We start from the raw sequence: 40,822 nt of genomic DNA on the forward strand, positions 1-40,822 counted from the left end.
CCGGCGCGCCGCTGACCACGGTGACCGTGGCGCCTGCCGCGGTGACGGCGTCGACCGTGACGGTCAGCTCGCCGCCGGCGACCGACACCGGGACGCCGGGCTGCAGGGCGGTCTGCAGGTCGTCGTCCCAGCCGGCCGCGGGCGACGGCGTGCCGTCGAGCAGCAGCGAGGTGTCGGGCAGCGCGCCCTCCCGGTGCAGCAGCACGCCGCTGTCGAGCCGGTAGCGGTTGTCCGAGGCGAGCCAGGCGTCCCGGCCGACGGCGGTGCGGTGCTCGAGCCAGTAGTCGGTGCCCTCGGCGTCGGTGAGCCGCACCGCGCGGGTGCCGCTGCCACCGCCGAGCGGGGCGAGGGTGACCGTCCGCGCACCGCTGCCGGCGGGCACGGTCTGCGCCGCGGCAGCGGGGAGCACCCCGAGCCGTGCGGCCTGGGCGGCGGTGAGGCTGCCGATGCGGTCCCAGGAGACGCCCATGACGTCGTAGAAGTCGCGGTAGGCGGCGGTGCGGCAGGTGCCGCCCTCGACGGCGCCCTCCACCGTGCCGTCGCACTGCAGGCCGCTGGAGTGGCCGAGGCCGAAGTTGTGGCCCAGCTCGTGGGCGATGACGGCGGGCAGGTCGTCCCGGACGTAGAGCCGGCCGCCCGACGTCGTCCCGGCGCCGACCTGGCCGAGGGCGTAGGAGCAGCCGGGCAGGTCCTGCGGCTGGCTGCTCACGTAGAGCAGCAGGTGCCGCCCCGGGCCCGGCTCGAAGCCGACGCGGCCGGCGGCCTCGTCCCAGAGCGCGGTGGGGTCGGCGCAGCCGGCGGTGGTGCGGACCCAGTCGTGGGCCGCGGTGACGCCGACGGTGACCGCGCCGCCGGTCTGCTCGGACCAGAACCGCGCCACCGGGTCGTTGACCGCCGAGACGACCGAGGCCAGCGACGTGCCGTCCGGCCTGCCGCCCTGCGGGACCACCATGACGACGGTGACCTGGTTGGTGACCGAGCCGGCCGGCACGGGGCCCGCCGCCGGGGCCGCCTGGACGACCTGGGTGCCGATCACCTCGCGGGCCGGCTCGTAGCCGTGCTCGGCCGCGGCGTCGGTCTCGGTGCCGCCGACGGTCACCTCGACGGTCGTCCCGGGCTCGATGCCCTCGACGTCGTCGGCGGGGACGCGGACGGAGCTGCCGTCCGCGGCCTCGACCAGGGTCAGCGGCTCCTCGTGCGACTCACCGGCGTGCTGGCCCTCGACCGAGGTCTCCGGCCAGACCTGCACGAGCTGCCCCGTGACCGTCTCGCCCGTGCCCTCGTCGGCCAGCGCCGACGGGGCGAGCGGGCCGGCGCAGAGCGCGAGCACGGCGCCGGCGACGGCCAGGGACCGCGGCAGGCGGGCGGGGACTCGGAGCGGGGACATCCCCCCCGTCATCGGCGGACGCGAGTCCCGCGGGCACCATCCGGGACCCGCCCGTCACAGCGGTCCCGCCCGTCCCGTCCCGACCGCCCCGGCCGTCCCGGGCGTCACGCCAGCGCGTCGGCCCCCATGAGCCGCCGGCCGGCCTCGGTGATCGAGCCCGACAGCGAGGGGTAGATGGCGAAGGTCTGCGCCAGGTCGCTGACGGTGAGGCCCTTGGTGACGGCCAGCGCGATCGGCAGGATCAGCTCGCTGGCGCCCGGCGCGACGACGACCCCGCCGACGACCACGCCGGTGGCCTTGCGGGCGAACAGCTTCACGAAGCCGGCGTGCAGGTCGCTCATCTTGGCCCGCGCGTTGGTGGCCAGCGGCAACCGGACGACGTCGAGGTCGTGGCCCTCGGGCAGCGTCTTCTCCTGGACGCCGACCGTGGCGATCTCCGGGTGGGTGAAGACGTTGGCCGCCACGGTCTTCAGGCGGATCGGCTGCACCGCCTCACCGAGGGCGTGCCACATCGCGATGCGGCCCTGCATGGCCGCGACGCTGGCCAGCTGGAAGACGCCGGTGACGTCGCCGGCGGCGTAGACGCCGGGCACGTTGGTCCGCGACACCCGGTCGACGACGACGTGCCCGGACTCGCGCAGCTCCACGCCGCACGCCTCGAGGTTGAGCCCGGCGGTGTTCGGCACGGTGCCCACGGTCATCAGCGCGTGCGAGCCCTCGACGGTGCGGCCGTCGGTGAGCTCCACGAGCACGCCCTTCTCGGTGCGGGTGACGCTCGCGGCGCGGCCGCGCTCGGCGATCCGGCCGCCGCGGGCCTGGAAGACCTCCTCGAGCACCTCGGCGGCGTCGGCGTCCTCACCCGGCAGCACCTGGTCGCGGGAGGAGACGAGGGTGACCGGCACGCCGGCCTCGAGGTAGCCGGAGGCGAACTCCGCACCGGTCACGCCCGAGCCGACGACGACGAGGTGCTCGGGCATGTCCTCGAGGTCGTAGAGGTCGCGCCAGTCGAGGACCCGCTCGCCGTCGGGCTCGCTGCCGGGCAGCACGCGCGGGTCGGCGCCGGTGGCGATGAGGACGACGTCGCACTCGAGGCTCTCGATGACGCTGCCCTCGGCGTCCAGCACCTCGACGCGGTGCTCGACCAGCCCGCGGACGTCGTCGGCGAGCCGGCCCTGCCCGGCGATGATCCGCACGCCCTCGGTGGTGAGCCGGGCGTGGATGTCGGCGGACTGGGCGACGGCGAGGCCCTTGACCCGGCTGTTGACCGTGGCCAGGTCCAGGCCGACCGTGCGCAGGTCGGTGCCGCGCAGCCCCAGGACGCTGGAGTCGCGGACCGACGTCATGGTGCCGGCCGCGGCGATGAGGGTCTTCGACGGGACGCAGTCGGTGAGGACGCTGGCCCCACCGAGGCCGTCGCGTTCCACGACGGTGACCTGCGCACCGAGCGAGGCGGCCACGAGCGCGGCCTCGTAGCCGGCCGGGCCGCCACCGATGATGACGATGCGGGTCATGGCGCTCTCCTGCGTCGGGGGTCGTGCGGTGGCCTCCATCCTCCCAGCCGTCGCCGCCGGCGTCGGCAGGCTCACGGGTCGCGCGGGCCACACCGGCCCGTAGGCTCGGTCGGCGATGGGTCTCTACGCCGCCTACGGGTCCAACATGGACCCCGACCAGATGCTGCGCCGCTGCCCCTCCTCCCCGCACGTGGGCACCGGTTGGGTCCGCGGCTGGCGGCTGACCTTCGGTGCCGAGGAGTACGGCTGGGAGGGCGCGCTGGCCACCCTGGTCCCCGCGGAGGACGACTCCCCCGGCGTCTTCGTCGCCCTCTACGACCTCACGCCCGCGGACGAGGTGGCCCTCGACGCCTGGGAGGGCGCCGACTCCGGCCTCTACCGCAAGCTCAACCTGGGCGTGCACACCCTCGGCGGCGACGTCGTCGCCTACGTCTACGCCCTCGACGCCTTCGAGGGCGGGCTGCCCTCGGCGCGCTACCTCGGCGCGCTCGCCGACGCCGCGGAGGCCGCCGGCGCCCCGGCCGACTACCTCGCCGAGCTCCGCGCCCGCGAGTGCCGCTCCTCCGGGGTCTGACCCCCGCGACCCGACGGGCGTCCCCCCGCCGGCTCCGTGATCACCGCCAGGGCACCCACGGGGCCGGCCGGGTCAGGGGCGCGACAGGCGCAGCACGACCGTCGTGTCGGTCGCGAAGGCCTGCTCGGCGTGCGGGGCCCAGTCCCGGTTCCCGGTCGAGGCCAGGTCGGCCACGACCCACCGCACGCCCGCGTCCCACAGCACCCGGGCGTCGTCCGCGCCGGGCGCGTCGACGAAGCGCCGGGACAACTCGACACGGGTGCGCACCCACTCGGGGTGGGGCACCCCGGCGATGTAGTCCGCCCCCTCCACGTACACCCGCCGATCGGCCAGGGCGGCCGTCAGGAACCAGCGGTGACGCTCACACGCCGCGGCGTCCTGCTGAGGGCCGGCGCACTGCCGGTTCGTCGCGACCACGTCGTCGACCGCGGAGTGCTCGCGCAGCCAGACGAGCGCGTCCTCGTGCGCCGGCGACCAGGCCAGGGGACCGTCCGGCTGGGCGGCCGCCGGGGGCGGGGTGCGCGCAGTGTCGAGCACCACGGCGCTCCCCGCCGTCAGGGCGGCGACCGCGAGTCCCCAGCCGACCACCGCGGCGCCGCGGGCCGCGCCCGCCGGGAGTCCGGCCCGACCGCCGCGCACCCACGCGCGCACGAGCGACCCGGCACCCAGCAGCAGGGGCAGCGACCAGACCAGGTAGGGCGAGATCCAGGCCCGCCCCTGCGGCAGGGCCACCAGTCCCGCGATGCCGGCGGCCACCCCGACGGCCGTCGCCGTCCACAGCACGCGGGCGGACAGGCGGTCCAGCGCCACCCCGAGCCCCACCGCGGACACCACCGCGACGACGAGCCCCGCCGAGATGGGGAAGTAGGTCTGGCTGAGCCCCGGGTGGCCGAGCACCGCCGCGAGGAACAGGCCGGCGCCCGCGGCGCCCAGGGCGAACCACACCTCGGGCCGCGGACGCCGGCCGACGAGGGCGAGGACCCCGGCCCACTTGGCCGCGAAGGCCAGCGCCACCCCGACCGTGCCGACCACCAGCCCGAGCCGGTCCTCCCGCGCCAAGAAGCCGAAGGCCCGGGCCGTCGCGCCCGGCTGGAGGAGCAGGTCGCCCCTGCTGCCCATGACGAGGACGACGAAGGCACCGGCCACCGCGGCCAGGACGACGGCCAGGGCGGCGATCGCGCGCCGCCGGATCGCCCGGTCCCGCAGTCCGGCCACCGCCACCAGGCCGACCCCGCCGCCGAGGACCGCCGCGAAACTGGTCTTGCCGCCGACGCACCCGACCGCGAAGAGCCCCAACAGAGCGTGGGGCCACCGCACCGCACCCCGCAGCAGGTCGGTGAGGACGACGGCGGCGCCCAGCATCGCCAGCGCCCCGAAGCCGAGGGACGGCGACAGGAGGGAGTGCTGGAGGAAGGTGATCGACGACGCGCTGGCGACGTTGAGGCCGACCGCGATCAGCAGGACGGCCAGCGCCGGCACCGCACGGTGCGTCGAGAGGCGCCGGCTCCACGTCCAGGCCAGACAGAGGACGCCCAGGAAGGCGACCAGGGGCAGGACCCGGGTGATCACGACGAACGAGCCCGCCCCTGCGGCGTTCGTCGTGGCGCCTGCCCAGGCGTGCACGAACCAGTGGTAGCGGACCGGCGTGCCCGCGGCGAAGACGCTGTCGACCGGGCCCCAGGTGGCCAGCGAGGTCGCGAGGGCCTCGTGGTAGGGGATGTCCACGTAGTAGCTCCGCCACCCGGTGGACGACAGCGGGTGCGCCCGCCAGAACGACGAGAGGTAGAGCAGCCCCACCCCGAGACCGGCCGCGACGCCACCGATCTCGTCGAGGCGCGGGCGCAGGACTCCACCGGCCCGCACCCTGGCCCGGACGGCCGGGACCAGGAGGGCGACGACGACGGCCGCGGTGGGCGCAAGCCAGCCCAACGGGGCCAGCGGGGTCGGCCGCAGCAGCTGCGCACCGAGCATCGCCAGCAGCGTCCCCAGGGCCGCCCCCATGCCCACCAGCTCGCTGACCGGCAGACCCACCGGTCCCCGCGCCAGCCGCCAGAGCACCGCTCCGGTCCCCAGCTGGACGGCGACGACGAGGACGAGGCGGGCGGCTTGGAGGACGTCGACGCCGCTGCCGACGAGCAGGGCCCAGCCCAGCACCGCCAGCACCACGGGAACCGACCCGACGGCGCGGCGGCCGGGTCGCTCGGGGCGGCGGAGCGACGGCGCCGGCCGCTCGAGGAGACCGGCCGTCACGAGGACACGACCTGGGCGACCTCGGCGAGGAAGTCGTCGTGGTCGCGGATGTAGTCGTCGGGGTCGTAGGGGTCCGAGGCCAGGACCAGCAGCACGGCGTCGGCGGAGTACCGGTACTGCGTTCCCCAGGTCATGGGCGCCATGTGCAGACCGACGTCCGGCCGGTCGAGCACGAACTCCTGCCGCTGGACGCCGTTGTCCACGACGGCGTTGAGGCTGCCCTGGACGCACACCAGCAGCTGGTGACACCGGCGGTGCGCGTGCGCCCCGCGGACGTCGGACGACGGGACGCCGAAGACGGTGAAGAAGCGGCGCGGGACGAAGGGGAGGTCCTGCTCGAAGTTCGCCGCGACGAGGCTGCCCCTCAGGTCGTCGGCGCGGGTGATCCGGACGACGTCGACACCCGGGACCCGGCTCACCGGCAGCACGCTGGCCCGGACCTCCGTGGCGTCCGGGACGTCCGGGCCGGCGTCGACGTACCCGACGATGTGGACGGGGTTGCCCTCCACGACGGCGTTCGGCGGCACGTCCCTGGTCACCACGGCGCCTGCCCCGACGCGGGCGCGCCGGCCGATGCTGACGCCGCGGACGATCGTGGCGTTGGCGCCGACCGAGGCACCGGGACCCACCACGGTCCGCAGGGCCGGACCGGCACCCGCCCCGTCGGCGCAGGGCGCCTCCCCGGCGAGGACGACGTTCGACGCCACGGACACGTCGTCGGCCAGGCGGACGCCGTCGCCGACCCGCACGCCGCTCTCCAGCGTCACCCGGTCGCCGACCACCGCGTCGTCGGCGACGACGACGTGGTTCCCGACGGTGCAGTCGGCCCCGATGCGGGCGCCTGGCCGCACGTGCGCGAAGGCCGACACCCGGGTCCCCGCACCGACGTCCGAGCTCTCGCACAGACCCTGGGCGTGGACGAGGAAGGTCATCGGGATCTCCAAGACGTTCGAGGGCCGGCCACGCGAGCGGCCGCCGGCGGGCGGGACGGCACCGGAGTCCTCAGTGAGCCATGAGCGGAACGCATCGACTCCGACACTAACCGCAACCGGCGTGGCCGTCGCACCGCCGGCCACACGCGCCCCACGCACCCCTGTGCGGGCTCGTTCGACACATCCGCCACTGCCGCCCCGGGACTCCGCGTCCGTCCCGCCCCCGGCCCGGGGACCTGCCTATGGTCCTGGCCTAGACGGATCGGTCCGGTACGCACGGTCAGGGGAACCCGCGGGCGACGGACCGATCGGGGAGGCGAGGAAGACAGCATGGGCGATCTGCCCCTCAACGACCTCGGCCGCGGGTTCGCGGCTCTCGAGGCCGAACTCCGGTCGACCGTGGACGACGTCCTGTCGAGCGGGTGGTACGTGCTGGGACCGCAGCACGACGCCTTCGAGCGCGAGTTCGCCGCGGCCGTCGGCGCCGGTCACTGCGTCGGGGTCGGCAACGGCACGGACGCGCTGGAGCTGGCCCTGCTCGGCGTCGGGTGCCGCCCCGGCGACGAGGTGGTCACCGTCGCCAACGCCGGCATGTACACCACGACGGCCGCTCTCAAGGCCGGCCTGGTGCCCCGCTTCGCCGACGTCGACCCGTCGACGCTGCTGCTGACGGCCGCCACGCTGGAACCCGCGCTCACCCCGCGCACGCGCGCTGTCGTCGTCACCCACCTCTACGGCCGGCTCGCCGACGTGCGCGCGCTGCGGGAGCTGTGCCGGGCCGCGGGCGTGGCCCTGGTCGAGGACTGCGCCCAGGCAGCGGGCGCGGCCGGAGAGGACGGCCCGGCCGGGTCCCTCGCCGACGTGGCCGCCTTCAGCTTCTTCCCGACGAAGAACCTCGGCGCCCTCGGCGACGGCGGCGCGGTGGTCACCCACGACGCGGACCGGGCCGCGGTGCTGCGCAGTCTGCGCCAGTACGGCTGGTCGGCGAAGTACACCGCGACCCTGCCCAACGGGCGCAACAGCCGGCTCGACGAGCTGCAGGCGGCGGTGCTCCGGGTCAAGCTCCCCCACCTCGCCGGGTGGAACGCGCGCCGGCGCGGCATCGTGGCGCGCTACGCCGAGGCCCTCGGGGACGGCCCGCGGTGCATGGTGCACGGCCGGGACGCCGGGTCCCCGGCCTACGTCGGCCACCTCGCGGTGATGTCGACGCCCGACCGGGACGCCGACCGCGCCGTGCTGGCCGCCGCGGGGATCCGCACCGACGTGCACTACCCCACCCCCGACCACCGGCAGCCGGTGCTGGCGGGTACGACCGGCGGGCTGCGCCTGCCCGTCACCGAGCAGGCGGCCGGGCAGATCCTGACGCTGCCCTGCTTCGCCGAGATGACCGACGTCGAGATCGATCGGGTGTGCGATGTCCTTCGTGGGTTCTGAGTCGACGTCGCTGCCGGCGGTGTGGGGGGCCGACGTCGTCTACACGGTCGTGGTGCCGGTGTACGGCAACGAGGCGACGATCCCCCTGCTGATCGACCGCCTGGTCGAGCTCTCGGCCGACGTCGACGGCCTCATGGAGGCGGTCTTCGTCGTCGACGGGTCGCCCGACGCCTCGCTCGTGCTGCTGCAGCGGCTGCTGCCCGACTCGGGGCTGCGCGCGCAGCTGGTGACCCTCTCCCGCAACTACGGGGCCTTCTCCGCCGTCCGCGCGGGACTGGAGGTGGCCAGGGGCGAGCACATCGCGGTGATGGCCGCCGACCTGCAGGAGCCGACCTCCCTCGTCCGCGACATCTTCGCCCGCCTGAGCACCGGCGACCACGACGTCGCCGTCGGGGTGCGCACCGACCGCGACGACCCCGCTCTGTCCTCGCTGGCCGCCCGCACCTTCTGGGGGATCTACCGGCGGTACGTGCAGAAGGAGATCCCCGTCGGCGGCGTGGACATCTTCGGCTGCACCCGCCAGGTGGTCGGCCAGCTGCTGGCCCTGCGCGAGTCGCACACGAGCCTGATCGGCCTGCTCTACTGGCTCGGCTTCCGCCGCGTCGAGGTGCCCTACGTGCGCCAGGAGCGGGAGTTCGGCAAGAGCGGCTGGACGCTGCGCAAGAAGCTGCGCTACATGAACGACAGCATCTTCTCGTTCACCGACCTGCCGATCACCCTGCTGCTCACCGGTGGGCTGCTCGGCGTCGTCGGCTCGGTGTGCGCCGGTGTCGCGGTGTTCGCGGCCTGGGCCACGGGCTCGGTCGAGGTCCCCGGCTACACCCCTCTGATGCTCATGCTGTTCCTGCTGTGCTCGTCGATCCTGCTGGCCCTCGGCATCGTGGGGTCCTACGTCTGGCGCACGTACGAGAACAGCAAGCGCCGCCCCGGAGCCGTGCCCATGCACCACCAGCACTTCCACGTCCCGGCGGTCCCCGCGGAGCGGGGGGCGCCGGTCCGCGTGCTGGAGGTCGGTTGAGGCAGCTCGCGCGGTTCCTCCTCGTCGGGGGCAGCAACACCGCGATCACGCTGGCCCTGTTCGTCCTGCTCCAGCAGTGGCTGGCCCCGGCGGTGGCCTACACCCTGGTCTTCGCACTCGGCCTGGCCTACACGACGGCGATGACGGCCCAGGTGGTCTTCGGCACCCGGCTCACGGCGCGCTCCGCCCTGCTCTACGCCGGCTGGTACCTGCTCGTGTACGCGGTGGGCCTCGTCGTCGTCCAGGCACTGCACAGCTCCTGGCAGCCCTCCGCCGTGGTGACCGCGGTGCTGACCGTCGCCGTCACCGCACCGCTGAACTTCCTCGGTGGCCACGTGCTCTTCGGGTCGACGCCGGGAGCCGGCACGGCACCCCACCCCGACCCGGTCGCGACCCCGGGGACCATCCCGCCGCACGACGACCTGACGAGGAGCCCCGCATGATCCACCCGACAGCGCTGGTCGATCCCGCCGCCCGCCTCGGCGACGGGGTGGAGGTCGGCCCCTTCTCGATCGTCCACGGCGACGTCGAACTGGGCGAGGGCACCGTGGTCGGCTCGCACTGCGAGCTGGGCCACCCCGCCGCCGGCGGCGACGTCGGGCCGCTGCGCATCGGCCCCGGCTCGCTCATCCGGTCGCACAGCCTCTTCTACGCGGGCTCCACCTTCGGGCCCGGCCTGCAGACCGGGCACCGGGTCACCATCCGGGAGGGCATCGAGGCCGCCGAGGACCTCCGGGTCGGGACGCTGGGCGACCTGCAGGGGGACACCTCGTTCGGACGGCACGTCCGCCTGCACTCGAACGTCCACGTCGGCCGGGGCTCGACGGTCGGGGAGTTCGTCTGGATCTTCCCGTACGTCGTCCTCACCAACGACCCGCACCCGCCCAGCGACGGGTTCCACGTCGGCGCCACGATCGAGCGGTTCGCCGTCGTCGCCACCTCCTCGGTGGTCCTGCCCGGCGTCCGGGTCGGCGAGGGGTCACTCGTCGCCGCCCACGCGCTGGTCCGCGAGGACGTCCCCCCCGGGACGATCTGCGCCGGCGTCCCCGGCAAGGTCCGCGGTCCCGTCGACCGGATCCCCCTCGGCGACGGCTCGGGGCCGGCCTACCCCTGGCGACGGCACTTCCACCGGGGCTATCCCGAGGACGTCGTGCGGGACTGGGACGCTGAGTTCGACGGCACCGGCGTCTGAGGCCGATCGGGGGTCCCTGCATCCGATCGTCCGGGATCCGGGCGCGGGGCCGGCCGGTCAGCGGGCCGCGCATGCCTCGATCGGCGGCTGGCTCCCCTCGTAGGGGTGCTGCATGCCGCTGACGCCGGCGGCGAAGACCACCGCGAGGACGACGACGGTGCCGGCCACCCATCCCCGGGCCGCACGCGTGCGCGGCCGCCGCAGGCCGTCGTCCACCAGGACGGCGCAGCCGGCGACGCCGAGGAGGACCAGCGCCACGGCGAACCTCGTCTCGGTCGCGGAGGTCACCAGGCTCAGGAGGGACCCGGCCCAGACCATGAGGACCAGGACGGGCCCGAACAGCGGCGCTGCGCCGCGTCGCTGGATGGTCCGCCGCAGCAGGACCGCCGCGCCGACGGCGGTCACCGCGGTGACCAGCACGCTGAAGACGGCGTTCACCACCGGCGCGTCCGTCAGGTACGGCGCGGACACCGGCCAGTGCAGGGCCGCGCCGATCTTCTGCACGGCGAAGACCAGGGACTGCGGGAGGTGGGTGAGGTAGACCCCGGCGAGCTCGCCCGGTGACGACGGCGGCGTGTCGATCGCCCCGGCCATCCCAGGGCTGCAGAAGGCGAGGCCGGGCGACCGGGTCGGGTCCCCCACGACCGTGTCGTACCGGACGACGAAGGAGGCGAAGGAGGTCTGCAGCTCGGTGAGCCACGGCGTCATCTCCGGCCACGGCGCCCAGATGGCCCTCTCCCAGCGGTTGAGGAGCACCTGCGGCACCAGCGCCGCCGCCCCGCCCAGGAGGAACCAGGGAACCGCCGGTCGGCACCCCACGACGAGCGCGAGTCCTACGGCCGCCAGCGGCAGCACGGTCGCCGGACGGATGTTGAACGCGGCGCCGGCCGCGAGTCCCGCGACGAGCCACGTCCACCGGGTGGGCCGGTCCAGCAGCACGACCACGGTGAGCAGCAGGGCGACGGCCCACAGATCACTCAACGGCTGCGTGACGAAGCCGGACAGCAGGACGCCGGTCGTCACGGCGGAGGTCAGGACCACCGTCGGGGTGACCGGTCGCCAGAGAGCGACCAACCGCGGGATCAGGACGACACCGATCACCGCGATGACGAGGGCGTTCTGCGCGATGACCGCGGCACCGGCCACGTCGTCGCCGAGGAGGCGGGCCACCGCCGCGGCGGGCAGGTACATCAGCGGCGTCAGCGCGCCGCGGAGCGTGAGCCCCCCGCCCTCCACGAGGCCGCCGGGCCCCAGGAGAGCGACCGCACCGCCGAGGTAGGCCTTGGCGTCGTACAGGAACACCGGTGCGGGTGGGCGCAGGGCCAGGACAGCCGTCAGCACCCCGCCCACGAGGACCTGGAGGCGCCAGAGCCCGGTCGACGTGGGACCCGCGGGGGCATGCGCCGGCGCGGTGGACAACTGCACGGGGAACCTCCTGGGGACGGCGGACGATCCGCCGCGGACGCCCGGCTCCCCAGGTGCGGCACCCTTGAGGGGCCGCCCCGGGCCGTGACGACCTTGAGACTCTAGGTCACGGTTGCGGTCGGAGCCGTACGACAGGCCGACCGCGGCAGGCCGTGCGGCCGTCCTCGCTCAGCCGGTGGCGCCGTCCGGGGCGGACAGGAAGGTCTCCAGCAGCCGCCGGGCGGCCAGGGCGGGGGTGAGCTCGCCGGCCAGCACCGCCGCCTCGAGCTCCGGCGCGGCCGCGCGGACGCCGGGGTGCGCGCGCAGCCGCTGCTCGAGGCCGTCGCGCACCAGCTGCCGGGTCCAGCGCACCTGCTGGCTGCGCCGCCGCTCGTCGAGGGCTCCCGACGCGCGAGCCCGGTCCTGGTGCTCGACCAGCTTGGCCCACACCTCGGCCAGCCCCTCGCCGGTCAGCCCGGCGCAGGTCAGCACCGGCACGTGCCAGTCCTCGTCGTGCCCGCGCAGCATGCGGATCGCGCCGGCCAGCTCGCGGGCGGCCTTGCGCGCGTCCCCGGCGGCCGGCCCGTCGGCCTTGTTGACGGCGATGACGTCGGCGATCTCGAGGATCCCGCGCTTGATCCCCTGCAGCTGGTCGCCCGTGCGCGCCAGCGTGAGGAACAGGAAGGAGTCGACCATCTCCGCGACGGTCACCTCCGACTGCCCGACGCCGACGGTCTCCACCAGGACGACGTCGTGACCGGCCGCCTCGACGACGACCATCGACTCGCGCGTCGCCTGGGCCACCCCGCCCAGCGTCCCCGCGGTCGGCGCCGGCCGGATGAACGCGTTCGGGTCGACCGCGAGGCGGGCCATGCGGGTCTTGTCGCCGAGGATGGACCCACCCGACCGCGCCGACGACGGGTCGACGGCGAGGACGGCGACCTTCGAGCCCGCCGCGGTCAGGTCGACGCCGAGCTGGTCGATGAACGTCGACTTGCCCACGCCGGGGACACCGCTGATGCCCACGCGCCGGGCGTTCCCGGCGTGCGGCAGCAGCTCGACGAGCAGCTCCTGCGCCCGCTCGCGGTGGTCGGCGCGGCGCGACTCGACCAGCGTGATCGCCCGCGCCAGCGACCGGCGGTTCCCGCCGAGCACCCCCTCGACCAGCGCGGGGACGTCGGGGCCGGGCATCAGGCCGGCCCCGGGACGGAGCGGCCGGGCATCAGGCCGGCCCCGGGACGGAGCGGCCGGGCATCAGGCCGGCCCCGAGGTGGAGCGTCCCGCCATCAGTGGCCGAGTCGCTGCGCCAGCGTCCGCAGCAGCTCCTGCGCCGCCTCGGCGATGACCGTGCCGGGCGGGAACACCGCGGCCGCGCCCATCTCCTTGAGCGTCGGGACGTCGTCGGGCGGGATGACGCCGCCGACCACGATCAGCACGTCGTCGGCACCGAGCTCGGCCAGCGCGTCGCGGAGCGCCGGCACCAGCGTCAGGTGGCCGGCGGCCAGCGAGGAGACGCCGACGACGTGCACGTCGGCCTCCACCGCCTGCCGGGCGACCTCCTCCGGGGTCTGGAACAGCGGGCCGACGTCGACGTCGAAGCCGAGGTCGGCGAAGGCGGTGGCGATGACCTTCTGCCCGCGGTCGTGCCCGTCCTGGCCCATCTTGGCGACGAGGATGCGGGGCCGGCGGCCCTCGGCCTCCTCGAACGCCTCGGTCATCCGGCGGGTGTCCTCCATCGGGCCCGAGCGGCCGGCCTCCTCGCGGTACACACCGGAGATGGTGCGCACCTGACCGGCGTGCCGCCCGTAGACCTCCTCCAGCGCGTCGGAGATCTCCCCGACCGTCGCCTTGGCCCGCGCGGCGTCGACGGCGAGCTTGAGCAGGTTGGCGTCCAGCGAGGAGTCCCGCCGTCCCTCGGCCGCCGCGCGGGCGGCGTCGGTGAGCCGGTGCAGCGCGTCCTGCACCGCACCGGCGTCCCGCGAGGCGCGCAGCTCGGCCAGCTTGGCCTTCTGCTGGGCCAGCACGTCGGCGTTGTCCACGCGCAGGACGTCGATCGCCTCGTCGGCGTCGACCCGGTACTTGTTGATGCCGATCACCGGCTGGCGGCCTGAGTCGATGCGCGCCTGGGTGCGGGCGGCGGCCTCCTCGATGCGCAGCTTCGGGATGCCGTCGTCGATGGCCTGCGCCATGCCGCCGTGCTCGGCGACCTCCTCGATGTGCGCCCACGCGCGGCGGGCCAGGTCGTAGGTCAGCTTCTCCACGTAGGCCGAGCCACCCCACGGGTCGATGACCCGCGTCGTCCCCGACTCCTGCTGCAGCAGCAGCTGGGTGTTGCGGGCGATCCGGGCGGAGAAGTCGGTGGGCAGCGCCAGCGCCTCGTCGAGGGCGTTGGTGTGCAGCGACTGGGTGTGCCCCTGGGTGGCCGCCATGGCCTCCAGGCACGTGCGGACGACGTTGTTGTAGACGTCCTGCGCGGTCAGCGACCAGCCCGACGTCTGGCAGTGGGTGCGCAGCGACAGCGACTTGTCCTTCTGCGCCCCGGCCTCCTTGACCAGTCGCGCCCACAGCAGCCGCCCGGCGCGCAGCTTGGCGACCTCCATGAAGAAGTTCATGCCGATCGCCCAGAAGAAGGACAGCCGCGGGGCGAACGCGTCGACGTCCAGGCCCGCCTCCTTGCCCGCGTTCAGGTACTCGACGCCGTCGGCCAGCGTGTAGGCCAGCTCCAGGTCGGCCGTGGCCCCGGCCTCCTGGATGTGGTAGCCGGAGATGGAGATCGAGTTGAACCGCGGCATCTCCTGCGAGGTGAACGCGAAGATGTCGCTGATGATCCGCATCGAGGGCTTGGGCGGGTAGATGTAGGTGTTGCGGACCATGAACTCCTTGAGGATGTCGTTCTGGATGGTCCCCGTGAGCTGCTCCGGCTTCACCCCCTGCTCCTCCGCGGCGAGGACGTAGAGCGCCAGCACCGGCAGCACCGCGCCGTTCATGGTCATCGAGACGCTCATCCGGTCCAGCGGGATGCCGTCGAAGAGCTGCCGCATGTCGAGGATCGAGTCGATGGCGACCCCCGCCATGCCGACGTCGCCGACCACGCGCGGGTGGTCGGAGTCGTAGCCGCGGTGGGTGGGCAGGTCGAAGGCGACCGACAGGCCCTTCTGCCCGGCGGCGAGGTTGCGCCGGTAGAACGCGTTGGACTCCGCCGCGGTGGAGAAGCCCGCGTACTGGCGGACCGTCCACGGCTGGGTCGTGTACATCGTCGGGTAGGGGCCGCGCAGGTAGGGCGGCAGGCCCGGGTAGGTCCGCAGGAAGTCCAGCCCGGCGAGGTCGGCCGGGGTGGCCAGCGGCGGGACGGCGATGCCCTCCGGCGTCTCCCAGGTCGCCTCGCCCACGCCGCGGCCGGTGACCTCCTCGAAACGCTCGGCCCAGTCGTCGGCCGAGGCCGTCGCCGCAGGACGGCCCAGCTCGACGCTGCTGAAGTCGGGGATCACACTCATGCCGGCACTCCCAGCTGCTCGTGGACTCGCTGCAGGACGTCGAGCGCGTCGCACCCGGCGTACACGTACCCGTCGACGCCGTCCACACCCAGCGACGGCTTGCCGGCGAGCCACACCTGCGTGGCACCGGCCGTGCGCAGCTCCGCGGCGAGCGCGGCGGCCGAGTCCACGTAGTCGCCGTCGGTGCCGCAGATGCAGGCCACCGTCGTCCCGGCGTCGGCGAGACCGGAGATACCGTCGCCGGCCGGGGCCTCGAGGCCGCCGGCCTGGAACAGGTTGCCGGCGAAGGTGGCCCGTGCGGTGTGCCGGGCGATCGGGCCGATCGTGGCGAGGTACACGCGCGGCCGGTCGGGTGCTGCGTCGGCGCGGTCGCGCAGCTCCTCGAACGCCTGCGCCGCACGCACGCGGGGCAGCCCACCGGTCGGGTGCAGGTCCGCGGCGGGCTGCCGCTGCGGCAGCTTCTCCGCGAGGTTGGGGAACTCGCTGACACCGGTGATCGCGTCGCGGCGCGTCGCCAGCCGCTGCGCGCGCTCGTCCCACGCGGTGGCCAGCCGGTCGCGGACCAGCCCGGACGACAGCGCCGCCGCCAGCCCGCCGGCCCGCTCGACCTCGGTGAACCACGCCCACGCCGCCTGCGCCAGCGACTCGGTGAGCGACTCGACGTACCAGGAGCCGCCGGCCGGGTCGAGCACGCGGGCCAGCGACCCCTCCTCGACCAGCAGGCTCTGGGTGTTGCGGGCGATCCGGCGGGAGAAGGCGTCGGGCAGGCCCAGCGCGGCGTCGAAGGGCTGCACGGTGACCACGTCGGCACCACCCACGCCCGCGGCGAAGCAGGCGACCGTCGTCCGCAGCATGTTCACCCAGGGGTCGCGCTTGGTCGTCATCACCGACGACGTCACCGCGTGCTGCCGCTGGGCACGCGCGTCGGGTGAGGCCCCGCTGGCCTCGCCGACCCGGTCCCACAGCCGGCGGGCGGCGCGCAGCCCGGCGATCGTCGTGAACTGGTCGGCGCTGGCGGCGTAGCGGAACTCGAGCTGGGCGAACGCCTCGTCGACGGACAGCCCGCCGTCGGTGAGCGCCCGCAGGTAGGCGACGCCGGCGGCCAGCGAGCAGCCGAGCTCCTCGACGGCGGAGGCGCCGGCGTCGGCGAAGACCGTGGCGTCGACGACGACGGTGCGCCAGCCCGCGGGCGCCCGGCGGGCGACGTCGGCCAGCCCGGTGAGGTCCTGCTCCTCGCCCGACGCGGCCTGCTCCCCGAGCGGGTCGAGGCCCAGCGAGCCGCCGGGCGCGAGGTCGGTGCGGCCCTCGACGAGCGAGAGCAGCGCCTCGGCCGCGCCGAGTCCCCCGCCCGCCCCCACGCCGGAGACCGACACCGGCGCGAGGTCGAGGTAGACGTCGGCGAGCACGTCGCCGAGCGCCGCGACCGGGACGGCCCCCTCCCCCACCTGCAGCCACAGCGAGGTGACGCCGTTGTCCAGGTCGGCGGCGATCGCCTCCCTGGTCACCGCGACGTCGGGGTGGGCGTGCCGCTGCCGCAGGTCCCAGCCGGCGGGCACGTCGCCGTCCGGGAGACCCGGCCGGGCGCCGCGGACGAACGGCGGCAGCCCGGGGACGCCGACGGCGGCCGGCAGGTCCCCGGCGTCGTCGGCGGTGTAGAGCGGGGCGACGCTGACGCCGGTGGCCACGGTGCGGCGCAGGGCGTCCTCGACCGGGTCGGGCAGCCGCTCGCGGCCGGCCTTGCGCAGCACGCCGGTGACGAGCTCGCGCCACTGCTCGCGGGTGGCCTCGGGGAAGGCGCCGGCGAGGGAGAGCTCGTCGGGGACCTCGTGTTCGGCGGGGACCTCGTCGTCACCCGGTGTCGCGGTCTGCTCAGTGGCGTTCATCGTCGAACTCCCGGCGTCGGCTCTGGGTCCAGTGACGTTCTACCGCCGCTCGCCCGGTCGTGGGCGGGCAGGGTGGCTGGGGGACGGCGCACCGGCGGCCGGACCGCTGCTCCCGGCGTCGGCGGCCAGCGCCTGGAGCGCGGCGCGGACCATCAGCCGGACGCCCACGCCGATGGCGCGCTCGTCGACGTCGAAGGTGCCGCGGTGCAGGTCGAGCGGCTCCCCGCCGCCGTGCGTGCCGAGGCGGGCCAGGGCGATCGGGACGACGTCGGCGAACCAGCCGAAGTCCTCCCCGCCCATGCTCTGCGGCGTCGGCCGCACGCCCTCGGGGCCCACGGTGGCCAGCGCCGCGGTGCGCAGCAGGGCCACCGTGCGCGGGTCGTTGACCACCGGCGGGACGCCGCGCACGTACTCCACGGCCACCTCCGCGCCGGTCGGGGCGGCCACCCGCTCGACCAGCCGGCGCAGCATCGCCTCGGCGCCGGCCCAGGCGTCGCGGTCGAGGACCCGCACGGTGCCGCGCAGGGTGCCCCGCTGCGGGATGGCGTTGGCCGCCACGCCCGCGTTGACCGCGCCCCAGACCAGCGACATCCCCGCCCGCGGGTCCACCTGCCGCGACAGCAGCCCGGGCAGGTCGGTGATCAGCCGGCCCAGGGCGTCGACCAGGTCGACGGTCAGCTGCGGCCGGGCGGTGTGCCCGCCGGGGCCGGTGAGGACGACGTCGAGGCGGTCGCAGGCCGCGGTGATCGACCCGGTGCGCAGGCCCACCGCGCCCACGGGCGTGGCCGGGTCGCAGTGCAGCGCGAACGCCCGCGAGGCGCCGTCCAGCACGCCGGACTCGACCACGTGCTTGGCGCCGCCGGGCACGGTCTCCTCGGCGGGCTGGAACACGCAGCGCACCGTGCCGGGCAGGTCGTCCAGCGCCGCCAGGGCGAGCGCCGCGCCGAGGACGACGGTGGTGTGCACGTCGTGCCCGCAGGCGTGGCACATGCCCTCGCGGGTGGAGGCGTAGGGCACGTGCTTGAGGTCGGCCAGCGGCAGGGCGTCGATGTCGGCGCGCAGGACGACCGTCGGCCCGCCGCTGCCGACGTCGACGACCAGGCCCGTGCCGCCGGGCAGCCGCCGCGGCTCGAGCCCGGCCTCGCCCAGCTGCTCCTCGAGGAAGGCCGTGGTCTCCACCTCGGCGTAGGAGAGCTCGGGATGGGCGTGCAGGTGCCGGCGCACCTCGACCAGCTCGTCGAGGCGGCCGGCCACCCACGCGTCGAGCCCGGCGGCGAGGTCCTCGGAGGCACGGTTCATGCGGCGTGCCCGCCGGCGCAGGCGGCCGGGCCGGGGACGGGGCCGTCGGGGCGGGTGGCCGGGCCGGTCGCCGGCAGGCCGTCGCGCAGCTCGGTGAGCAGGCCGTCGACGACGGCGCGCAGGTCTCCGCCGGCCTCCAGCGCGGCGGCGCGCTGGCGCTGGTAGGACGCGCCGACGGCGAGGATGCGCTCGACCCCGGACAGCTCGGCCTGGCAGCCGAGGCGCCGCGCGGTGGGCGCGAGGTCCTCGGCGAGGTCGAGCAGCGCCTGCCGCACCGGGCGGACGGTGCCGCGCTCGTCGACGATCACGTCGGCGTCCAGGCCGTAGCGGGCCGCCCGCCACTTGTTCTCCCGCAGGATCCAGCTGGGCGGGGTGGGCAGGGTGTAGCCGCGGTCGAGCTGGGTGTCGAACTGCTCGACCAGGCACTGCGAGATCGCCGCCACCACGCCGATCTCCTCGAGGGTGGGCAGGCCGTCGCAGATGCGCAGCTCGACGGTGCCGAATCCCGGGTGCGGGCGGATGTCCCACCACACCTCGCGCACGCTCTGGATGGAGCCGGTGGCGATGAGCGTCTCCATGTAGGTCTCGAAGGCGCCCCAGTCGGGCAGCTGGTGCGGCAGCCCCGCCGTCGGCATGGCCTCGAACACCTTGCTGCGCGAGGAGGCCAGGCCGGTGTCGCAGCCGACCCAGAACGGCGAGGACGCCGACAGCGCGAGGAGGTGCGGCACGTACTGGGTGAGCGCGTTGACGATCGGCATCGCCTTGTCCGGCGAGCGGACGCCGACGTGCACGTGGACGCCGAAGATCTGCAGCCGCCGGGCCAGCCACTGCATGCGCTCGACGAGCTGCAGGTAGCGCTCCTTGGGCGAGATCAGCTGGGTCTGCCAGTCGGTGAACGGGTGCGTGCCGGCGCAGAGCAGGCCCAGGCCGCGGCGGTCGGCGGCGGCGGCGACCTCGGCCACCGTGCCGGCGAGGTCGGCGGTGGCCTCCTCCACGGTGGTGCACACGCCGGTGATGACCTCGATGGTCGACTGCAGCAGCTCGTGCTTGGCCTTGGGGTGCTCCTCGGCGCCGTCGGGGCGGATCTCCTCGAGGATCTCGACCGCGCCGGCCGAGAGCTCCCGGCTCTCCCGGTCGACGAGCTGCAGCTCCCACTCCACGCCCAGGCTGGCGCGCTCGGAGGAGGTGAAGGGGATCTGCACCCCACGAGGATAGGGACGACCGGGCTCCGCCACCCCCTGGAACGGCGCAGGCGCCTCAGACGGCGGCCAGCTCCGGCTCGGCGCCGGCCGGCCGGGCCAGCTGCACCGCCGCCGGTACCCGCGCGGTCACCGCGGCGACCGCGCGCCGGCCGTAGAGGCCGGGGTGGACGAGCACGCAGCACAGGTCGCGGCTGACCACCGAGACACCCGCGCCGTCGTCGGTGGGCACCAGCGCCTCCACGCGCGACCACGGGATCCCGTGCACGTCGCCGTCGGCGTCGCGGTGGGCCAGGCCCTCGTCGGAGACGACCAGCGTCACGCGGGCCGCCGGGTCGAGCAGCCGCCGGTGCAGCGGCGGCCGGAACAGCGTCCCGGCCGGCAGGGTGGGCAGCGTGCCGCACAGCGGACGGCGGACCACCCGCGGGTCCGGGCCGTCCCACTCGGCGGTGTCGGGCACGGCCAGGACGGCGGTCGGCTCGGCCCGGCGCAGCGCGGCGGTGACCTGCGCCGGCGTGGTCGCCCGCCAGGCGGCCAGCGTGGCGGCGGCCGACCGTGAGGGCAGTCCGACCGCGGCGCAGTAGGCGGCGTCGGCCAGCTCGACGCCGTCGGCGTCCTCCTCGTCGAGCTCGGCCGCCAGCCCCGCGACCGCGTGCGTGACCTCCTCGGGCGTCGGGCCGTCGGCGCACAGCTCGGCGAACGTCTGCCACAGCAGGCCGGCCACCTCGGCGTCCCGGCCGGAGCGGGCGTCGACGACGACGGCCACCTCGCGCCGGTCGGCAGCGAGGTCGAGCGGCAGGGAGTCGACGGCGTAGGAGAGCCCGCGGGTGTGCCGGGCGCGCTCGCGCAGCCGGTCCTCCAGGACGTCGACCCCGACGGCCAGGGCCACGTCGGCCGGCCGGTCGGTGGCCAGCAGCAGCCCGACGCCGGGCGCGTCGGTGCGGGTCCACACCGGGCCGTCCTGCGGCCGCGGGACGGGCACCCGCCGCACCGGCCGCGGCCCGTCGGGCAGCGGCAGTCGCAGCCCCCCGGGCAGCGGGCCGTGGCACCACAGCGCCGCGTTGCCCCGCACGAACCAGCGGGCGGCGTGCGCCCGCACCGTCGCCTCGGTCAGGTGCTCGGGGCCGGGCCCGGCGGACACGGTCAGCCCCGGCCCGGTCAGCCCGTAGCGGGCGGCCCACAGCGCGCTGACCGTCGAGGAGCCGGTGCCGCAGCCCTCGGCCTGCAGCACGCCGGCCTCGGCGGCCATCCGCTCGGTGGGCAGGTCGGCCAGCGCCCGGCAGACGCCCTCGAGGAACGCGCGGACGGCGGCCGGGCGGCCGGTGGCGAAGAACGCGGTGCTGTCGACGTCGGTGACGGCGTTGCAGCGCAGGTGCGTGCGCGGCAGGGCGGCCATGGCCAGGTGCTCGACCAGGTGCGTCACCTCGATGGTCGCGAACGTCTCGTCGCGCAGGCCGACGCCGAAGACCAGCGCCGCGGTGGTCCGCTCGGGCCCGGCGGCGGTGAAGACGGGGACGCCGTCGATCTGCGTTCGCTGCACGGCGGTCATGGTCGCGGCCGTCCGCCCCGCTCCCCCGGGCCGACACGCCACCGGGGGCGGCTGGGACGGGTGAGCCGGTGACCGCCGTGGGCAGGGGCGTCCGGGGCCGGCGCCCGGGGGCCGGCGTCGCCCGGGCCGGCGTCACCCGGGCCGGCGTCGCCCGGGTCAGCGTCGCCCGGCCCGGCCGCGCCGGGTTAGCGTCCACGGGTGAGCGCACCTGCCGCAGGGACCGATCCCGACACCCTCGCCCGCACCGCCGCGGCCGAGCTGACCACGGCCCTGGGCGACGGCCACGACGTCGCCGTCGTCATGGGCTCGGGCTGGGCGCCCGCGGCCGACGCGTTCGGGGCGGCGGAAGGCGCCGTCGCGATCGGCGACCTGCCCGGTTTCGCCGCCCCCACGGCGGTCGGCCACGGCGGGCAGGTGCGGTCGGTGCGCGTCGGCGAGCGGCGGGTGCTGCTCTTCCTCGGGCGCACGCACCTCTACGAGGGCCGCGGCGTCGAGCCGGTGGTGCACGGCATCCGCACCGCGGCCGCGGCGGGCGTGCGCACCGTCGTCCTCACCAACGCCGCCGGCGGCCTCGCGCCGGAGCACCGGGTGGGCCAGGCGGTGCTCGTCAGCGACCACCTCAACCTCACCGCCCGCTCCCCGCTGGTCGGGGCGACCTTCGTCGACCTCACCGACCTGTACTCCGCGCGGCTGCGCGAGCTCGCGCGGGAGATCGAGCCGGACCTGACCGAGGGCGTCTACGCGGCGCTGCCCGGCCCGCACTACGAGACCCCGGCCGAGATCCGCATGCTGCGCACGCTCGGTGCCGACCTCGTGGGCATGTCCACGGCACTCGAGGCGATCGCCGCCCGCGCGGCCGGCCTGGAGGTGCTGGGCCTGTCCATGGTCACCAACGCCGCGGCCGGCATCACCGGCGAGAAGCTCGACCACGAGGAGGTGCTCGCCGCGGGGAAGGCGGCGGCGGGCCGGCTGGGCCGCTTCCTCGTCGAGTTCACCGGCCGGCTGCCGTGACCGGCCCGGTCCTCGTCACCGGCGCGGCCGGGCGCATCGGCACCGTGCTGCGCGAGGGGCTGCCCGAGCGCGGCTGGCCGGTCCGCAGCCTCGACGTCGTCGAGATCGCCGAGCCACGGCCGGGCGAGGAGACCGTCGTCGCCGACGTGACCGACTCCGCCGCGATGAGCAGCGCCACCGCGGGCGCGGCCGCCGTCGTCCACCTGGCCGGCATCTCCGGCGAGTCGACCTGGCCGGCGGTCCTGCACGCGAACGTCGACGGCACCCGCACGGTCCTCGAGGCCGCCCGCCGGGCCGGGGTGCGCCGCGTCGTGCTGGCCAGCAGCAACCACGCCACCGGGTACACCGGGCGGCCGGCGTCCGGTCCCCTGCGGGAGGACGACGGCCTCGCGCGGCCGGACACCCACTACGGGGTCTCCAAGGTGGCGATGGAGGCGCTCGGCTCGCTGTACGCCGACCGCTACGGCCTCGACGTCGTCTGCCTGCGCATCGGCACCGCCGCCCCCGAGCCGCCGACGCCGCGCGCGCTGGCCACCTGGCTCTCCCCGCGGGACACCGTCGCGCTGGTCGACGCCGCGCTGCGCGCCCCCTCCCCCGGCTTCCGCGTGGTCTGGGGCGTCTCGGCCAACACCCGCGGCTGGTGGGACCTCACCGCGGCCCGGTCGCTCGGGTACGAGCCGCAGGACGACGCCGAGGCGTACGCCGGGGCACTGGTCGCGGCGCACGGCGAGCCCGACCCCGCCGACCCCGTGCACGCGCGCGTGGGCGGCGAGTTCACGCTGCCGGAGTACGACGCCGAGGAGGTCACCTCGTGAGCGTGCTGGACGCCGCCCGCGCCTGGGCGGCGGCCGACCCGCACCCCGGCGACCGCGCCGAGGTCGAGGCGCTGGTCGCGGCCGGTGACACCGCGGAGCTCGAGCGCCGGTTCCGCGGGCCGCTGACCTTCGGCACCGCCGGGCTGCGCGGTCCGCTGCGCGCCGGGCCGGCCGGGATGAACGCCGCCGTCGTCACCCGGGCCGCCGCCGGTCTCGCCGCCTGGCTGACGCGCGCCGGGCACGGCGGCGGCGGGGTGGTGGTCGGCTTCGACGCCCGGCACCGCTCCGACGAGTTCGCGCGCGTCTCCGCCGCGGTGCTCGCCGGCGCCGGGTTCGCCGTCCAGGTGCTGCCGCGACCGCTGCCGACGCCGGTGCTGTCCTTCGCCGTCCGGCACCTCGGGTGCGTCGCCGGCGTGATGGTGACCGCCAGCCACAACCCGCCGCAGGACAACGGGTACAAGGTCTACCTCGCCGACGGCGCGCAGCTCGTGCCGCCGGCCGACGGGGAGATCGAGGCCGCGATCGCCGCCGTCGGCCCGGCTCGGGAGGTCCCGACGTCGGACGAGTGGCTCACCCTCGGCGACGACGTCGGGGCCGACTACGTCGCCGCGGTGGTGCGGGCGCTGGACCCCTCGACGGTGCCGGCGACCGTGCGGCAGGGGCTGACCGTGGCCTACACCGCGATGCACGGCGTCGGCGCGGACACCACGCGGGCCGTCTTCGCCGCGGCCGGGTTCGCCCCGCCGGTGAGCGTGCCCGAGCAGGACTCCCCCGACCCGGCGTTCCCGACGGTCGCCTTCCCGAACCCGGAGGAACCCGGCGCGGTCGACCTGCTGCAGGCGCTGGCCGCGCGCCTCGGCGCCACCGTCGCCATCGCCGAGGACCCCGACGCCGACCGCTGCTCGGTGGTCTGCGACGGCCGGCAGCTCACCGGCGACGAGGTCGGCAGCCTGCTCGCCGACTGGCTGCTGCGCCGCGGCGTGCGGGGCACGTACGCGTCCTCGCTGGTCAGCGGCTCGCTGCTGCACGCGCTGACCCAGGCCCACGGCGTCCGGTTCGCCGAGACGCCGACCGGCTTCAAGTGGATCATCCGAGCCGGCACCGACGACGAGCCGCTGGTCTTCGGCTACGAGGAGGCGCTCGGCTACGCGGTGACGCCCACGGTCGCGCGGGACAAGGACGGCGTCTCCGCCGCGCTGGCGGTCGCGCTGCTGGCCGCCGAGCTCGAGGCGACCGGGCGCACGCTCCTCGACCGGCTGGACGAGCTGGCCGTCGAGCACGGGCTGTTCGCCACCGGCCAGCTGTCGGCGCGGGTGGAGGACCTCTCGGTCATCGCCGACGCGATGGCGCGGCTGCGGTCGGCGCCGCCGTCCCGGCTGCTCGGCCGGGAGGTCACCGCCGCCGACCTGCTGCACGAGGACCCTCCGGTGGACGCCGTCCGGCTGCTCGGTGACGGCGTCCGGGTCGTCGTGCGGCCCAGCGGCACCGAGCCCAAGCTCAAGGCCTACCTGGAGACCGTCGTCCCGGTGCACGACGACGCGGGGATCATCGCCGCCCGCGGCCGCGGCGAGGACGAGCTCGACCAGCTGCGCGCCGAGATGGCCGCCGCCCTGGGGCTGTAGGTGGACGTCGAGGCGCTGGTCTTCGACGTCTTCGGCACCGTCGTCGACTGGCGCGGCGGGGTCGCCCGCGAGGCCGCCCGGCTGCTCGGCCCCGGCGTCGACGCCGCCGCGTTCGCCGACGCCTGGCGCGACCGGTACCAGCCGTCGATGGACCGGGTGCGCTCGGGCGAGCGGCCGTGGGTGGTGCTCGACGACCTGCACCGCGAGTCGCTGCCGGGGGCGCTGGCCGCGGTGGGGGCCGGCGGCGTGCCCGACGACGTCGCCGACGAGCTGGTGCTGGCCTGGCACCGCCTCGACCCGTGGCCCGACGCCGTCCCGGGGCTGACCCGGCTGCGGCGCTCGTTCGTGCTGGCGCCGCTGTCCAACGGCGGGGTGCGGCTGCTGGTGGACCTGGCCCGCCGCGCCGGGCTCCCGTGGGACCTGGTGCTCGGCGCCGAGGTGGCGGGCCGGTACAAGCCCGACCCGGAGGTCTACGACTCCGCGCCCCGTCTGCTGGCACTGCCGCCGTCGTCGGTGTGCATGGTCGCCGCGCACCTCGACGACCTGGTCGCGGCTCGGGAGCGGGGGCTGCGGACGGCCTACGTGCACCGCCCCGACGAGTTCGGCGGGCGCGAGGTGCCCCCGGCGAGCGACCCGGCCGCCGACCTCTCGGTCGCCTCGATCGAGGAGCTCGCCACCGCCCTCGGCTGCTGAGGGCGCGTCGCCCACCGGGTCGGCGCCGCCTCCGCCGGCGTGTCCGCGCGTGTCCCGTGCACGAACCCGATGATCAACCCCGGCGGCGTCGCGGGGCAGGCCGCCACTCCAGCGTCCAGGTCTCCCCCACCGCCAGGGACCGCCAGCGCCGGGCGGCGTCGGCGAGGGCGGCCGCCGCGGCGGTGAGCCGGTCGGGCGGGAGGCCCAGCGCGGACGCCTCGCCGGGGAGCACCTCGGCGCCGCGGGCGGAGCGGCCCACCAGGTCGGCCAGCCCCTCGGCCCGCTGGATCGCCGCCGACCGCTCGCGCGTGAGCCGCGCCGACCGCTCGGCCGCGTGCGGCGGCTGCCGGCCCGAGACGTGCCGCATGCTCCGCCAGACGACGCCGTCGGCCACGCAGCCCCAGATCCCGTCGGCGACGTCCAGCTCGGTCTCGACCAGCGCGTGCACCAGGTCGTGCGGCAGGTCGGCCCCTCCCCCGGCGCCCCGCATCGCGAAGACGACGCCGTCGTCCCGCTCGACGCGGGTCTCCACCGGCCGCCGGTCGGCCATCCGGGAGAAGGTCATCCGCACCCCTCCAGGGTGGCCGGGCCGGCAACCCGTTTCACCACGTCGCGATCTGCCCCCGGGGCCGCCCGACCCGACCCCCCGCGTGCGCCGCAGGTCAGGCGGGCACGGGCTCCCGGCAGCCGGAGGCGAGCGCGCGCTGCACCGCGGCGAGCACGACGACGACGTCGCGGGCGAAGCCGACGTCGAGCGCGGACGCCCCGCCGGTCAGCGCGGCCGCGGACAGCTCGGCGACCGCCGCGCGGTGCGCCTCGACGACCGCCAGGTCGTCGCGCTCGGGCAGCAGCACCAGCCGGCCGGCGTCGCCGTGCACGGTCACCTCCACGCCGCCGGCCATCGGCGCCACCGTCGACGACAGCGTCACCGTGCTCGCCGCCCCGGAGGCGTGCTGCAGGACCAGGTGCACGGTGTCCCCGCGGCCGGCGCCGGCCTGCACCGAGACGACCGGGCCCAGCGTCGGCACGAGCAGCCCGAGCGCGTGCGGGCCGACGTCCCACAGCGCCCCGTGCTCGCGCCGCCAGGCCGTGTCGAACGGGCTCCCGGCCAGGGAGCCCATCCAGCTCACCGCGCCGCCGGCGAGCGGGGCGCGCGCGGCCTGCTCGAGCCACGTGGCCGTGGCGGGGCGGAACCGGTCGGTGAAGAAGACGACGGAGGCGACCCCGGCCGCGCGGACGGCGTCGACCACGCGGTCGGCGTCGGCGACGGTGAACCCGATGGGCTTCTCCAGCAGCAGGTGCCTCCCGGCCCCGGCGGCGCGCTCCGCGAGCCCGACCTGCACGTCGGGCGGCACGGCCACCGAGACCGCGTCGACGTCGGCGAGCAGCGCGTCGAGGTCGTCGGTGCCGGGGACGTCGAACTCCGCCCCCGCGGCGGCGGCCTTGGCGGCGTCACGGCCCCAGAAGCCGACGAGCTCGGCGTCGTCGGCGCCGGCGATCGAGGTCGCGTGCACCTGCGTGGCCCAGAAGCCGGTGCCGAGGACGGCGAGGCGCACGGTCAGACCGCGCCGAACTGGCGGTCCCCGGCGTCGCCCAGGCCGGGGACGATGTAGGCCCTGTCGTCGAGCCCCTCGTCGACGCTGGCGGTGAACACCCGCAGCGGCAGCCCGCTCCGCTCCAGGCGCTCCAGGCCGACCGGGGCGGCCAGGGCGCACAGCACGGTGATCTCGGTGGCGCCGCGGTCGGTCAGCAGCGTGCAGCAGTGCACCAGCGACCCGCCGGTGGCCAGCATCGGGTCGAGGACGAACACGTGCCGGCCGACCAGCGTCTCGGGCAGCGAGGCCATGTAGGCCTCCGGCTGGAAGGTCACCTCGTTGCGGGCCAGGCCGACGAAGCCCATCTGCGACTCCGGCAGCATCCCGTGCGCGGTGTCGGCCATGCCCAGGCCCGCCCGCAGCACCGGCACGATCAGCGGTGGTGCGGCCAGCCGGTAGCCGGTGGTCCCGGTGACCGGCGTGGTGATCGGCTCCTCGGCCACCACGAGGTCGCGGGTGGCCTCGTAGACCAGCATCTGGGTCAGCTCGCGCAGCGCGGCCCGGAACGCGGCGTTGTCGGTCCGCTCGTCGCGCATGCGCGACAGGCGGGCACGGGCCAGCGGGTGGTCGACGACGGTCAGCTGCACGCGGGCCACCGTATCGGCCGCCCGGTCCTCACCTCACGGCCTCGGCACCTCGGCACGCCTCCAGGCCCAGGGCCTCCGCGACCGGGCCTCGCGGGCACGTCAGGTACTGGGCCCGGATGGACGGGCTGCTGTCCAGGCGCTCGAGGAACGCCGGCACCGACTCGTCCCAGTACTGCTCGTAGGCGGGGAGCGGCCGCCCCATCACCGCGCGCTGGATCTCCAAGGACCCGGTCGGCAGGGACGAGGCCACGGCCGCGACGCCGACCACGGTCACCGCGACCCGGCCGACCAGCCTGGTGGGCCGGGCCGTCCCCCGCAGCAGGCCGATCCAGGCCAGCACGTTCAGCGCCATGAGGGCCGGCAGCGACGCCCGCATCGCGAGGTCGTTGAACTCGCCGAACCTGAGGACCGGCAGCACGAGCAGGACCAGCAGCACGGGCACGAGCGCCGACCTGTAGCGGCCGGCCAGGCAGGCCAGGACGACCCACAGCCCGATCTCCACGGCGAGGAAGAAGGCGTAGCCCCGGGGACCGATCCCCGACATCGACAGCTGCTGCTCACCGCCGACGAAGCTCAGGAAGAGCGCCACCGGGACCAGGGCCAGCCCGAGGCAGACCTCCACCCAGAGGGACCGCCACCGCAGCGGCACGCGCTGCACGGCGGACCGGAGGAGCAACGCCCCCAGGAGCACCGCGCCCCCGATCACGGCGAAGGGCGACCACAGCGCCGACAGGCCGACGGCGAACAGCACGGCGCGACCGTCCCGCCACCGCTTCGCGGGCCAGGCCCGGACGAACAGTGCCCCGATGAGCCACGACGGGATGGCGTGCTGGGGCACCCAGCACAGCGCCGTGATGTTGCCGCTGTACTGCACGAACACCCCGTTGGACGGGAACCACCACTCGGTGGGGACGGTGCTGCCGGAGGCGATCACGGCACCCAGCACGTCGGCTCCACCGAACACCACCAGCGCGACGGCTGCCGTCAGGGCTCGTCGTCCCCGGGCGAAGAAGCCACTGACCAGCGTGAGCACCAGCGCGTACCCCAGGGCGATCCACACGAGGAGGGCGGCATGGGCGAGGAGGACGGACCCGCCGGCCGCCTTGGCCATCGCCGCCGCCGGCAGGTAGAGGCCGAAGCTGTAGACCAGGGACGAGTTCCCCGCTCCCTCGTACGTGACCGGCCACGACATCGTCGTCAGGTCGTGGAGCAGGGCGTTGTGCTTGTTCCAGTCCCAGGGCGGGTCCACGACCCCGACGGCTCCGCCGAGGAACGCCAGCACGAGGGCAAGGACGACGACGAAGGCCACCTCGCCCCAGCGGAGGCTGATCACCCCGCCGGGCGTCTCGGAGCGGTCCGGGGAGTGCCGGGCGGACGCGGCGGACACCAGTGCGGCCACGAGGAGGACCGCGGCGGCCGCCCCCGCGACGGTGTGCAGGTAGACCGCGAGGAGCAGGACCGGTAGGCCCAGGTAGGCGAGCACGGCGGTCACGAGGGCGTCGGTGCGGACGTCGAGCGTCCGCGTCCCGGCCGCCTCCACCGCTGCGCCCGAGGCGGTCGGGAGGGGCATCTGGGCTCCGCCTGTCGTCCTCGCGGTCACGCGTGTCCACCGTCCTGCTCGTCGTGCTGGAGGAGAGGTCCCTCGAGGGACCTCCTCGGGGAGTCGGGTCGGGTGCCGTGCCGCCTCGTGGGCGGGTCCTGCGGAGCTCGTGAGCGGGCGTGCCCAGGGGTCCCACCCGCCGACGCGTGGGTCCGGGCCCGAGCAGGCCCTCTCGTGCGGTGCCGGGTCACGCCGGACGATCGACGTGGCCCGGCACGGACCGCGGACGGGCTGCACGAGCTGCCGGCTCGGGGCCGCCGGCCGGCGCGGGGTGACCCACCGGCGTCCTCGCGTCGCTCAGGACCCGCTACCCGGGTGAGCGGTCAGCGGAAGTACTGCTGCACGACCCGGCGAGCCATCGCCACGGCATAGCTCTGGCCGCGGTCCTGGGGGTAGATCTGCGACATCGTCGCGAGCACGACCCCGGGCATCGACGTCTCGTGCGGGGGGATGGACTCCCGGTAGGCCGGGGTGACCACGGGCTGGGCGAACCCGGCCCGCGAGAAGTGCCAGTTCTTCACCCAGGAGAGCTCGAAGTCGGGGTTGAGGCGCTTGAGCCAGGGCTCGTACCGCTCGAGCAGCTCGGCCGGGTCGGTGGTGAAGCGCCAGTCGTCGCGCGGGACGTAGTTGCCGACGTAGACGACGTGCCGGCCGCCGTAGTCCCCCGTCGGCACCATCCTCGTGTGCTCGACGACGGCCAGGAACGGGAAGGACGGGTCGTTGACGTTGAGCCAGTAGTAGGGGATGACGCTGCGGTCGCACTCGAGCACGAAGCACGTGGCCCCCAGGTACTCCGCGCGCTGCAGGACGTCGTCGGCCGGGGCTCCGGTGGCCTGGGCGAACGCCGGCTGGGGGACGGTGACGAGGACCCGGTCGTACTCGTAGCGCGCGCCGTCCTCGGTGTGCACCTCCACCGGCCCGTCCGCGTCCGGCTGCGCGATCCGGGCCAGTCGCTTGCCCGTCTCGACCTTGCCCCCGCGCTCCTGCACGGCGCGCAGCAGCCCGGTGTAGACCTGGTGGAAGCCCCCGTCGAGGTACCCGAGCTTGAACGTGCGGAAGTGCACCCGCGCCCAGAGCCAGGCCATCGAGATCTCCGGGGCACGCGCACCGAACTTGCCGATGAGCAGGGGTTCCCAGATGACGTCGGTCGCCCGCCGCCCGGCCCAGCGTCGCACCCACTCGAGGGCGCGCCGGTCCCCGAACCGCTCTCCGTTGCGGACCGCCTTGAGCGCGGCCGAGGACGCCCCGAAGCGGATCCGGTCCCGCAGCCGCAGCGGCGGGAAGGCGAGCATCTGCGCGGGCGTGGAGAAGTCGTGCAGGGCGCCGTCGTGGTAGATGCCGGTCGTGGTGGCGTGGAAGCGCAGCTTCGGGGACAGGCCGAGCTCGTCGATCAGGTCGATCATCGCGCGGTCGGTGCCGAAGATGTGGTGGTAGTAGCGCTCGAGCGGAGTGCCCTGCACCTCCAGCGACCCGGCCAGTCCGCCGATCTCGTCCGCACCCTCGAGCACCGTGACGTCGTGGCCGTCCGCGGCCAGGTCGTACGCCGCGGTCAGACCCGTCGCGCCGGCGCCGATGATGCCGATCTTCATCGAAAGCTCCATCTCTTGTTCAGCAGGAACTGCAGGACGGCGACGACCGGCAGCGACACGACCTTGACCACGTTGGCGTCGACACCCAGCCACGTGTGGAAGACCAGCAGCAGCACGGCCACGAGTCCGATGCCGATCAAGCCCACCGCGTAGAAGCGGAGGAACCGGCGCAGCATCCCGTCGCGCTTGCGGAAGTTCAGGAAGCTGTTGAGCAGGAAGTTGTTCGTGATGCCCGCCGACGTGCTGACCACCGTCGCGAGCTGCTCGTGGACCCCGAGGCCGTTGTACAGCAGCAGGAAGAGGACCAGGTCCAGCAGGACCCCGGAGACCCCGATCAGCTGGTAGAGGATGAAGCTCCGGTACTGCTGCCAGAGCTCACGCGCCGGTCTCCTGAGCCCGCTCGCCTCCGTGGCCACGCCCGACCACCTCCTGGACGATGTAGAGAGGTCGCGCCTGCACCTCGGTGTAGATCCGCCCGACGTAGGACCCGATCACCCCGAGCGACAGCATCTGCACACCACCGAGGAACAGCACCATGATCATCAGGAGCGTCCACCCGGGGACCGAGATCTCCGGCAGGAAGAGACGGATGACGAGGGCGTAGACGATCCCCAGGAGCGCGAGCACCACGGTCGCCACACCCAGCCGCGTGATCAGCTTCAGCGGGACGGTGGAGAAGCTGGTCACACCGTCGGCGGCCAGGCGCAGCATCTTGGTCAGGGGGTAGTGCGTGGACCCGGCGACCCGCTCGTCGCGGTTGAACGGGACGGCCACCTGCTCGAACCCCAGCGAGGCCACGAGCCCCCGCACGAACCGGTTGCGCTCCCTGTGGGACCGCAGCAGGTCGGTGGTCGTGCGGTCCATCAACCGGAAGTCACCTGTGTCCACGGGGATGTCGATGTCGGCGAACCTGCGCAGCACGCGGTAGTAGGCGTGCGCGGTGAGCCGCTTGACCGCGGTGTCCTTGCGGGTGCGTCGCTGCGCGTACACGATCTGCGCGCCGGACTCCCAGGCCGAGATGAGCTCGAGGCTGACCTCGGGGGGGTCTTGCAGGTCGGTGTCCATCACGATCACGGCGTCGCCGTCGGCACTGTCGAGACCGGCGGTGATGGCCATCTGGTGACCGAAGTTGCGGGACAGGTCGAGCACCTTGACCGCCTCGCAGGACGCGGCCAGCTCGCGGAGGATCTCCAGCGACCCGTCACGGGAGCCGTCGTTCACGTACACGAACTGGAAGTCCAGGTCGGGACGGGCCCGGGTGGCCGCCACCAACCGGCTGTGGAACTCGCGGATGCCGTCCGCCTCGTTGTACACGGGCAACACGTACGAGACGAGTCGCCGCCGCGACGGCTCGCTCGCCAGGTCCCGTTCTCCGCCAACGTGCTGGCGATCGATGGCAGGGGTCGCCACTACGGTCTCCCGTCGCTCTCGGCCGTCACTGGCAGGCCGGGTCCTCCGAGCCCGTCGTGCTGACAGGACAACGAAACTAGACGAGGCGCGGCGACCGCGGGCGGTCGGCCTCGGCCGGAGCGGGGTCCCGGGGCCTCACCGGTCCCCCTGCCAGCCCCACAGCCACACCTCGCCCGTCGTCCGGTCGTAGGCGTCCCGGGCCATCGCGTAGTCCAGCACCACCACGCTCCCCCACTCCTCCTGGGGTGCGCCGGCCAGCCTGCTCGGCACCTCCTGCCGGGCAGCGAGGGTGACACCGGCGAAGCTCCCGCCCTGACCGGGGGCGTAGGCGATCCCGGCCACGTCGGCGTAGGCACCGGGGGCCGCCAGCAGCACGTCCGGGGTCTGCGCCAGACCGTCGGCCACCACCGGGATGTCACGCACGCAGGGCACGTGCCACGACAGCGGCCAGTCCGGGAGGACGGTCCCCCGGCCGGTGAGGAAGTCCTGGAGCCCCTCGGCCGTCCGCACCCGCGGCCCGGTCACGGCCAGCCAGCCGCCGGCGTCCGTGGCGGCGTCCGTGGCCAGGACGCGGACCGCGTCCGCGGTGGCGGGGACGGCGTCGGCGCCGACGGCCAGCGGGCGCCACGCAGGCCGGCCCTCCGGCCCGTCCCCGAGCGGACGGCGTTCGAGCGCCGTCACCGCCTCGCCGCCGTCGGACCGACCGAACTCCAGCTCCAGCCGGTTGGCGCCGGCGGTCCGGCCGGCCACGGACACGGCGACGTCCTGGTCGTCGGCCAGCTCCGGCAGGGGGACCCACGGACTGGTCAGGGTGCCGGTCGCCAGCTCACCGCCGGCGAGGCTCCCCCACAGGTCCGTGGCCGGCCCCGTGCCGGGAGGAGCGGGCGGCGGGGAGGACGGCGGGTACCCGCCGCCGCTCACGAAGCCGTCCGCCGACCCCTCGCCGATCGCCGGGCCCAGCGGCCCGCCGGGGTCGTCGACGAGGACCTCCACGGCCTCCGCCACCCCGCACGTCCCGCCGGTCAGGCTCGCCAGGTTCACCTCGGTCAGCGAGTAGCCGCCGGCCGCGGCCTGTCGCAGGGGCGCCACGGTGAAGCTCCCGAGGAGCAGCACGACCGCGGCGACGAGGGCGGTCGCGGTGAGCAGCACCGGCGACAGGACGGCGGCGGTCGCGGCGCTCCCCTGGCCGGGCCGCCGCCGCAGCCGGACGAGGACGACCGCGGCGACGGCCGCGACCACGAGCCACGTCACGGGGTTGTGGAGGGGGATCCCGAGGGGGCGGACCGCCACGTCCTGGTACGGCAGGCCGTAGTTCGAGTACAGGAACCACGCGTTCGGCCCCGAGAAGGCCAGTGCGGTCGCCAGCGCGAGCAGCCCGGCGCCGACCAGTCCGATGGCGACGACCCCGCGGTCGCGCGACCGCTCGCGGGCGACCCGGACCAGCAGGGCGCCGGCCACGACCACGAAGGGTGCGGCCAGCCCGACCATCGAGCCGAAGTGGTGCGTCCACTTCGACGGGGTCACGGCCAGGAGCACGAAGCCCAGCGCGGTCGAGGCCGCCAGGAGGTGCGCCTCCGGGAACACCCTCGGCTCCCGCGTCCGTCGGGCGAGCAGCAGGGCGACGACGACCAGCAGCACGAGGGTGAGGACCACCGGCAGCCGCTTGGTGGCGGTGCCCTGACCACCGGCGACGCTCAGCAGCACGGCGTACCGCGTGACCTCCTCGTACCAGGCCAGGTTCGGCCCGATCAGCGTGTGCAGCTCCGTGGCCTTGGCGACCCCGTGCCACGACTGGTCGGCGAACATCAGCACCAGCCCGCTGCTCGCGATGCAGCCCAGCAGTGCCGCGAGGCCGGCCGTCGACACCCACGAGCCTCCGGCGTCGTCGGCGCGCAGCGTCCGCCAGATCCGGGGCAGCAGCACCAGTACGGGCGCGAGGACGACGACGCTCGACGGCGTGATCGCCAGCGCCACCCCGGCCACCAGGGCCGCCGCCGCGACCGCCGGCAGCGGACGGCGCGCGCCCGGGGTGGTGCCGCGCAGGAGCAGCGCGAGGACGGTCGCCGTGGCCAGCGCGACGAAGGGCTCGGGACGCACGCCGAGGTCGAACGGCAGCCACCAGGCCAGGAAGCACAGGGCGGCCGACCACCGGACGACGCCGCCCCGGCTCGGGCGGGGGAGGACGGCGCCGAGCACGCCCCGGCTGACCACGAACCACGTGGCGACCCCGGCCAGGTAGCTGGGCAGGCGCAGCCACACCGGCTCGGTCGTCATCGCGACGATGGGTCGGACGATGTGCTGCACCAGCGTGAACGGCGCCTCGGACGCGTTGAACCAGTGGTAGTAGTTGCCGATGTCACCGCTGACCAGGGCGTTGCGGACGGTCATCGTCGCGTAGCCGTCGTCGTCGGTCTGGGGCGCGATGAGGACCCACGCCGACAGGACGGACACCACGGCGACGTCGCACAGCACCCGGAGGGCCCGTCCGGGGACGCGTTCCCGCGCGGGGCGGACCGCGCGCGGCCCCCGCCGCACCAGGAGGGCGACGGAGAGCAGGACGAGCAGCGCGTGGGCGCCGGTGACCGCCAGCTTGAGCCCGCTGGGCCGGCTCTCGAACCACGTGCGCGTGCGGGCGGTGACGCTCGTGTCGGCCGCCTGGCCGGGGGCCAGGTCGGTGACGAAGGCGAAGACCTCCGGGACCGGCTCCCCCGGCAGCGCCGTCGGTGGGCCCGATCCGGCGGACACCGTCGTGGCCGTGTCGTCGGAGTCCACCCGGACGTCGCACCCCGTCGCGCCCGGTGTCTCCTCACGGACGAGACGCCCGTTGACTAGCACGCGCAGCTGCCCGGCCTCGGTGTCGACGACGAGACCGGAGGTCGACCCACCCTCGGGCACCACCGTGGTGGCCACGAGCGTCGTGCGCTCCGGGCTGCCCAGGGCCGCCTGGACCGCGCGGCACGGGATCTCCACGTGCAGCTCGGCCGGCCGGTAGGGCACGAAGAAGGCGGTGGTGGAGACGGGCTGCTGCCCGGCCGCGGGCCAGCTGACCACCGTCCGGTCGGCCACCACCGGTGCCAGCGGCAGCGCCAGGGCGAGGGCGATGCCGAGGAGTCCCACCAGGAGGGACACCACGGCCCGCAGCCGGCCCCGAGGAGCCGGGGGGCGCCCGTCGGCGACGGGCTCGTCCAGAGCGTCTTCCGCGGCCGGCGACAGAGTCCTCGACACCCGGTGCCTCTCGGTGAGGGGGCGGTTTGGGGCAGGCTAGCCGACACCCCGGCGTCCGCCGGGCGGCGAACGCGGGGACGGCGTGCGCACGAGCCGTGCGGAACCGACCCGCACCCGACCGGGTGTGCGCCGTCCGGTGCGGGACCGAGCGGGGAGACAATGCCCGCATGACCCACGTGCTCGACCCCGGGGTGCTGGCTGCCGGGACCCGGCCCGGCCCGGGGCCCGGGACGACGTTCGACGACGTGACCCGCTCGGACGCCGCCCTCCGCGCCTTCCTGCACGGCCTGCCCGGTGTCGACCAGGTCGGCGCGGAGCAGCGCGCCGCCACGCTCGGCACCCGCTCGATCAAGACCACGGCCAAGGCCTGGGCGATCGACACCGCCATCTCGATGGTCGACCTGACCACCCTCGAGGGCGCCGACACCCCGGGGAAGGTACGCTCACTGGCCGCCAAGGCCCGCCGTCCCGACCCCACCGACCCGACCTGCCCCGCGGTGGCCGCCGTCTGCGTGTACGGGGACCTGGCCGGCGTGGCGGAGGAGGCACTGGCCGGCAGCGGCGTCAAGGTCGCCGCCGTCGCCACCGCCTTCCCCAGCGGCCGGGCCAGCCGCGCGGTCAAGCTCGCCGACGTCCGCGACGCGGTGGCCGGCGGCGCCGACGAGATCGACATGGTGATCGACCGCGGCGCCTTCCTGGCCGGCCGCTACCTCGACGTCCTCGACGAGATCGTCGCGGTCAAGGAGGCCTGCGGGACCGCGCACCTGAAGGTCATCCTCGAGACCGGCGAGCTGGTCACCTACGACAACGCCCGCCGCGCGTCCTGGCTGGCGATGCTCGCCGGCGGCGACTTCATCAAGACCTCCACCGGGAAGACCTCCCCCGCCGCGACGCTGCCGGTCTGCCTGGTGATGCTCGAGGCGGTCCGGGACTTCCGCGCCGCTACCGGGCGTCAGGTCGGCGTCAAGCCCGCCGGCGGCATCCGGACGACGAAGGACGCGATCAAGCACCTGGTGCTGGTCAACGAGACCGCCGGGGGCGACTGGCTGTCCCCCGACTGGTTCCGCATCGGCGCCTCCGGCCTGCTCAACGACCTGCTCCTGCAGCGGCAGAAGCTGCGCACCGGCCACTACTCCGGCCCCGACCACGTGAGCGTCGACTGACAATGACCAGCACCCTCTCCGGCCCGTTCGAGTACGCCCCCGCCCCCGAGTCGCGGTCGATCGTCGACGTCGCCCCCTCCTACGGCCTGTTCGTCGACGGCGAGTTCGTCGACGGCTCCGGCGAGCCGATGAAGACGGTCAACCCGGCCACCGAGGAGGTCCTCTCCGAGGTCGCCGTCGGCACCGACGTCGACGTCGACCGCGCCGTCCGGGCCGCGCGTCGTGCGTTCACCCGCGTGTGGGGGCCGATGCGTCCCGCCGACCGCGGCAAGTACCTGTTCCGCATCGCCCGGCTGCTGCAGGAGCGGGCGCGGGAGTTCGCCGTCCTGGAGTCACTGGACAACGGCAAGCCGATCCGCGAGTCCCGCGACGTCGACGTCCCCCTGGCCGCGGCGCACTTCTTCTACCACGCCGGGTGGGCCGACAAGCTCGAGTACGCAGGTCACGGGCCCGACCCGCGCCCGCACGGCGTCGCCGGACAGGTCATCCCGTGGAACTTCCCGCTGCTGATGCTGGCGTGGAAGGTGGCCCCGGCGCTGGCCACCGGCAACACCGTCGTCCTCAAGCCGGCCGAGACCACCCCGCTGACCGCACTGCTGTTCGCCGAGGTCTGCCGGCAGGCCGACCTGCCGCCCGGGGTGGTCAACGTCGTCACCGGCGCCGGCGAGACCGGCCGGGCCGTCGTCGAGCACGCCGACGTCGACAAGGTCGCGTTCACCGGGTCGACCGAGGTGGGCCGCTCGATCGCCCGCGCGGTGGCCGGCACCCGCAAGGTGCTGACCCTGGAGCTGGGCGGCAAGGCGGCCAACATCGTCTTCGACGACGCCCCGATCGACCAGGCCGTCGAGGGCATCGTGCGCGGCATCTTCTTCAACCAGGGCCACGTGTGCTGCGCGGGCTCGCGGCTGCTGGTGCAGGAGAACGTGCACGACGAGGTCATCGCCTCGCTGCAGCGGCGCATCGGCACGCTGCGGGTGGGCGACCCGCTGGACAAGAACACCGACGTCGGCGCGATCAACTCCGCCGAGCAGCTGACCCGCATCCGGGAGCTGTCGGAGATCGGCGAGGCCGAAGGGGCGCACCGCTGGCAGCCGGCCTGCGAGCTGCCCGACCGCGGGTACTGGTTCCCGCCGACGGTGTTCACCGACGTCTCCCCCGCCCACCGCATCGCCCGCGACGAGGTGTTCGGGCCGGTGCTGTCGGTGCTGACCTTCCGGACGCCGGACGAGGCGGTCGCCAAGGCGAACAACTCCACCTACGGGCTGTCGGCCGGCGTCTGGACGGAGAAGGGCTCGCGGATCCTGGCGATCACCGACCGGCTGCGCGCCGGCGTGGTGTGGGCCAACACGTTCAACGAGTTCGACCCGACGTCGCCCTTCGGCGGCTACAAGCAGTCCGGCTACGGCCGCGAGGGCGGCCGGCAGGGCCTGGCCGCCTACCTGAGGAACGGGAGCTGACAGCGAGTGAGCACCACAGCGAGCGCCGGCGAGCGAGCGCAGGAGCGACCCGTGGAAGGGGCCTCCCACTGATGTCGGACCGCCTGGCCGTCCGCAAGACGTTCAAGCTCTACCTGGGCGGCGCCTTCCCGCGCTCGGAGTCCGGCCGCACGTACGCGGTCACCGACCACCGGGGCGGCTTCCTGGCCAACGCCGCGCACGCCTCCCGCAAGGACGCCCGCGACGCCGTCGTCGCCGCCCGCGCCGCCTTCGGCACGTGGTCGCGCGCCACCGCCTACAACCGAGGCCAGGTGCTCTACCGGGTGGCCGAGGTCATGGAGGGCCGGCACGCGCAGTTCTGCGAGGAGGTCGCCGCCGGTGAGGGGCTGTCGGCCGGTCGGGCGCGGGCCGCCGTCGACGCCGCCGTCGACCGGTGGGTCTGGTACGCCGGGTGGACCGACAAGCTCGCCGCCGTCCTCGGCAGCGCCAACCCGGTGGCCGGGCCGTTCTTCGACTTCTCGCTGCCCGAGCCCACCGGCGTCGTCGCCGTCCTGGCCCCGCAGCGGTCCTCGCTGCTCGGCCTGGTCAGCGTGCTCGCCCCGGTGCTGGCGAGCGGCAACACCGCCGTCGTGGTGACGTCGCGGGAGCGGCCGCTGCCGGCGGTCACCCTCGGCGAGGTGCTGGCCACCAGCGACGTCCCCGGCGGTGTGGTCAACCTGCTCACCGGCGACGCCGCGGAGCTGGGACCGTGGCTGGCCGAGCACGACGACGTCGACGCCGTCGACCTGACCGGCGCCCCGCCGGCGCAGGCGATGGAGCTCGAGCGGCTGGCCGCCGGCAGCATCAAGCGGGTGCTGCGCCCGCCGGCCGAGGAGCCGGACTGGACCGCCGACCCGGGGCTGTCCCGGATGACGCCGTTCCTCGAGACCAAGACCGTCTGGCACCCGAAGGGCGTGTGAGGGAGGACCGCTCCCCGGACCCCCTCGCACGCCCGGGGCACCCCGGGGAGGGGCCGATCCGAACGGGGAGTCCTGCCACCTGGGGTCGCGGTCATCGGCGGACCGGGCAGGATGGGCCCGTGGCCAGGCCCAGCATCGTCCCGATCGCCCTCACCGTCGACGACCGCACCGGCTACACCCTGTGGGCGCCGCCGTGGGAGGAGGACGGCGAGGAGTGGCAGGCCTTCCTCGGCACCTCCGAGGGCGACACGGCCACCGTGCACCTCTTCCCCACCCCGGCCGCGCTGGCCGCGTTCTGCCGCACCGGCCGGGACCACGACCTGGCCGACCACCCGGTCTGGCCGGTCGTGACCGAACTGGGCGCTGCCGACCTCACCCCGGACGACGACCACCGCTACGACCTCGACGGTGTCTACGACATCGCCGCCGAGAACCCCGACCGCTGGGCGGTCGAGGAGCTGGCGGCCACCATCGACATCGTCAGCCGGCTGGCCGAGTGCCTGGACACCGCCGGCGCCGACGAGGACGACGAGCCCGTGGCCCGCCGGCCCGCCGGCCGCGACGCCGCCGACGGTGACCCCACGGACGACCTCGCGGACGAGGCCGCGGACGACGACACCGACGACACCGAGTTCCCGGCGCTGGCCGAACTGGTCGCGCGGCCGGAGATCGGGTCGCTCGGCCTGGGGGTGGAGGCCTTCGTCGGCCGCTCGGGCGAGGACGCCTGGGTCGGCGTGGGCGGGGCGCTGGACGACCTGTGGGAGGACGTCCTCGAGGAGCTCTCCGCGCACCTGGACTGGACCGGTGCCGGCACCACCACCCTCGACGCCTACCCCTCGGTGGCCGAGGACGAGGACGACCTGGACGACGACCTCGACGAGGACGACACCGACGACGACACCGACGCCGCCGTCGGCACCGATGACCGGGGCGCGCAGCAGACGGTGGCCGTGGGCCCGGACGTCTCCGGCGACCGGCCGGCGGGCGGCTCGACGGCGGCCGCCCCCGCGGAGGCCGCGGAGGCCGCGGCGGCCGGCGTGAGCACCATCCGCGGCGGCAGCCGGATCACCGCGACCCCGGCCGCGGTGGCGGCGGCCGCGGAGTTCTGGGAGGCGGTCGGCATCCTGCCGGTGGAGATCGTCGTCCCCGAGGGCGCCGGGGTCACCCTGCGCTGCTACGTCGAGGACGTGGCCCGCTTCCTGGGCCGCGACGGCGAGGTGTTCCTGTTCGACACCCCGGTCGACCTGGCCCGCTTCTGCGCCGGCGACGAGCAGCACGACCTCACCGAGATCGCCTCCTGGCCGGAGGTCGCCGACACCGACACCCTGCCCCTGCCGGCCGAGCAGGACCGCTACGACCTCACCGAGCTGTCCGAGGTGCTCGCCGAGGTCGCCGGTGGCGCTGCCGGCCTGGTCGACCACCGGGTGTTCGCCCAGCCGGTCGAGGGCGTGCGGGACGTCGCCGAGTACGCCGGGCTCAGCCGGGTCGACGAGCTGCTCGCGCCGGGCGCGCCACTGGGCCGGGCGGTGGCCCGCGCCGAGGGCGACCCGGGTGCGCCCCTGCCCGCGGAGGACGCCGCCGCGCTGCGCAGCGCGTGGGACGAGGTCGTCACCCAGGTCGGCAGCGCGCTGGTCTTCCGCCACTGAGGGGGGACCTCTCTGCCCGTCCCTCGCGAGCTCGCGGCGGGACCCGGGAGGGGGGCCACGGGCCGTCGTGCTCTGCTCCGCATGCGGGGCAGGGCACGACTGTGCGCAGGAGGTGGTCCTCCCGGGCCCGGACGCACCGGCGGCCGGCCCCGGGAGGACCCGGGACCGGCCGCCGGTGCCGTGAAGGGTGGTGCGTCGGTCAGTCGCGCACCGGGGCCGGGCGGTCGGGCCGCCCGCCGCGGGGACCCTCGGCCGGGCCGCGGGACCGGTCCCGGTCGCCGTACGGACGGCGCGGGCGCTCACCCTCCCCGACGGGACGCCGCGGCCGGTCACCGTCGCGGCGGG

At 75.4% G+C, this 40,822-nt stretch carries 32 protein-coding genes; 13 read left to right on the top strand and 19 right to left on the bottom strand.

Features of this window, described 5'->3' with window-relative positions:
- Window positions 1-1,387 (bottom strand): reprolysin-like metallopeptidase (locus ABQ292_RS14260; RefSeq protein ID WP_369207442.1); only part of this gene is annotated, 1,387 nt, incomplete at its 3' end.
- A gap of 104 nt (window positions 1,388-1,491) precedes the next feature.
- A complete protein-coding gene (locus ABQ292_RS14265) occupies window positions 1,492-2,937 on the bottom strand; it encodes an NAD(P)H-quinone dehydrogenase (protein WP_369207444.1) in 1,446 nt (481 codons plus the stop codon).
- A 76-nt stretch (window positions 2,938-3,013) separates the two neighbouring features.
- On the opposite strand from ABQ292_RS14265, the gene ABQ292_RS14270 reads away from it, so the two are divergent.
- Window positions 3,014-3,472 carry a gamma-glutamylcyclotransferase family protein gene (locus tag ABQ292_RS14270; protein ID WP_369207446.1) on the top strand — a complete coding sequence of 153 codons (459 nt, stop codon included), beginning with the start codon at window positions 3,014-3,016 and terminating at the stop codon, window positions 3,470-3,472.
- 72 nt (window positions 3,473-3,544) lie between these two features.
- On the opposite strand, the gene ABQ292_RS14275 is transcribed toward ABQ292_RS14270, so the two are convergent.
- Complete coding sequence (locus ABQ292_RS14275) at window positions 3,545-5,722, bottom strand: hypothetical protein (protein ID WP_369207448.1); 2,178 nt, start codon at window positions 5,720-5,722, stop codon at window positions 3,545-3,547.
- Entirely contained in the window at window positions 5,719-6,654 is a 936-nt protein-coding gene (locus ABQ292_RS14280; protein ID WP_369207450.1) for a WxcM-like domain-containing protein, read from the bottom strand. The genes ABQ292_RS14275 and ABQ292_RS14280 overlap by 4 nt, the downstream gene beginning before the upstream one ends.
- 330 nt (window positions 6,655-6,984) lie before the next feature.
- Here ABQ292_RS14280 and ABQ292_RS14285 point away from each other — a divergent pair, with 330 nt between their 5' ends.
- From ABQ292_RS14285 to ABQ292_RS14300, 4 genes are read left to right on the top strand one after another with little or no spacing between them, the layout of a single operon-like run.
- On the top strand, window positions 6,985-8,088 hold the full coding sequence (locus ABQ292_RS14285; protein WP_369207452.1) for a DegT/DnrJ/EryC1/StrS family aminotransferase: 1,104 nt from the start codon (window positions 6,985-6,987) through the stop codon (window positions 8,086-8,088).
- A complete protein-coding gene (locus ABQ292_RS14290; protein WP_369207454.1) occupies window positions 8,078-9,106 on the top strand; it encodes a glycosyltransferase family 2 protein in 1,029 nt (342 codons plus the stop codon). Before ABQ292_RS14285 ends, ABQ292_RS14290 begins: the two co-directional genes overlap by 11 nt.
- Window positions 9,103-9,549: a GtrA family protein gene (locus ABQ292_RS14295; RefSeq protein WP_369207456.1), complete on the top strand. Its 447-nt coding sequence runs from the start codon at window positions 9,103-9,105 to the stop codon at window positions 9,547-9,549. The genes ABQ292_RS14290 and ABQ292_RS14295 overlap by 4 nt, the downstream gene beginning before the upstream one ends.
- Window positions 9,546-10,298 (top strand): acyltransferase, encoded by a 753-nt coding sequence (locus tag ABQ292_RS14300; protein ID WP_369207458.1) that lies wholly within the window; start codon window positions 9,546-9,548, stop codon window positions 10,296-10,298. Before ABQ292_RS14295 ends, ABQ292_RS14300 begins: the two co-directional genes overlap by 4 nt.
- Window positions 10,299-10,355: 57 nt before the next feature.
- Here ABQ292_RS14300 and ABQ292_RS14305 read toward each other — a convergent pair whose 3' ends face one another.
- The 7 genes from ABQ292_RS14305 to ABQ292_RS14335 form a co-directional block, all read right to left on the bottom strand.
- On the bottom strand, window positions 10,356-11,723 hold the full coding sequence (locus tag ABQ292_RS14305) for a hypothetical protein (protein WP_369207460.1): 1,368 nt from the start codon (window positions 11,721-11,723) through the stop codon (window positions 10,356-10,358).
- A gap of 168 nt (window positions 11,724-11,891) precedes the next feature.
- Entirely contained in the window at window positions 11,892-12,893 is a 1,002-nt protein-coding gene (meaB, locus tag ABQ292_RS14310) for a methylmalonyl Co-A mutase-associated GTPase MeaB (protein ID WP_369207462.1), read from the bottom strand.
- Between the two features lie 95 nt (window positions 12,894-12,988).
- Window positions 12,989-15,196, bottom strand: coding sequence for a methylmalonyl-CoA mutase (scpA, locus tag ABQ292_RS14315; RefSeq protein WP_369207464.1), 2,208 nt, complete (start codon window positions 15,194-15,196; stop codon window positions 12,989-12,991).
- The gene (locus ABQ292_RS14320; protein ID WP_369207466.1) at window positions 15,193-17,079 is read right to left on the bottom strand and encodes a methylmalonyl-CoA mutase subunit beta; all 1,887 of its coding nucleotides are present in this window, start codon (window positions 17,077-17,079) and stop codon (window positions 15,193-15,195) included. The genes scpA and ABQ292_RS14320 overlap by 4 nt, the downstream gene beginning before the upstream one ends.
- Before the next feature lie 39 nt (window positions 17,080-17,118).
- Window positions 17,119-18,378, bottom strand: a complete 1,260-nt coding sequence (locus tag ABQ292_RS14325; RefSeq protein WP_369207468.1) for an amidohydrolase — start codon at window positions 18,376-18,378, stop codon at window positions 17,119-17,121.
- On the bottom strand, window positions 18,375-19,580 hold the full coding sequence (locus ABQ292_RS14330; RefSeq protein ID WP_369207470.1) for a glutamate--cysteine ligase: 1,206 nt from the start codon (window positions 19,578-19,580) through the stop codon (window positions 18,375-18,377). Before ABQ292_RS14330 ends, ABQ292_RS14325 begins: the two co-directional genes overlap by 4 nt.
- Before the next feature lie 55 nt (window positions 19,581-19,635).
- Window positions 19,636-21,117 (bottom strand): hypothetical protein, encoded by a 1,482-nt coding sequence (locus ABQ292_RS14335; RefSeq protein WP_369207472.1) that lies wholly within the window; start codon window positions 21,115-21,117, stop codon window positions 19,636-19,638.
- 207 nt (window positions 21,118-21,324) lie between these two features.
- On the opposite strand from ABQ292_RS14335, the gene ABQ292_RS14340 reads away from it, so the two are divergent.
- Genes ABQ292_RS14340 through ABQ292_RS14355 form a run of 4 tightly spaced genes read left to right on the top strand, consistent with a single transcriptional unit; the run spans window position 21,325 to window position 25,267 of the window.
- Window positions 21,325-22,137 (top strand): purine-nucleoside phosphorylase, encoded by an 813-nt coding sequence (locus tag ABQ292_RS14340; protein WP_369207474.1) that lies wholly within the window; start codon window positions 21,325-21,327, stop codon window positions 22,135-22,137.
- A complete protein-coding gene (locus ABQ292_RS14345; RefSeq protein ID WP_369207476.1) occupies window positions 22,134-22,952 on the top strand; it encodes an NAD-dependent epimerase/dehydratase family protein in 819 nt (272 codons plus the stop codon). Before ABQ292_RS14340 ends, ABQ292_RS14345 begins: the two co-directional genes overlap by 4 nt.
- Window positions 22,949-24,574, top strand: coding sequence for a phospho-sugar mutase (locus tag ABQ292_RS14350; protein ID WP_369207478.1), 1,626 nt, complete (start codon window positions 22,949-22,951; stop codon window positions 24,572-24,574). The genes ABQ292_RS14345 and ABQ292_RS14350 overlap by 4 nt, the downstream gene beginning before the upstream one ends.
- The gene (locus ABQ292_RS14355; protein WP_369207479.1) at window positions 24,575-25,267 is read left to right on the top strand and encodes a haloacid dehalogenase type II; all 693 of its coding nucleotides are present in this window, start codon (window positions 24,575-24,577) and stop codon (window positions 25,265-25,267) included. It abuts the gene before it with no gap.
- Window positions 25,268-25,340: 73 nt separating this feature from the next.
- Here the strand turns inward: ABQ292_RS14355 and ABQ292_RS14360 are convergent, their stop codons facing one another.
- The 8 genes from ABQ292_RS14360 to ABQ292_RS14395 all read right to left on the bottom strand — a co-directional run bounded on the left by ABQ292_RS14360 (window position 25,341) and on the right by ABQ292_RS14395 (window position 35,180).
- Window positions 25,341-25,832 (bottom strand): hypothetical protein, encoded by a 492-nt coding sequence (locus ABQ292_RS14360; protein ID WP_369207481.1) that lies wholly within the window; start codon window positions 25,830-25,832, stop codon window positions 25,341-25,343.
- A 97-nt stretch (window positions 25,833-25,929) separates the two neighbouring features.
- A complete protein-coding gene (locus ABQ292_RS14365) occupies window positions 25,930-26,823 on the bottom strand; it encodes a Gfo/Idh/MocA family protein (RefSeq protein ID WP_369207483.1) in 894 nt (297 codons plus the stop codon).
- Window positions 26,824-26,825: 2 nt separating this feature from the next.
- A complete protein-coding gene (gene upp / locus ABQ292_RS14370; RefSeq protein ID WP_369207485.1) occupies window positions 26,826-27,449 on the bottom strand; it encodes a uracil phosphoribosyltransferase in 624 nt (207 codons plus the stop codon).
- Window positions 27,450-27,477: 28 nt separating this feature from the next.
- Window positions 27,478-29,019, bottom strand: coding sequence for a hypothetical protein (locus ABQ292_RS14375; RefSeq protein WP_369207487.1), 1,542 nt, complete (start codon window positions 29,017-29,019; stop codon window positions 27,478-27,480).
- 353 nt (window positions 29,020-29,372) lie between these two features.
- Window positions 29,373-30,638, bottom strand: a complete 1,266-nt coding sequence (locus ABQ292_RS14380; RefSeq protein WP_369207489.1) for an NAD(P)/FAD-dependent oxidoreductase — start codon at window positions 30,636-30,638, stop codon at window positions 29,373-29,375.
- A complete protein-coding gene (locus ABQ292_RS14385) occupies window positions 30,635-31,054 on the bottom strand; it encodes a GtrA family protein (protein WP_369207491.1) in 420 nt (139 codons plus the stop codon). Before ABQ292_RS14385 ends, ABQ292_RS14380 begins: the two co-directional genes overlap by 4 nt.
- Window positions 31,014-32,048: a glycosyltransferase family 2 protein gene (locus ABQ292_RS14390; RefSeq protein WP_369207493.1), complete on the bottom strand. Its 1,035-nt coding sequence runs from the start codon at window positions 32,046-32,048 to the stop codon at window positions 31,014-31,016. The genes ABQ292_RS14385 and ABQ292_RS14390 overlap by 41 nt, the downstream gene beginning before the upstream one ends.
- A gap of 135 nt (window positions 32,049-32,183) precedes the next feature.
- The gene (locus ABQ292_RS14395; RefSeq protein ID WP_369207495.1) at window positions 32,184-35,180 is read right to left on the bottom strand and encodes an arabinosyltransferase domain-containing protein; all 2,997 of its coding nucleotides are present in this window, start codon (window positions 35,178-35,180) and stop codon (window positions 32,184-32,186) included.
- 260 nt (window positions 35,181-35,440) lie between these two features.
- Between ABQ292_RS14395 and deoC the strand changes: the two genes are divergently transcribed.
- The 4 genes from deoC to ABQ292_RS14415 all read left to right on the top strand — a co-directional run bounded on the left by deoC (window position 35,441) and on the right by ABQ292_RS14415 (window position 40,477).
- Window positions 35,441-36,436 carry a deoxyribose-phosphate aldolase gene (gene deoC, locus ABQ292_RS14400; protein ID WP_369207497.1) on the top strand — a complete coding sequence of 332 codons (996 nt, stop codon included), beginning with the start codon at window positions 35,441-35,443 and terminating at the stop codon, window positions 36,434-36,436.
- Between the two features lie 2 nt (window positions 36,437-36,438).
- Window positions 36,439-37,893, top strand: a complete 1,455-nt coding sequence (locus tag ABQ292_RS14405; RefSeq protein ID WP_369207499.1) for an aldehyde dehydrogenase family protein — start codon at window positions 36,439-36,441, stop codon at window positions 37,891-37,893.
- Between the two features lie 71 nt (window positions 37,894-37,964).
- Window positions 37,965-38,831, top strand: coding sequence for an aldehyde dehydrogenase family protein (locus tag ABQ292_RS14410; protein WP_369207501.1), 867 nt, complete (start codon window positions 37,965-37,967; stop codon window positions 38,829-38,831).
- A gap of 119 nt (window positions 38,832-38,950) precedes the next feature.
- Window positions 38,951-40,477, top strand: coding sequence for a SatS C-terminal domain-containing protein (locus ABQ292_RS14415; RefSeq protein ID WP_369207503.1), 1,527 nt, complete (start codon window positions 38,951-38,953; stop codon window positions 40,475-40,477).
- The last annotated feature ends 345 nt before the right edge of the window (window positions 40,478-40,822 follow it).

The sequence above is a fragment of the Geodermatophilus maliterrae genome, from assembly GCF_041018925.1.
Classification (GTDB): Bacteria; Actinomycetota; Actinomycetes; order Mycobacteriales; family Geodermatophilaceae; genus Geodermatophilus; species Geodermatophilus maliterrae.

Bases quoted from the DNA above. Each gene is read 5' to 3' on its own strand.
- ABQ292_RS14360 (WP_369207481.1), bottom strand. From the start codon at position 25,832: ATGACCTTCTCCCGGATGGCCGACCGGCGGCCGGTGGAGACCCGCGTC.
- meaB (WP_369207462.1), bottom strand. From the start codon at position 12,893: ATGCCCGGCCCCGACGTCCCCGCGCTGGTCGAGGGGGTGCTCGGCGGG.
- ABQ292_RS14300 (WP_369207458.1), top strand. From the start codon at position 9,546: ATGATCCACCCGACAGCGCTGGTCGATCCCGCCGCCCGCCTCGGCGAC.
- ABQ292_RS14410 (WP_369207501.1), top strand. From the start codon at position 37,965: ATGTCGGACCGCCTGGCCGTCCGCAAGACGTTCAAGCTCTACCTGGGC.
- ABQ292_RS14325 (WP_369207468.1), bottom strand. From the start codon at position 18,378: ATGAACCGTGCCTCCGAGGACCTCGCCGCCGGGCTCGACGCGTGGGTG.
- ABQ292_RS14265 (WP_369207444.1), bottom strand. From the start codon at position 2,937: ATGGAGGCCACCGCACGACCCCCGACGCAGGAGAGCGCCATGACCCGC.
- ABQ292_RS14405 (WP_369207499.1), top strand. From the start codon at position 36,439: ATGACCAGCACCCTCTCCGGCCCGTTCGAGTACGCCCCCGCCCCCGAG.
- ABQ292_RS14320 (WP_369207466.1), bottom strand. From the start codon at position 17,079: ATGAACGCCACTGAGCAGACCGCGACACCGGGTGACGACGAGGTCCCC.
- ABQ292_RS14270 (WP_369207446.1), top strand. From the start codon at position 3,014: ATGGGTCTCTACGCCGCCTACGGGTCCAACATGGACCCCGACCAGATG.
- ABQ292_RS14280 (WP_369207450.1), bottom strand. From the start codon at position 6,654: ATGACCTTCCTCGTCCACGCCCAGGGTCTGTGCGAGAGCTCGGACGTC.
- scpA (WP_369207464.1), bottom strand. From the start codon at position 15,196: ATGAGTGTGATCCCCGACTTCAGCAGCGTCGAGCTGGGCCGTCCTGCG.
- ABQ292_RS14285 (WP_369207452.1), top strand. From the start codon at position 6,985: ATGGGCGATCTGCCCCTCAACGACCTCGGCCGCGGGTTCGCGGCTCTC.
- ABQ292_RS14375 (WP_369207487.1), bottom strand. From the start codon at position 29,019: ATGCCCCTCCCGACCGCCTCGGGCGCAGCGGTGGAGGCGGCCGGGACG.
- deoC (WP_369207497.1), top strand. From the start codon at position 35,441: ATGACCCACGTGCTCGACCCCGGGGTGCTGGCTGCCGGGACCCGGCCC.
- ABQ292_RS14380 (WP_369207489.1), bottom strand. From the start codon at position 30,638: ATGAAGATCGGCATCATCGGCGCCGGCGCGACGGGTCTGACCGCGGCG.